This window comes from Nocardia sp. NPDC004151 (assembly GCF_042874235.1).
Taxonomy (GTDB): Bacteria; Actinomycetota; Actinomycetes; order Mycobacteriales; family Mycobacteriaceae; genus Nocardia.
Genome location: NZ_JBIAMR010000016.1, coordinates 55,474 through 113,144, shown reverse-complemented (window position 1 = coordinate 113,144; position 57,671 = coordinate 55,474). Strand labels below are relative to the sequence as shown.

The 57,671-nt window shown below is 70.1% G+C and carries 42 protein-coding genes, 2 tRNA genes, 2 pseudogenes and 2 riboswitches (2 of these 48 only partly in view); of the genes and pseudogenes, 19 read left to right on the top strand and 27 right to left on the bottom strand.

Annotation, left to right across the window (positions count from 1 at the left end; translation table 11 throughout):
- The 3 genes and pseudogenes from ACFYTS_RS29490 to ACFYTS_RS29480 all read left to right on the top strand — a co-directional run.
- Positions 1 to 3,935: pseudogene (locus ACFYTS_RS29490) on the top strand (type I polyketide synthase) (its annotated part extends 2,290 nt beyond the left edge of the window); the annotation flags it as partial.
- A complete protein-coding gene (locus ACFYTS_RS29485) occupies positions 3,935 to 5,524 on the top strand; it encodes an acyl-CoA carboxylase subunit beta (RefSeq protein WP_357284341.1) in 1,590 nt (529 codons plus the stop codon). The pseudogene ACFYTS_RS29490 and the gene ACFYTS_RS29485, both read left to right, overlap by 1 nt.
- Positions 5,521 to 5,739 carry a hypothetical protein gene (locus ACFYTS_RS29480; protein WP_387308786.1) on the top strand — a complete coding sequence of 73 codons (219 nt, stop codon included), beginning with the start codon at positions 5,521 to 5,523 and terminating at the stop codon, positions 5,737 to 5,739. The genes ACFYTS_RS29485 and ACFYTS_RS29480 overlap by 4 nt, the downstream gene beginning before the upstream one ends.
- 48 nt (positions 5,740 to 5,787) lie before the next feature.
- On the opposite strand, the gene ACFYTS_RS29475 is transcribed toward ACFYTS_RS29480, so the two are convergent.
- Both ACFYTS_RS29475 and ACFYTS_RS29470 read right to left on the bottom strand, forming a co-directional pair.
- Positions 5,788 to 7,278, bottom strand: coding sequence for an FAD-binding oxidoreductase (locus ACFYTS_RS29475; RefSeq protein ID WP_387308784.1), 1,491 nt, complete (start codon positions 7,276 to 7,278; stop codon positions 5,788 to 5,790).
- A gap of 47 nt (positions 7,279 to 7,325) precedes the next feature.
- A complete protein-coding gene (locus ACFYTS_RS29470) occupies positions 7,326 to 9,314 on the bottom strand; it encodes a BTAD domain-containing putative transcriptional regulator (protein ID WP_387308781.1) in 1,989 nt (662 codons plus the stop codon).
- 503 nt (positions 9,315 to 9,817) lie between these two features.
- Here ACFYTS_RS29470 and ACFYTS_RS29465 point away from each other — a divergent pair.
- Together ACFYTS_RS29465 and ACFYTS_RS29460 are read left to right on the top strand one after the other, a co-directional pair.
- The gene (locus tag ACFYTS_RS29465; RefSeq protein WP_387308778.1) at positions 9,818 to 13,147 is read left to right on the top strand and encodes a BTAD domain-containing putative transcriptional regulator; all 3,330 of its coding nucleotides are present in this window, start codon (positions 9,818 to 9,820) and stop codon (positions 13,145 to 13,147) included.
- A 75-nt stretch (positions 13,148 to 13,222) separates the two neighbouring features.
- Positions 13,223 to 13,657, top strand: coding sequence for a TIGR03667 family PPOX class F420-dependent oxidoreductase (locus ACFYTS_RS29460; RefSeq protein ID WP_357284353.1), 435 nt, complete (start codon positions 13,223 to 13,225; stop codon positions 13,655 to 13,657).
- A gap of 66 nt (positions 13,658 to 13,723) precedes the next feature.
- Here the strand turns inward: ACFYTS_RS29460 and ACFYTS_RS29455 are convergent, their stop codons facing one another.
- Positions 13,724 to 19,195: a carboxyl transferase domain-containing protein gene (locus tag ACFYTS_RS29455; RefSeq protein WP_387308776.1), complete on the bottom strand. Its 5,472-nt coding sequence runs from the start codon at positions 19,193 to 19,195 to the stop codon at positions 13,724 to 13,726.
- 165 nt (positions 19,196 to 19,360) lie between these two features.
- Here ACFYTS_RS29455 and ACFYTS_RS29450 point away from each other — a divergent pair, with 165 nt between their 5' ends.
- Positions 19,361 to 19,654: a hypothetical protein gene (locus tag ACFYTS_RS29450; protein ID WP_379100899.1), complete on the top strand. Its 294-nt coding sequence runs from the start codon at positions 19,361 to 19,363 to the stop codon at positions 19,652 to 19,654.
- Positions 19,655 to 19,704: 50 nt separating this feature from the next.
- Here ACFYTS_RS29450 and ACFYTS_RS29445 read toward each other — a convergent pair whose 3' ends face one another.
- Positions 19,705 to 21,153 carry a PLP-dependent aminotransferase family protein gene (locus tag ACFYTS_RS29445; protein ID WP_357284361.1) on the bottom strand — a complete coding sequence of 483 codons (1,449 nt, stop codon included), beginning with the start codon at positions 21,151 to 21,153 and terminating at the stop codon, positions 19,705 to 19,707.
- A gap of 46 nt (positions 21,154 to 21,199) precedes the next feature.
- Here ACFYTS_RS29445 and ACFYTS_RS29440 point away from each other — a divergent pair, with 46 nt between their 5' ends.
- Together ACFYTS_RS29440 and ACFYTS_RS29435 are read left to right on the top strand one after the other, a co-directional pair.
- Positions 21,200 to 21,685 (top strand): carboxymuconolactone decarboxylase family protein, encoded by a 486-nt coding sequence (locus ACFYTS_RS29440; protein ID WP_357284364.1) that lies wholly within the window; start codon positions 21,200 to 21,202, stop codon positions 21,683 to 21,685.
- A 42-nt stretch (positions 21,686 to 21,727) separates the two neighbouring features.
- Positions 21,728 to 21,955 (top strand): SelT/SelW/SelH family protein, encoded by a 228-nt coding sequence (locus ACFYTS_RS29435; protein WP_357284367.1) that lies wholly within the window; start codon positions 21,728 to 21,730, stop codon positions 21,953 to 21,955.
- A gap of 53 nt (positions 21,956 to 22,008) precedes the next feature.
- On the opposite strand, the gene ACFYTS_RS29430 is transcribed toward ACFYTS_RS29435, so the two are convergent.
- Positions 22,009 to 22,081, bottom strand: a tRNA-Lys gene (locus ACFYTS_RS29430).
- 219 nt (positions 22,082 to 22,300) lie between these two features.
- Between ACFYTS_RS29430 and ACFYTS_RS29425 the strand changes: the two genes are divergently transcribed.
- Positions 22,301 to 23,509: an Ig-like domain-containing protein gene (locus tag ACFYTS_RS29425; RefSeq protein WP_357284370.1), complete on the top strand. Its 1,209-nt coding sequence runs from the start codon at positions 22,301 to 22,303 to the stop codon at positions 23,507 to 23,509.
- An 82-nt stretch (positions 23,510 to 23,591) separates the two neighbouring features.
- On the opposite strand, the gene ACFYTS_RS29420 is transcribed toward ACFYTS_RS29425, so the two are convergent.
- The 3 genes from ACFYTS_RS29420 to ACFYTS_RS29410 all read right to left on the bottom strand — a co-directional run bounded on the left by ACFYTS_RS29420 (position 23,592) and on the right by ACFYTS_RS29410 (position 25,615).
- Positions 23,592 to 24,011: a hypothetical protein gene (locus ACFYTS_RS29420; RefSeq protein WP_379100914.1), complete on the bottom strand. Its 420-nt coding sequence runs from the start codon at positions 24,009 to 24,011 to the stop codon at positions 23,592 to 23,594.
- 115 nt (positions 24,012 to 24,126) lie between these two features.
- Complete coding sequence (locus tag ACFYTS_RS29415) at positions 24,127 to 24,774, bottom strand: cyclase family protein (RefSeq protein WP_387308772.1); 648 nt, start codon at positions 24,772 to 24,774, stop codon at positions 24,127 to 24,129.
- A 1-nt stretch (position 24,775) separates the two neighbouring features.
- Positions 24,776 to 25,615, bottom strand: coding sequence for a class I SAM-dependent methyltransferase (locus ACFYTS_RS29410; RefSeq protein ID WP_357284378.1), 840 nt, complete (start codon positions 25,613 to 25,615; stop codon positions 24,776 to 24,778).
- 85 nt (positions 25,616 to 25,700) lie between these two features.
- Between ACFYTS_RS29410 and ACFYTS_RS29405 the strand changes: the two genes are divergently transcribed.
- A complete protein-coding gene (locus ACFYTS_RS29405) occupies positions 25,701 to 26,129 on the top strand; it encodes a helix-turn-helix domain-containing protein (protein WP_387308770.1) in 429 nt (142 codons plus the stop codon).
- 17 nt (positions 26,130 to 26,146) lie between these two features.
- Here the strand turns inward: ACFYTS_RS29405 and bla are convergent, their stop codons facing one another.
- Positions 26,147 to 27,055, bottom strand: coding sequence for a class A beta-lactamase (gene bla, locus ACFYTS_RS29400; RefSeq protein WP_387308769.1), 909 nt, complete (start codon positions 27,053 to 27,055; stop codon positions 26,147 to 26,149).
- Between the two features lie 47 nt (positions 27,056 to 27,102).
- Positions 27,103 to 28,881, bottom strand: a complete 1,779-nt coding sequence (locus ACFYTS_RS29395; protein ID WP_357284386.1) for a penicillin-binding transpeptidase domain-containing protein — start codon at positions 28,879 to 28,881, stop codon at positions 27,103 to 27,105.
- A 154-nt stretch (positions 28,882 to 29,035) separates the two neighbouring features.
- Here ACFYTS_RS29395 and ACFYTS_RS29390 point away from each other — a divergent pair, with 154 nt between their 5' ends.
- The gene (locus ACFYTS_RS29390; protein ID WP_357284389.1) at positions 29,036 to 29,941 is read left to right on the top strand and encodes a serine hydrolase; all 906 of its coding nucleotides are present in this window, start codon (positions 29,036 to 29,038) and stop codon (positions 29,939 to 29,941) included.
- Here the strand turns inward: ACFYTS_RS29390 and ACFYTS_RS29385 are convergent.
- Both ACFYTS_RS29385 and ACFYTS_RS29380 read right to left on the bottom strand, forming a co-directional pair.
- The gene (locus ACFYTS_RS29385; protein ID WP_387308766.1) at positions 29,890 to 30,843 is read right to left on the bottom strand and encodes a LysR substrate-binding domain-containing protein; all 954 of its coding nucleotides are present in this window, start codon (positions 30,841 to 30,843) and stop codon (positions 29,890 to 29,892) included. The two genes, ACFYTS_RS29390 and ACFYTS_RS29385, sit on opposite strands and share 52 nt — an antisense overlap.
- A gap of 36 nt (positions 30,844 to 30,879) precedes the next feature.
- Entirely contained in the window at positions 30,880 to 31,734 is an 855-nt protein-coding gene (locus ACFYTS_RS29380; RefSeq protein WP_387308764.1) for a thioesterase family protein, read from the bottom strand.
- A gap of 149 nt (positions 31,735 to 31,883) precedes the next feature.
- Between ACFYTS_RS29380 and ACFYTS_RS29375 the strand changes: the two genes are divergently transcribed.
- Positions 31,884 to 32,072: a YegP family protein gene (locus tag ACFYTS_RS29375; RefSeq protein ID WP_387308762.1), complete on the top strand. Its 189-nt coding sequence runs from the start codon at positions 31,884 to 31,886 to the stop codon at positions 32,070 to 32,072.
- Between the two features lie 55 nt (positions 32,073 to 32,127).
- Here ACFYTS_RS29375 and ACFYTS_RS29370 read toward each other — a convergent pair whose 3' ends face one another.
- On the bottom strand, positions 32,128 to 33,057 hold the full coding sequence (locus tag ACFYTS_RS29370; RefSeq protein ID WP_357284400.1) for a LysR family transcriptional regulator: 930 nt from the start codon (positions 33,055 to 33,057) through the stop codon (positions 32,128 to 32,130).
- 70 nt (positions 33,058 to 33,127) lie between these two features.
- On the opposite strand from ACFYTS_RS29370, the pseudogene ACFYTS_RS29365 reads away from it, so the two are divergent.
- A pseudogene (locus ACFYTS_RS29365) lies at positions 33,128 to 33,361 on the top strand (indolepyruvate ferredoxin oxidoreductase subunit alpha); the annotation flags it as partial.
- A gap of 11 nt (positions 33,362 to 33,372) precedes the next feature.
- Here the strand turns inward: ACFYTS_RS29365 and ACFYTS_RS29360 are convergent.
- From ACFYTS_RS29360 to ACFYTS_RS29345, 4 genes are all read right to left on the bottom strand, one after another.
- Positions 33,373 to 34,863: an amino acid permease gene (locus ACFYTS_RS29360; protein ID WP_387308860.1), complete on the bottom strand. Its 1,491-nt coding sequence runs from the start codon at positions 34,861 to 34,863 to the stop codon at positions 33,373 to 33,375.
- A gap of 54 nt (positions 34,864 to 34,917) precedes the next feature.
- Positions 34,918 to 35,988 carry a Glu/Leu/Phe/Val dehydrogenase dimerization domain-containing protein gene (locus ACFYTS_RS29355; RefSeq protein WP_387308858.1) on the bottom strand — a complete coding sequence of 357 codons (1,071 nt, stop codon included), beginning with the start codon at positions 35,986 to 35,988 and terminating at the stop codon, positions 34,918 to 34,920.
- Positions 35,989 to 36,321: 333 nt separating this feature from the next.
- Entirely contained in the window at positions 36,322 to 39,816 is a 3,495-nt protein-coding gene (locus ACFYTS_RS29350) for an indolepyruvate ferredoxin oxidoreductase family protein (protein WP_387308760.1), read from the bottom strand.
- A 170-nt stretch (positions 39,817 to 39,986) separates the two neighbouring features.
- Positions 39,987 to 40,472 (bottom strand): Lrp/AsnC family transcriptional regulator, encoded by a 486-nt coding sequence (locus ACFYTS_RS29345; RefSeq protein WP_357284405.1) that lies wholly within the window; start codon positions 40,470 to 40,472, stop codon positions 39,987 to 39,989.
- An 85-nt stretch (positions 40,473 to 40,557) separates the two neighbouring features.
- Here ACFYTS_RS29345 and ACFYTS_RS29340 point away from each other — a divergent pair, with 85 nt between their 5' ends.
- Positions 40,558 to 41,172, top strand: coding sequence for an LppP/LprE family lipoprotein (locus tag ACFYTS_RS29340; RefSeq protein WP_387308757.1), 615 nt, complete (start codon positions 40,558 to 40,560; stop codon positions 41,170 to 41,172).
- Between the two features lie 27 nt (positions 41,173 to 41,199).
- Here the strand turns inward: ACFYTS_RS29340 and ACFYTS_RS29335 are convergent, their stop codons facing one another.
- Genes ACFYTS_RS29335 through ACFYTS_RS29325 form a run of 3 tightly spaced genes read right to left on the bottom strand, consistent with a single transcriptional unit; the run spans position 41,200 to position 42,813 of the window.
- Positions 41,200 to 41,772, bottom strand: a complete 573-nt coding sequence (locus tag ACFYTS_RS29335; RefSeq protein ID WP_357284410.1) for a histidine phosphatase family protein — start codon at positions 41,770 to 41,772, stop codon at positions 41,200 to 41,202.
- On the bottom strand, positions 41,769 to 42,575 hold the full coding sequence (locus ACFYTS_RS29330) for a CbtA family protein (RefSeq protein ID WP_387308755.1): 807 nt from the start codon (positions 42,573 to 42,575) through the stop codon (positions 41,769 to 41,771). Before ACFYTS_RS29330 ends, ACFYTS_RS29335 begins: the two co-directional genes overlap by 4 nt.
- Before the next feature lie 22 nt (positions 42,576 to 42,597).
- Complete coding sequence (locus ACFYTS_RS29325) at positions 42,598 to 42,813, bottom strand: CbtB-domain containing protein (protein WP_357284416.1); 216 nt, start codon at positions 42,811 to 42,813, stop codon at positions 42,598 to 42,600.
- A 39-nt stretch (positions 42,814 to 42,852) separates the two neighbouring features.
- A riboswitch (cobalamin riboswitch) is annotated at positions 42,853 to 43,006 on the bottom strand.
- Positions 43,007 to 43,160: 154 nt separating this feature from the next.
- Positions 43,161 to 43,327, top strand: a riboswitch (cobalamin riboswitch).
- A 151-nt stretch (positions 43,328 to 43,478) separates the two neighbouring features.
- Here ACFYTS_RS29325 and metE point away from each other — a divergent pair.
- Complete coding sequence (gene metE / locus ACFYTS_RS29320; RefSeq protein WP_387308752.1) at positions 43,479 to 45,743, top strand: 5-methyltetrahydropteroyltriglutamate--homocysteine S-methyltransferase; 2,265 nt, start codon at positions 43,479 to 43,481, stop codon at positions 45,741 to 45,743.
- Between the two features lie 65 nt (positions 45,744 to 45,808).
- Here the strand turns inward: metE and ACFYTS_RS29315 are convergent, their stop codons facing one another.
- Positions 45,809 to 47,227, bottom strand: a complete 1,419-nt coding sequence (locus tag ACFYTS_RS29315; RefSeq protein WP_387308750.1) for a short-chain fatty acyl-CoA regulator family protein — start codon at positions 47,225 to 47,227, stop codon at positions 45,809 to 45,811.
- Between the two features lie 118 nt (positions 47,228 to 47,345).
- Between ACFYTS_RS29315 and prpD the strand changes: the two genes are divergently transcribed.
- The 3 genes from prpD to ACFYTS_RS29300 are packed head-to-tail and all read left to right on the top strand — an operon-like array spanning position 47,346 to position 50,883.
- Positions 47,346 to 48,851, top strand: coding sequence for a 2-methylcitrate dehydratase PrpD (gene prpD, locus ACFYTS_RS29310; RefSeq protein WP_357284424.1), 1,506 nt, complete (start codon positions 47,346 to 47,348; stop codon positions 48,849 to 48,851).
- A complete protein-coding gene (gene prpB / locus ACFYTS_RS29305; protein WP_387308747.1) occupies positions 48,848 to 49,762 on the top strand; it encodes a methylisocitrate lyase in 915 nt (304 codons plus the stop codon). Before prpD ends, prpB begins: the two co-directional genes overlap by 4 nt.
- Complete coding sequence (locus ACFYTS_RS29300) at positions 49,762 to 50,883, top strand: bifunctional 2-methylcitrate synthase/citrate synthase (protein WP_387308745.1); 1,122 nt, start codon at positions 49,762 to 49,764, stop codon at positions 50,881 to 50,883. The genes prpB and ACFYTS_RS29300 overlap by 1 nt, the downstream gene beginning before the upstream one ends.
- Before the next feature lie 16 nt (positions 50,884 to 50,899).
- Here ACFYTS_RS29300 and ACFYTS_RS29295 read toward each other — a convergent pair whose 3' ends face one another.
- The 5 genes from ACFYTS_RS29295 to orn form a co-directional block, all read right to left on the bottom strand.
- Positions 50,900 to 51,892, bottom strand: coding sequence for an SGNH/GDSL hydrolase family protein (locus ACFYTS_RS29295; RefSeq protein WP_357284432.1), 993 nt, complete (start codon positions 51,890 to 51,892; stop codon positions 50,900 to 50,902).
- Between the two features lie 86 nt (positions 51,893 to 51,978).
- Positions 51,979 to 53,538: an ArnT family glycosyltransferase gene (locus ACFYTS_RS29290; protein ID WP_387308742.1), complete on the bottom strand. Its 1,560-nt coding sequence runs from the start codon at positions 53,536 to 53,538 to the stop codon at positions 51,979 to 51,981.
- A 12-nt stretch (positions 53,539 to 53,550) separates the two neighbouring features.
- A complete protein-coding gene (locus tag ACFYTS_RS29285; RefSeq protein WP_357284438.1) occupies positions 53,551 to 54,552 on the bottom strand; it encodes an SGNH/GDSL hydrolase family protein in 1,002 nt (333 codons plus the stop codon).
- A gap of 201 nt (positions 54,553 to 54,753) precedes the next feature.
- Positions 54,754 to 54,826: transfer RNA gene (locus ACFYTS_RS29280), tRNA-His, on the bottom strand.
- A 66-nt stretch (positions 54,827 to 54,892) separates the two neighbouring features.
- Positions 54,893 to 55,519 (bottom strand): oligoribonuclease, encoded by a 627-nt coding sequence (orn, locus tag ACFYTS_RS29275; protein ID WP_387308739.1) that lies wholly within the window; start codon positions 55,517 to 55,519, stop codon positions 54,893 to 54,895.
- A 216-nt stretch (positions 55,520 to 55,735) separates the two neighbouring features.
- Between orn and ACFYTS_RS29270 the strand changes: the two genes are divergently transcribed.
- Positions 55,736 to 57,499 (top strand): helicase HerA-like domain-containing protein, encoded by a 1,764-nt coding sequence (locus ACFYTS_RS29270; RefSeq protein WP_387308737.1) that lies wholly within the window; start codon positions 55,736 to 55,738, stop codon positions 57,497 to 57,499.
- A 13-nt stretch (positions 57,500 to 57,512) separates the two neighbouring features.
- On the opposite strand, the gene lysA is transcribed toward ACFYTS_RS29270, so the two are convergent.
- Positions 57,513 to 57,671, bottom strand: the end of a protein-coding gene (gene lysA / locus ACFYTS_RS29265; RefSeq protein WP_387308735.1) for a diaminopimelate decarboxylase. Its footprint extends 1,188 nt past the window's final position; 159 of the gene's 1,347 nt are visible here — the last part of the coding sequence; its start codon lies beyond the right edge, outside the window; its stop codon occupies positions 57,513 to 57,515.

Here is a 57,671-nt window from a genome sequence, read left to right as displayed (position 1 = left end):
GCGGACTCACCTTCCGGCCCGCCCGCATGCCCATCGTGTCCAATGTGACCGGCGCGCTCGCCGCCCCCGGCGACCACGCCGATCCCGCGTACTGGCCGCGCCACATTCGCGGCACCGTCCGGTTCTCCGAGGGCGTCGCCGCCCTGGCCGCGGCCGGGGTGACCAAGTTCGTGGAGATCGGGCCCGACGCCATCCTCAGCGCCCTGGTCGACGAAACCCTCCAGGACCGCCCGCACATCTCCATCCCCGTGCTGCGCCGCACCGCAGAAGACGACGAGACCGCCCTCGCCGCCGTCGCCACGATGCACGCCAACGGCGTGCGGGTCGACTGGGAGCAGGTGTTCGCGTGCACGGGCGCACGCCGAATCAGCCTGCCCACCTATGCGTTCCAGCGCTCGCGGCACTGGGCGGGCGACACCGTCATCGGGGCCGCGGGCACCGGATCGGCTCTCGGCCACCCCGTCCTCGAGGTGGCGGTCGACCTGGCCGACCGCACCGCCGACGGTGTGGTCGCCACCGGCCGCCTGTCCCGCCGGCAGCGCTGGATCGAACCGGGCGCGCCCGTCCCCGCCGCCGTCCTGGTGGAACTGGCCACCCGCGCAGCGGACGAACTCGGCTGCACCGAACTGTCCGCCTTGACCGTTCGCACTCCGCTGACCATGCCCGCCGGGGCCGACCTGCACATCCAGGCCCGGGTCGGCGGCCTGCTGGACAACGGCGACCGCACGGTGTCGATCCACTCCCGGCCCTCGGGATCCTCGGGACCGTGGATCCCGCACGCCCATGGCAGCGTCCGATTGCGCATCGGCGCACCGGATTTCGAACTCACCGAGTGGCCGCCGACGGCGACCGACGACGAGACTCACGCCGAGGTCGCGCTGCCGGACGAATTCGCGCCCGAGGCAGCGGGTTTCGGCGTGCACCCGGTGCTGCTGCACGCCGCGCTGGCCGCTGTCGCCCCCGGAACGGTGCGGGAACTGCGGGACGTCCGGCTGTTCTCCACCGGTGCGACGGCCCTGCGGGTACTGGCCCGCACCGGCGGCGACGGCTCGACCACGCTGCAGCTCGCCGACCGGGCGGGCGTGGCCGTCGCCACCCTGCGCGCGGTGACCGCGCCAGTGGCATCGATTGCGGCGCGGCCGGATATCGACGAGATGGCGTTCACCGTCGACTGGATGCCCGCCGCCGTCAGCGGTCGCGCCATCCGCTGGGGCGCGGTCTCCGGCACCGAGCAGTTGCCCGAGGTCGGGGAGACCACACTGTTCGCGGACCTGGCCGAGGCCGCCACCGCGGACAAGCCGGTCGACGCCATCCTGGCCCCGATCGGCGCCGCGCCGACCGTCGACCCGGTACTCGGCGCGCACGAACTCTCCCGGCGTGCACTGACTCTCGTGCAGCGCTGGATCGCCGTCGAGGACCGCACCGCCGCACCGCTGGTCGTGGTGACCGAGCGGGCCATGGGCTCCGGAGCCACCGACGTCGCCGCCGCGAGTGTGTGGGGTCTGCTGCGCTCGGCCCAGTCGGAGCTGCCCGGCCGCATCGTGCTGGCCGACATCGACGACGATCCGGCCTCGACCGCCGCCCTGTCCGCGGTCGTCACGGCAGGGGAACCCCAGGTCGTTATTCGCGAAGGCCGCGTCTTCGTGCCGCGACTGCAGCGCGTCGCCCTGCCCGCCCCGGCCCGCTGGGTGGGGGAGTGCGTGCTGATCACCGGTGGTACCGGCTCTCTGGGCGCCATGCTGGCCCGCCACCTGGTCACCGAGCGCGGGGTCGAGCGCCTGGTGCTGCTCAGCCGTCGCGGCCTGGAAAGCCCGGGGGCGGAAGCGCTTCGGGCCGAACTGACGGCTTCCGGCGCACAGGTCGACATCGTCGCGTGCGATGCCGCCGACCGCGACGCCCTGGCCGCCGTGCTCGCCGCGCACCCCGTGACCGCGATCGTCCACACCGCGGGCGCCACCGACGACGGCCTGCTGCGCGACCTCGACCCGGACCGGCTGGCCGCGGTCCTGCGGCCCAAGGCCGACGCCGCCTGGCTGCTGCACGAACTCACCCTCGACCGGGAACTCACCGCGTTCGTGCTGTTCTCCTCGGTGGCCGGGATCATCGGCGGGCCGGGCCAGGGCAACTACGCCGCGGCCAATGTCTTCCTCGACGCGCTCGCCGCCCACCGCGCCGGACTCGGCCTGCCGGCCACCTCCATCGCGTGGGGCCTGTGGGAACAGGAGGGCGGCATCAGCGGCCACCTCGACGACGCCGACAAACAGCGCATCGCGCGCGGCGGCTTCCCAGCCCTGCCCGCCGAATCCGGTCTGGCCCTGCTCGACGCGGCCGCCGGATCGGAACGGACCCTGGTCGTGGCCACCCCGCTGGAACTGTCCGCCATCCGATCCCGGCCGACCCGGCTGCTCTCGGGCCTGCTGCCCACCCAGCGCGCGGTGGCGGGCAATGCCGAGGCCGCCATCTCGATCACCGAACTGCTGCGCGGCCGCGCCCCGGCCGAACAGCACGCCCTGGTACTCGACCTGGTGCTGCGCGAAGCCGCCGCCGTCCTCGGCCACCAGGGCGCCGAAGCCCTCGACAGCACACGAGAATTCAGCGAAGCGGGCTTCGACTCGCTGGCCACCGTCGAATTCCGCAATCGGCTGCAGGCCGCGTTCGGGACCCGGCTGCCCGCCACCGTCGCCTACGATCACCCGACCCCCGAGGCGCTGGCGGGGTTCATCCTCGCCGAATCCGGCGACGGCGCGACCGGGGCCATCGACTTCGCCGCCGAAGTGCGCCTGGCCGACGACATCCGCCCCGCGGACACCGTCGTCCGCGTCGCCACCGACCCCGATCACGTATTGCTCACCGGCGCTTCGGGATTCCTCGGCGCGTTCATGCTGCGCGACCTCATGACGACCACCGAGGCCGTGGTGCACTGTGTGATCCGCGGCGCGGACCAGGCCGCCGCGACCGAGCGGCTGATCGCCAACCTGGAGTTCTACCGGGTGTCGGGCGAAGTGGACCTGAACCGGGTTCGCGTCATCGTCGGCGATCTCGCGGCCCCGCGACTCGGGCTGTCCGAGACCGACTTCGACGATCTCGCGAAGCTGGTCGACGTGGTGTTCCACGCGGGGGCGACCGTGCACTGGCTCCAGCCCTACCCGTTGCTGCGTGACGCCAATGTCGGTGGCACCGAGGAGATCCTGCGCCTGGCCGCCCGCCACCGGACGGTTCCGGTGCACTACGTCTCCACCGTCGGCGTCTTCCCGGGCGCACCCGCGGACGGCGCGCCGCTGGCCGTGGACGACCCGACCGGTCCGCCCGAGGTGCTGCCCAGCGGCTACCTGCGCACCAAATGGGTGGCCGAGCAGAACATCGGACTGGCCCGCGACCGGGGCCTGCCGGTCTCGGTGTACCGCGTCGACGTGATCTCCGGCGACCAGCGCCACGGCGCCTGCCAGACCCGCGACTTCGTCTGGCTCACCCTCAAGGGCATCATTCAGGCGCGGGCCGTGCCGCCCGTCGGCAACGGCTACTTCCACTTGGCCCCGGTCGACTACGTCAGCGCCGCCATCGTCGCTTTGGCCGCGAACCCGGACGCCGCCGAGCGAACCTTCCACCTGCACAACCCGCTTCGGGTCGCGCTGCCCGAACTGGTCGAGCGGCTGCGGGCCATGGGCTATCCGATCGAGGACCGTGACCGGGCCGACTGGCTCGCCGAGATCGGCGCCACCACCGACAACGCCCTGGTCCCGCTGCTCGACGCCTTCGAGGCCATGATCGGCGACACCGCGGCCTTCTACCCGGCCATCGACGTGTCCGCGACCGAGGCCATGCTGACCGGCACCGGCATCGTGTGCCCGCCGGTGTCGGGCGACCTCTTCCGCACCTACGTCCAATTCTTCATCGAGTCGGGCCATTTCCCGGCGCCGGAACGGAGTGAGCACTGATGACCGAACTCGTCGAACGGCCCGTCACCATCGCGCCCGCGCGGCTGCGATCCCGGGTCGAGGAAATGCACGGCGTCAAACACGAAGCCGTGCACGGTATCCCCTCGAGCGCCACGGAACGGCAGCACTCGATCGGGAAGCTCACCGTGCGTGAGCGGCTGGAGCTGCTGTTCGATCCGGGCACCTTCCGGGAGGTCGACCAGCTGCGCCGGCACCGGGCCACCGCCTTCGGCATGGCCGACCGCAAACCGCACACCGACGGCGTGGTCACCGGCTGGGGAAAGGTGCACGGCCGCACCGTCTTCGCCTACGGCCACGACTTCCGGATCTTCGGCGGCTCGCTCGGCGAGGCGCACGCGGAGAAGATCCACAAGCTCATGGACCTGGCCGAGGCCGCGGGCGCGCCGCTGGTCGGCCTGAACGACGGCGCGGGCGCGCGCATCCACGAGGGCGTGACCGCGCTGGCCGGATACGGCGGCATCTTCCGCCGCCACGTCCGCGCCTCCGGCGTCATCCCGCAGATCAGCGTGATGCTGGGCCCGTGCGCGGGCGGCGCGGCCTACTCGCCCGCCCTCACCGACTTCGTGTTCATGGTGCGCGGCATCTCCCAGATGTACGTGACCGGACCGGATGTGGTGCGCACCGTCACCGGCGAGCAGGTGTCCCACGACGAACTCGGCGGCGCGGACGTGCACGGCTCCGGTTCGGGCGTCGCGGGATTCGTGTACGACACCGAGGAGGAGTGCCTCGAGGAAGTGCGCTACCTGATCTCGCTGCTGCCCGCCAACAATCGCGAACGCCCGCCCGCCGTGGAGACCGCGGACGCACCCGACCGGCGCAACGACGCGCTCGCCGACCTGGTGCCCGCCGACTCCACCCAGGCCTACGACATGCGGGCCGTCATCGAGGAGATCGTCGACGACGGCGAGTATTTCGAGGTGCACGCACACTGGGCCCGCAATATCCTCTGCGTCTTCGCCCGCCTCGGCGGCGAGGTGGTGGGCATCGTGGCCAACCAGCCCTGCGTGCTGGCCGGCGTGCTCGACATCGAAGCCTCCGAGAAGGCCGCGCGTTTCGTGCAGACCTGCGACGCGTTCAACATCCCCATCGTCACCCTGGTCGACGTGCCCGGCTTCCTGCCCGGCACCGGCCAGGAACACGCGGGCATCATCCGGCACGGCGCGAAACTGCTCTACGCCTACTGCAACGCCACCGTCCCGCGGGTGCAGGTGATCCTGCGCAAGGCTTTCGGCGGCGCGTACATCGTCATGGACTCCCGATCCATCGGCGCGGACCTGTCCTTCGCCTGGCCCTCCAACGAGGTCGCCGTGATGGGTGCGGAGGGGGCCGCGCAGGTGATCTTCCGGCGTGAGATCGGTTCCGCGCCCGACCCGGATCTGGTTCGGGCGCAACGGATCAAGGAATACCAGCAGGAGCTGATGCATCCCTACTACGCCGCCGAACGCGGCCTGGTCGACGATGTCATCGACCCCGCCGACACCCGGGCCGTACTCATCGACAGCCTGGCCATGCTCGCCGCCAAACACGCGCCCATCCCGGCCCGCAAGCACGGGAACCCGCCCGCATGAGCGGCGAGACGGGGGTACTCGCGGGCGAGACCGGGGCACTGGCGGTGGAATCGGGCCGACCCGGCGACGACGAACTCGTCGCCCTGGTCCTGGCGCTGAGCGCCGTCACCCGACCGGCGCGGCGGACGGCGGCGGTCCGGGCGGCGGCCTGGACCCTGCCCGCGCCCGCACAGCAGCCGCCCACCTCGTGGCGGCATCGGGGTCAGTCCCGCTGACCCGGAGGTCCCGATGAGCGGCAGCGTGGCCGCCCATCGGGACCTTTCTCATGCCCGGATGGACAGACCGTGCGAGAACACCTCGCGCGGATCCCATTTCGCCTTCGCGGCCTGCAATGCCGGGTAGTTGTCCTTGAAGTACAGGCGGTGCCACGGCACGCCCGAGTCGTTCAGCGCCGGGTCGGCCAGATCGGCGTCGGCGTAGTTGATGAAGCAGCCGTCGGTCACCTCACCCGGCACCGGCACGCCACCGGTCGCCGCGTACACGTCGGCATAGCATTCCCGGATCCAGCGATCGTGCCGCTCGTCCTCGGACGGATCCGTCCACAGGGTCACGTACAGCATCTTGATGATCGAATCCCGTTGCGCCGCCGCAGTCGCGTCCGACTCCACCGCGTTGATCCGGCCGCCGTAGCTGACCAGGGCAACCATGGCGTACGGGTGCGGGTAGTCCTCGCGGGTCAGCTGCCGGTACAGCGCGTCCAGCTGCGGCTCGGGCAGCGACCGACGCATATAGGTGGACTTCACCTTCCAGCGTGCCACCGCGGCCTCCACGAAGCCGAACCACTCCTTCACCGCGTAGAACCACGGCACCCGGCTGCGGTCGTTGACCGTGTAGGTCGCGCCCGTGCCCTCGGCCATCGCGGCCAGGAACGCGTCCATGGTCTGCTCGGCGTCGGGCTCGTCGGCGTCGATCTGGGTGCTCATCCGGAACGAACCCGCCGACCGGTGCTGGAGTTTGAGCTGGCTGAACAGGCTCAGGTGCGCGGACTCCGGACCCGAGTGGCGTTCGTGCCAGGCCCCGAAATTGCTGACCAGGCGCGCGAATCCGGCCTCGTCCAGCTCGTCCCAGGACCACGAGACGTCGGAGACGATGAGCTCGGCGGGCGGGGCGGGCAGCAGGCGCGCCGGGTCGTCGCCCGCAGCCTCGGGGGAGCGGAACCAAAACCGGGTCACGATGCCGAAATTGCCGCCGCCCGCACCGGTGTGCGCCCACCACAGGTCGCGGTTCGGGTCGTCGGTCTCACGGGTCGCGACGACCGGACGCACCCGGCCGTCGGAGTCGACCACCACCACCTCGACGGCGTACAGGTGATCGACGATCAGCCCGTGCAGCCGCGACAGCGCGCCGTAGCCACCGCCGGCCACATGCCCGCCCGCGCCGACCGTCGGACAGGTGCCGCCGGGCAGCGTGACGCCCCAGCGCTTGTAGAGCGTCGAATAGACCCGGCCCAGGGTCGCGCCCGCGCCGACCGAGAACGCGCCCATCTGCGCGTCGAAATACACGGCGTCCAAGGCGGATACGTCGATGACGGCCCGCACCTTGCCATTGGCGGTGAAGTCCTCGTCGCAGTGGCCGCCGCTGCGCACCACCACGCGCAGCTCGTCGTCGACCGCCTGCTGCAGGGCCTCGACGACCTGCTCGGTGTTCAGGGCCAGGCGGATGTAGTCGGGTGTGCCCACCCATCGGGTATTGGAACCGGAGATCAGCCCGCGATAGCGCGCGTCGTCCGGGCGGATCAACAGCGATTCGGTCATCAGGTCACTTCCTCGTCGAGTGTGGTTGCCGCGGAGGGCAGGTCGGATCAGCTGGCGGCGAAGGCCGCCGGATGCCGGTCGGCGGTGGCGGTCAGCAGCGCGGCCGGACGCCGCCGCTGGGCGGGCCGGCGGCCGGGCCGCAGATCGGAGGTGATGAGCGTGGACTCCCGGGTGCCCGCGATGCGCGCGAAGCGGCCGTGCGCGAGCGAACCCTCGCCGGTGAGCACCACCAGCAGCGGTGCGCACTCGGCACTGTCGAGCAGGGTCTCGAGGAAGTCCAGATTGGCGTGGTCGGCCAGATGGGCGTCCTCGAAGATCAGGGTCATCGGACCCAGACCCGCTTTGGCGCACAGCAATTCGGTCCAGGCGGTGAGCATCTGCCGGACCCGCGCCGGATCGTCGGACTGGGTTCCGGTGGCCAGCGGGTACAGCGCCTCGGCCAGCTTGCGCGCCGCCACCGGCGGACGCAGCGGATGATCCGCCGCCTCGGCCAGCCGCGCCGCGATACTCGCGGGCGCGTCACCCACCTGGAAACCGCACGCGGCGGCCAGCATGGCGCGATGGGTGTCGAGCCGATCCCCGTCACCGAAACGGGCGCACAGGATCAGCTCGGCATCGCTCAGCGCGCGCACGGTGGAGCGGAACGCGCGTGCCACCCGCCGGGCGCTGGTCGCGGCCGGAGCCACCACCGCCACCAGGTGCGAGGCCGCCCGATGCTGGACCCGCTCGCGCAGACCCAGCAGCATCCGCACATCCGGATCGGTCTCGGCGTCGGAATCGTTCGCGACCTCCAGGCCCGCCGCGTACCAGTGCCCGGTCGGGCGCTGCCGATAGCGGATCACGGTCTCCGACTCGCGACGGGTGCGATCGCAGACGGTCACCGAGCCGGTGGGCGCGTCGTGCAGCAGCCGGTCGCATTCGTCGAACAGGTCGGCGTAGCGGTTCGAGGTGCGCAGGTCGGAATACGCCCGGGGGACACGGCCTTCGGCGTCACCGGTCACCACCGCGGCCCGGAACCGCGGCTCCACGCGCGCCCCGAATTCGGTGCGCGCCCCGGTGATCCACTCGTGCGGCCGGATCGCGGCGGCCACCACCTCGGCCACCTCGCACGGCTCCGGGAACGCCGTCATCACCGTGGAGCCGATGACGCCGACCACCGTGCCGCCCAACGACTCCGCGGCCGCCCGGATCGCCGGAAGGTAGCGTTCGCCCATGGTCGGGTTGTCCTCGGACGTGTCCGCCCCACCCGCCTCGATCCGGACCGACAGCACGGTGGAGCGGGTCACCCGGTCGGCCGGAGCGACCACCACCGCCGGCTCGGGCCGCACGGGTTCGACGTCCGGCAACAGCAGCGACGGGCTCTGATTCAGGATGGCCTGCTGCAACGTCTGCAGCTCCGAACCCGGTTCCAGCCCGTAGTTCTCGATCAGGGCATTGCGCCAGGCGGTGTAGACGGCCAGCGCGTCCGACGGGCGGCGGCCGCGGTAGAGCGCCAGCATGAGCTGTCCGCAGGACCGTTCCCGCAGTTGCCCGGAATCGGCCAGCGCGCTGAGCGCGTCCACCACCCGGGCGTGGTTGCCGCGCGCCAGCTCGATCTCGAACAGGTCCTCCGACACCGACATCCGGGCGTCCGTGGCGGCCGCGAGTTCGGGCCAGTCGACCCCGTGCTCGGTGAGGTCGGACAGCGGTGAACCGCGCCACAGCGACAGCGATTCGGTCAGGCGAGCGGCGGCGGTGTCCAGGTCCTCGGCCACGGCTGCGGCGCGGCCGCTGTCGGCCAGGCGATAGAAGCGATGCAGGTCGATGAGGTCGGTGTCGACCTCGAGCACATACCCCGGCGGACGCCGGATCAGCGCGACCGGTCCACTGTTGTCCTCCGGGAACAGATTTCGCAGCGACCACACCGCGTTGTGCAGGATCTTTCGGGCCGAGGTGGGCATGGTTTCGGTGGGCCACAGGGCGTCGAGCAGTCGGCTGGCCGGGACGACGGTATTGGGATGCAGAAGTAGGTACGCGAGGGTTGCCCGCTGTTTCACGCCACCGAGTCGCAATGGCTGGTTCTGGTGCCGGACCTCGAGCGGTCCGAGAAGGCTGAACAACACGATATCCCCTGGTACTTTGGTCCCTGACGGTGCTGAATCACGGACGTCCGGTTTCCGGACGCGCACGGCGCCAACGAATTTCGTCGGTCGGCGGGGTGCGCGGCGGAACGGCAGGGGTCCTGGGACACTGGCGGAACCCTGTTGTCCGAGCGCCTACGGCAATGGAGGCGCTGGTGCGGTGTCGATCTCGGCCCCGGAGTCCTCCCCAGGCCCGATCGGCCAGACCTGACCGGCGCGCATTAACGCCGATCGTGACACGCGCGACATGAACAATCAGGGCCCTGGCGGCGATCCCTTCCCTCGTCGTCGTGGCCTTGTTCGATCGTTCGGGACCATTCTGTCGGAAGGTCCTTCGGGTTCGCTTCGGGCCCACTTCCGCAGGGGCCGTGAGGGTTTCCGATCACCTGATTGAAAAGTGAATTAGATAGGATCGGATCGTGCAGTTCGCGGTATTGGGGTCGTTGGAGGTCGCTACGGATCTGGGCGACCCGGTGTCGATACCGGAGTCGCTGGTGCGGGCGCTGCTCGCCGATCTCATCGCCCATGTGGGGGTCCCGGTCTCCACCGACCGGCTGATCGAGGATCTGTGGCCCGAATCCCCGCCCACCAATCCGACCCGATCGTTGCACACCAAGGTTTCTCAGCTCCGCCGGGCCCTCGAACAGGCCGAGCCGGGTGGCCGAGAACACATCGTCACCACCCCCGCCGGCTACCTGTTCCGGGTCGAGCCGCACCGGCTGGACTCCACCCGATTCCTGGACCTCGTTGCGCGCGCCCAGCATTCGACCGACCTGCGGGCGCGGGCCGACCTGCTGCGCGAGGCCCTGGCGCTGTGGCGCGGACCCGCCTTCGCCGACTTCATCGACCTGCCCTTCGGCGAGGAGAGCTCCGCCTCGCTGAACGAGACCCGCATCGCCGCCCGCAGCGAACTCGTCGAAGCCCGCCTCGAACTCGGCGAACACCGCACGCTCATCGCCGAGATCAACGAACTGGTCCGCGAACACCCGCTGCGGGAACGCCTGCGGTCCATCCAGATGCGCGCGCTCTACCGCTCCGGCCGCGCCGCCGACGCCCTCGACAGCTTCAACGAACTACGCGCCCTGCTCGCCGAGACCCGTGGCGCCGACCCCAGCCGCGAACTCGTCGATCTGCACCGCGCCATCCTCGAACAGCGCGCCGACCTGCAACCCGAACCGGTCCTGGTGGCGGGCCGCACCTTCGGGCACAACCTGCCCTCCCCGCCCAACGCGCTGATCGGTCGGGACGCGGCCGTACACGAGGTGCGGGCCGACACCGCCTCGGATCGGCTCGTCACCCTGGTCGGACCCGGCGGCGTCGGGAAATCCCGGCTCGCCCTGGCGGTCGCGCACAGCCTGGTCGACAGCTTCGTGGACGGCATCTGGCTGGTCGAATTCGACGCCCTGGACCGCTCGCACGGGCCGGAAGTGCTGGCGGACGCGGTGCTCTCGGTGCTGACCGTAGACGTCAACGCGCCACCCGGATCCGGCGGCAAGTCCCTGTCGCCGGGCCTCAACTCGGTGGACCGGGTGGTGGCGTTCCTGCGGGCGCGCCGCGCCCTGCTGGTGCTCGACAACTGCGAGCACGTCGTCGAGGCGGCGGCCCACCTGGTGGAAGCGATCCTCGCCGAATCGGCGAACTGCCGGATCCTGGCGACCAGCCGCGCCCCCCTGGCCGTCCGCGGGGAGCGGATCAGCGCCGTCGAACCCCTGGACCTGCCGCCCGCCGACACCACCGGACCCGAATCGCTCGCCACCGCCAGCGCGGTCCAGCTCTTCGCCGCGCGGGCGCCCGGCCTGCGGGTCGACGCATCCAATATCCACGACATCATCGCCATCTGCCGTCGCCTCGACGGCATCCCGCTCGCCATCGAACTCGCCGCGACCAAGGTGCGGGTGCTCGGCGTCCACGAACTGCTGGTCCAGCTCGACCGGCGCTTCCAGGTCCTCGAAGGCGGCTTCCGGGACTCCCCGGATCGGCACCGCACCCTGCGCGCCGCCATCGACTGGAGCTGGGCGCCGCTCTCGCGCGTCGAACGAAATGTGCTGTGCTGGCTGGCCGTTCACGCCGAGGACTGCTCGCTGGCGGCCACCAAAGCCCTCATCCGCGATCCGGGCGAGGACGGTGAGATCCTCGCCGTGCTCACCCGGCTGGTCGACCAGTCCCTGGTGGTCATGCAGGAATCGCGGCACGGCCCGCGCTACCGGCTGCTGGAATCGATCGCGGCCTACTGCGTCGAATACCTCGAGGCCACCGGCACCCTGCTGGAACTGCGGCTGCGGCACGCCATGCACTACGCCGACCGCGGCGAGCACGCCAGCGCCGAACTGCACGGGCCCGACCAGCGCCGCTGGCTGGAACAGCTCGACGTGGAGTCGCCCAATATCCGCAAGGCCGCCGACTTCGCCATCGTGTGCCGCAACGCCCGGCTCGCCATGCGACTGGTCAACTCGCTGATCTGGTTCGGCTTCCTGCGCGGACGGCTCATCGAGGCGCACCGCTACCTGTCCGCGGTCAGCGCCATGGCCGGGCAGCTGCGGCCGGTCGAACGCGCGACCATCCTGCGCTGGCGGGCGGGCATGGCCCTGCTCATCGGGGAGGCCGGGCAGCTGGTCAGCCCCTCGCCCGCCCTCGACGGCGACGAGACCGACACCGAACTGCGAGCGCTCGCGCGCAGCGAATGGTTTCTCGGCTACGCCCAGTGGTATTCGGGCGCGCTGCCCGAGAGCCAGGACCGCGTCGGCCGGGCCCTGGCCGCCTTCCGGACCCTCGACGACAACTGGGGCATCGCGGCCTCGCTGAGCCTGCGCGCCGCCCAGAACACCGCCCGCAGCGACCTCGCCACCGTCCGCGACCACGCGCAGCTGAGCGCCGCCATCTTCGACGAGGTCGGCGACCGCTGGGGCCGGCTCAAGGCCATCGAGGCGCTGGCGGTGCTCGCCGAATTCGAGGGCCGCTACGACGAGGCCAACGACCTGCACTACGAGGGACTGCAGATCGTGGAGGAACTCGGGCTCTGGACCGAGACCTCCCACAAACTCGCGCTGCTCGGCCGGATCGCCTTGCTGCGCGGCGAATTCCGGACCGCCGACGAACTCCATCACCGGGCCATGCGGCTCGCGGTGAGCCACGCCAACCGGCTGGGGGAGGGGTTCGCCGAGATCGGGCTGGGCCTGAGCGCGCGGCGGCAGGGCCGGCTGGAGGACGCCGAGAAGCACCTCAACCGGTGGCTGGGCTGGCTCGCCGCCATCGAGGCGCACAACGGGGTCGCGCTGGTGCTGGCCGAACTCGGCTTCATCGCCGAGCTGCGCGGCGACGCCGACGCCGCCCGCACCCTGCACACCGAGAGCCTGTCGGCCGCCTCCGTCGCCGGTGACATCCGTGCCGTCGCGCTGGCCGTCGAAGGGCTGGCCGGGGCCGCGGTGATGACCGAGGACTACGAGCGGGCCGCCCGCCTGCTCGGCGCGGCGACCAAGGCGCGGGCCTCCACCGGCGCGCCCCTGGCCAGCGGCGAGCGCATGGACGTCGACCGCATCACCGCCCGGGCCCGCACCGCGCTCGGCCCCGAACGGTTCGCCGCCGAATTCGACCGCGAGGGCGCCATCACCGATACCGGCCAGAGCGTCTCGGTGGCCGAGTTCGCCCGCATCACCACCGACCAGCAGACCCGGCACGTCATCGACGAGGCGGTCGCCGAGGCCATGCTGCTCAGCGACGGCACCGGACTGTGGCCCGAAAAGATCGTGTGAAACGCGGAATGCCCACGGACAGTGGGGCGTTGACCGTCATGGATCGAACCGACCCACACCTCGCAAGGAGACCGCATGTCCGCTTCCTCGCCGCTCATCGACACCGACACCGAATTCGGTGCTCTGGTCACCAAACGTCTGGCGGAGGATGGCATTGTCTGGCTGACCACCGTGAGCCCCAGCGGTACGCCGCAACCCAACCCGGTCTGGTTCCAGTGGGCCAACGGTGAGTTCCTGATCTTCACCCAGCCCGGCACGCCCAAGCTCCGCAATATCGCCGCCGACCCGCGGGTGTCGCTGAACCTCAACAGCACCGCCAGCGGCGGCCAGGTCGTGGTCTTCAACGGCCCCGCCCGCGTCGACACCACCGAGCCGACCCCCGCCGAACTCGACGCCTACGTCGAGAAGTACGCCAAGGGCCTGGTCGAGATCGGCATGACCCGCGAAGAGTTCTTCGCCGACTACTCCGTCCCGGTCCGCATCACCCCGGACCGCCTGCGCGGTTTCTGAGCCTCCTCATCGAACGAGGACGCCCCGGCAGTCGGACGACTGCCGGGGCGTTTCGTGTGCTGTCGATCAGTGGCGGGCGAGCCCGGCCTCGATGGCGGCGATGATGCGCGGGCGCATCTCGACGGTGCTGATGATGGCGTCCACCGAACCCACCTCGACGGCGCGCTGGATGTTGTGCACGCGGTCGAACTCCGCGGCCACCTCACCCAGCTTCTCCGCCCGCACCGAGAAGCGCAGTTCGTCGCGCTCCGCGGTCAGGGTGGCGCGGTCGGTGCCGGAGGCGTTCGTCGCGCGCAGCTCGAAGTCGCGCACCCGCGGGTCGGCCTCGGTGCGCGCGCTGACCTCGCCCGAGAACACGACCGCCGCGGCGGGGGCACCGCCCAGCACGGAGGCGAACGAGCCCTCCAGCGCCAGCACGGTCATGCTCGGGTTCAGGGTCTTCGAGAACACCACGAAGGCGCCGCCGTGGTAGCGGGAGATCACGCAGAACACGATCGGGCCGTCGAAATTGACGATGGCCCGGCCGATCTCGGCGCCGTACTCCAGCTGCACCTTGCGCATCGACTCCGGCGAACCGTCGAAGCCGGACAGGTTGGCCAGCACCACCAGCGGGCGGTTGCCGCTGGCCGCGTTGATCGCTCGCGCCGCCTTCTTCGACGACTGCGGGAAAAGCGTTCCCGCCGTGTAGGTGTCGGGTCCGTCGGTGGCGGGGAAGCCGCGCCGCCCCACGCTCTTGGACTCGATACCCAACAGGCACACCGGGATTCCGCCCAGACGCGCGTCGAAGACGACGGAGGTCTCGGCGTCGGCCATGCCCGCCCACCGCTCCAGCACCTCGTGGTCCTGGTCGGCCAGCGCCCGCATCACGGTGCGAATGTCGAACGGCTTCTTGCGATCCGGGTTCGCGGCGGTGGAGAAGATATCCCCGACGGTCGCGAAGTCGCTGCCCTCCAGCACGTGCGGGAAGTCGGAGACATCGCGGTCGACCGGGTCGGCGGTCTTGCCGCGGCGCGGACCGTCCTCGCCGGGAACCACGTACGAGAAGTCGTAGTGCGCCATCAGGATGTCCCGCGCGGCAAGCAGATTCGGCGCCCAATACTGGGCCTGGCCGTTGGGGCCCATCACACGGTCGTAGCCGCCGATGCCGAAGTTGTCCTCGGCCGAGACCGCGCCCGAGAAGTCCAGCGCCTGCTTGCCGGTCAGCACCATCGCCGACTCCGGCGTCATCACCAGGATGCCCTTGGTGTGCATGAGCATGGTCGCCTCGGCGTTCCAGTACGGCTGCGCACCGACATTGATGCCGTTGACCACGATATTGATCTCGCCGCCGACCTGGGTGAACTCGACGATCCGCTTGAGCGCGGCCGCCACCCAGTCCATGTTCTCGGTGCCCGACTTCATCGAGATGCGGGCGCCCGAGGACAGCGCGTACCACTCCAGCGGCACCCGCAGCGACTCGGCCAGATCGATGGCCGCGATCACCCGGCGGCACTCCGGCTCCGACAACGCGCCCAGCGACTTCGTCGGATCGCCCAGCAGGGCGACACGCATGACACCGGCCGGATGCTGCGGGGTCGGGGTGATGACCACACCGGCCACCAGCGCCGCGCTGTTGCGGCCCTTGGGCCGGTCCACCGGCACCAGGGTGTTCGAGGCGTCGAGGTCGTACTCGCTGAACTCACCCAGCAGGCCGGTCAATTCGTACGGGTAGACGGTGTTGCGGCTACCCGCGCGCAGCACCTTCTGTCGGTACTCGTCGAGCGGCTCGACCGCGTCGTCGGTGCGCTCACCGACGCTCACCTGGACACCGCCGGTCGCGTCGAAGGAGACGCGCACCGCGATCTTCTCCAGCTGACCGGTCTGCGGATCCCGTTGCCGGGCGATGAGCAGAATCTCCTCGAGGCCCGCGCCCGCCGTCATCGGCAGCACGTGCCCGGCGATCACCGTCTCCAGCTCGCTGCGGGTCACATCGACCACCGGCCAGATGTACATGACGATCCGGTTGGTGTTGAACCGCTTGTTCGACGGCCGCTGCGCCTGGGCGCGGCGGATGGAGTCGAGGCAGGTGGCGATGGTGCTCTCCGCGGTGGGCAGCACCAGCAGGCGGCCGTCGTGCTCGCGCAGCGCGGCCAGGTCGCGCACCTGCGCGAACGCGATCAGACGGTCGTCGGCCGGATTCTCCTTGGCCACCGCGCGGAACAGGTACACCTCTTCGTCGTCCGAGGACGGCAGGCGGGTGAGGTCGAACTTGCGCAGCCGGCGCATCTGCATGCGCTGGGCGATGTACGGGTGCAGACCGCGGATCAGCCGCTCCTCCGACATCCCCGTGGTCGCCGGCCGGAAGGTGAAGTGGTGGTGCATGACCGCGCCACCGCTGCCCGCCACCGTGCAGGTGATCCGGTGCACCTGACCCGGAAGCGGCTGTCCGGCAAGCGCTTCCTGCAGCGCCACCGCCATCGCCTCGAAGTCCTCCGGCTGCTTCTCCCAGCTGAGGTAGATGTCGGCCTCGACGGACGAGGAATCACGCGCCACCTCGGCCAGTCCGCGCAGCACGGTGTCGAGCGCGTCGAAGCTCACCGCCGCCGACACCAGGTTCACGCCCCGGCGCTCGGCGATGACGAAACGCTGCCCGTTCGACTCCTCGGTCCGCACATCGGTGAGGTCCTTGTTGCCGTAGTAGCGCCGCGTCAGCACCTCCAGCATGGCGGTGTTGTCGGTGCTGCCGCGGACCAGACGCTGACCCAGCAGACGCACCAGCGGCTCGGTCGCCCGCACCATGTCCGCGATGCGGTCGGTGCGCTCGGCCGTATCCGGCTGGGCGTCCAGGAAACTCAGGTGCTTGCGCACGGTGGTGTACACCCGGGCGCGGTTGCGGCGCAGCAGCGGGTGGGCGTACCAGGCGTACGCCACACCACGCGCGAGGTCGGCCAGACCCGGGAACCGGAACTGCGTCGCGGTCACCAGGCGTTCCAGCGCCAGACCGGCGGGCTCGCGCAGCGCGCGGTCCGGCACCGGCTCGCTCAGCCACTCGCGCAGCAGCGCGGTGATGACGGTGACCGTTCCGGCCGGCCGCTGCTGGGCCAGGAAGATGCGGAAGACCGCCGCCTCCAGGTCCGACGAGCGATCCAGCTCGGCGACACCGTAGTGCGCGAACGCCGCGCTCAGATCCGCCCGATACGACTCGGGCAGCCCGGCCCGCTCTACATCGAGGCTCTGCATGTAGGTGTGGAAGAACTCGCGGGCGCTGTGCACGTGGCCCTGCGAGCCATTGTCCTCCCAGGACCGGTTGTGGCTCAGCTCGGCCAGATCCGCGAAGACCTGTACCAGCTCGATTTCCTCGGACAGCGGACGGCGGTTGTCGGCGACGGCCGCCCGGCGCACGGCCAGGTAGTCGTCGAGCACCCGCTGCTCGTCGTGCGGGTCCACGTCGAAGCCGAGCAGCAGGCTGCGCAGATCCTGCAGGCTGCGGGTCAGGCCCTCGTGCGGCAGGACCGGCGCGGGCGCGCCCGGCAGATCCAGCTCGACCGTGGCGGCCGGAGCGGCGTTCTCGGTCTCGGTGTCATCGGCGATCGGCTCCAGCCGCAGCAGCGGCGCGCCGGTCTCCACCTGGGAGCCGACCGCGACCGCGCTCTCCTTGAGCCGGGCCCGGAACGGCGCGCGCAGCACGGTTTCCATCTTCATGGACTCCAGCACCAGCACGGGCGCGCCCGCCTCGACCTCGTCGCCGACAGTCAGCGGGGTGGCGACCACCAGCGCGGGAGCGGGGGAGCGGACCACGCCGCCCTCGTCGCGGCTGATCCGGTGCGTCACGCCCTCGATGTCGACCAGGGTGACCGGTCCGTGAGTGCCGGTGACGACCCGGAAACGGCTGCCGTTCACCACGATCTGGCCGGTGTGCCGGTCGAAACGCTCCAGATCCACATCGGCCGAACGCATATCGCCGCCGGCTTCGATCCCGATCCGGAAGCGGTGCGCGCCGATACGCGCGACCCGCACCCGGTAAGCGGCGCCGCGCAGCTTCAGGTCGTGCGGGCGGCCGCTCTCGTGCTGCACCTGCGGACGGCCACCGGCCGCCGTGGACAGCAGGCGCACACGCTCGGCCCGCTCTTCCTCCTCGTAGGCGTCGATCGCGGCCACGGCCACGGCGATCGCCGAGTGCCGGTGCGAGACCAGGCGGCCCTGCGCGCGGACGCGGTCGATCCAGCCGGTGTCGGCGCTGCCGTCGATCACCTCGGGCTGCTCGAGCAGGTCGAGCACGAAACTCTTGTTGGTGGAACCGCCTTCGATGACCACACGGGTCTGCGACATGGCGCGGCGCAGGCGGCCCAGCGCCTCGTCGCGGTCGCGGCCGTAGGCGATGATCTTGGCGATCATGGAGTCGAAGTCGGCGGGGATCGTATCGCCCTCGCTGACACCGGTATCCACGCGAATGCCGGGTCCGGCGGGCAGATCCAGACGGGCGATCCGGCCCGGGGCGGGCGCGAAGTCACGGTCGGGGTCCTCGGCATTGAGCCGGGCCTCGATGGCGTGGCCGCGCTCGGCGGGCGGCTGACCCTCGAGCTTGCCGCCGGAGGCCACGTGCAGCTGCGCGCGCACCAGGTCGAATCCGGTGGTGGACTCGGTGATCGGGTGCTCGACCTGCAGACGGGTATTGACCTCGAGGAAGGCGAACAGTTCGTCGCCCGGGTGATACAGGAACTCGACCGTCGCCGCGCCGCGGTAACCCACCGCGATCGCCAGCCGCTCGGCCGAGGCCTTCAGTTCGGCGGCTTGCTCGGGACGCAGCACCGGCGAGGCCGACTCCTCGATGACCTTCTGGTTGCGCCGCTGCACCGAGCAGTCGCGCACGCCCAGCGCCCACGCGGTGCCCTGACCGTCGGCGATCACCTGCACCTCGACGTGGCGGGCGCCGGTGACCAGACGCTCCAGGAACACCACGCCGCTGCCGAAGGCGCGCGCGGCCTCCTGCCGGGTCCGCTCGTAGGCGTCGACCAGCTCGTCGGCATTGGTGATCATGCGGATACCGCGACCACCACCACCGGCGGTGGCCTTCAACATCAGCGGATAGCCGATGTCCTCGGCCGCGGCCAGCGCGGCCTCGACGGTCTCGACGCCGCCGCGGCTCCACGGCGCGACGGGCACGCCGACCTCCTCGGCGATCAGCTTCGCGCCGATCTTGTCACCGAGCTTGCGCATGGCGTCGGGGCTGGGACCGATGAAGGTCACCCCGATCTGCTCGCACAGTTCGGCGAAGGCCGGATCCTCGGCCACGAAACCCCAACCGACCCACGCCGAATCGGCGTTGGTCGCCTTGAGCGCCTGCTCGAGCGCCTTCAGATCCAGGTACGGGCGCGCCGCGGCGGGCCCGAGGTCGTAGGCGATATCGGCCTCACGGACGAAGGTCGCGTTGCGATCCACATCGGTGTGCAGCGCGATCGTCTGGATCTGCAGGCCGGTCTCGGCCGCCAGATCCCGCACAGCGTGAATGAGGCGTACCGCGGCTTCACCGCGGTTCACAATGGCAATACGGCTGAACACCCGTCAGCTCCTTTATGTTGCGAAGGCCCGGTCGGGCAGCGTTTGGACTGCCGGTCACCGGTAGTGTGCACGTCTGCTGCTCTCGATACCACCGCGGTAGGGGGTTACTCGTACGTATCGTGGGCAAAGCGTCATCTGAGGCCGTGACTGTGGGAGGCGATCCGAGTGTCCGACATCCTCGACGTACTGCACTCGCGATGGGCGGAATCCGCGGCGGAGGCCATCCTGACCGGCGAGGAACACCCGACCCTTACCCTCACCACCCACGAGGTGGTGGACCTGATCGCCCAACTCGCCGCCCTACGCCACGCGGTCGACAGCGCCGCCGCATCCTTCGAACGTATCCGCGTGGCGCTGAACCAGCACACCGCGCACCCTGAAGCCCAGGCCCGCCAGGCCGCCAGCATCGCGCGGCATGCCGCCGACACCCTGGCCCGCCGTGACCGGGACGTCGCCTGAACCGGGGTCGTGCTCCCGAACCGGCGTCGTGAGGCCATACGGCCCCGCGGTCATCGCGGGTTCGAACTCCACGACAGCGCGCGCACCAGGGCGTCGAGCGCGGCCGGGTAGGCGCTCTCGGACGGCGCCGCGAATCCCACGACGAGGCCCTGCGGCCGGTCGGGACGCCCCTCGTGGGAGAGCCACATTCCGGACAGGCCCTCGAGCGCCAGGCCGTACTCGCGTGCGCGGGACAGGACTTCGGCCTCGGTCAGGCCGGCGGGCTCGAGCCGGATCAGCGCGTGCAGTCCGGCGGCGATCCCGGACAGGGCGAAACCCGTCAGCGGTCGCCCCGCCCGAGGTTTCAGACGATCGGCGAGCAGATCGCGGCGGCGGCGATAGCGCAGCCGAGAGGCGCGGATGTGCCGGTCGTAGGCGTGTGAGGTGATCAGCTCGGCCAGCGTCAGCTGCCCGAGCGTCTCCGAGTGGTGGTCGGCCAGGCGTTTGGCCTCGGCGACCGGGCCGACCAGGTGCGGCGGGAGCACCATCCAGGCCAGGCGCAGTCCCGGGCCGAGCGTCTTGGACGCCGTGCCGAGGTAGACGACGTGGTCCGGCGCGATGCCCTGGATCGCGCCGACCGGTTGCCGGTCGTAGCGGAATTCGCCGTCGTAGTCGTCCTCGATGACCAGCCGTCCGCCCCGGGCCCAGTCGGCGAGGTGTTGCCGTCGCGCCGGGCTCAGCGTCGAACCGATCGGGAACTGGTGACTCGGCGTGACGACCGCGGCCGTGACACCGTCGAATTCGGTCGTGCCGAGCAGGTTCACGCGCGCGCCGTCGCCGTCGACCGGCAGCGGCCGCACGACGGGTCCGGCGGCTCGCACCGTGTCGCGGAACGACGGAATGTAGGGGTCCTCCATGGCGATGGCGGTCGTGCCGGATGCGGTCAGCACTGTGCCGATCAGTGCCAACGCCTGCTGGACGCCGGTGGTGACGATGATCCGGTCCGGTGTGGCCAGCACGCCGCGGGTGCGGCCCAGATAGTCGGCCAGCGCGGATCGCAGTTCGATCCGCCCGCACGGATCGCCGTACCCGAACGCGTCCGCCGGTGCCGCGCCGAGGGCCTTCCGGGCCGCGCCGAGCCAGGCGGTGGTGGGAAAGCGGCTGATGTCGGGACTGCCCGCGCGCAGATTGTGGCGTGGCGCCGCGGTTTTCGGGCTGCCGACGATAGGCGGGGTGACCGGGCCGGGGGTGGCGACAGCATCGGCGACGCGCGTGCCCGAGCCTTGCCGCGCGGTCAACAGCCCCTCCGCGATCAGCTGGTCGTACGCCGCGCTGACCGTCCCGCGCGAGAGTCCGAGTTCGACGGCCAGGGTTCGGCTGGGCGGCAGGCGCTCCCCGGCGGCGAGCCGGCCGTCCCGGATCGCCTCGCGCAACGCCTGCTCCACGCCGACCCGCCGTCCCGCCCCCGGCTCGACGAGCAGATGCAGATCCACACCAGAATTGGACCAGGAATTTGCCATCGGATTGGCTCCTAACATTGGTCCATTATCGGCCTACCGTCGAAGCATGACAACGAAAACCAGCGCATACGTCCAGCCGACCACCCGCCTCGCCATCGACGACCTGACCCCCGAGATCGCCAAGGCCATGAACGGCCTCGAGCGTGCCGCGCAACGGTCGTCCCTGGAGAAGCCGCTGCGCGAACTGGTGAAACTGCGCGTCGCCCAGATCAACGGCTGCGTGTACTGCGTCGACATGCACTCCCGCGACGCCATGGCCGCCGGGGACACCGCGCGCCGGGTGAACCTGGTCGCGGTGTGGCGCGAGGCCCCCTTCTTCACCCCGCGCGAGCGTGCCGCCTTCGACCTCGCCGAGGCCATGACCCGAATCGCCGACAGCGAAGTCGACGACGCCGTCTGGCAGGAGGCCGCGGCCCGATTCTCCGAATCGGAACTCGCCGAACTGGTCTGGCACATCGCGATCATCAACACCTGGACCCGGCTGGGCGCGACCACCCGCGCCTGGACCCTCCCCGGCGACGAGAACGACTGAACCCCAACCCGATCCGACACCCGCACCGTGAGGAGTCCGACCATGCCCGCCGTCGTCATCACCTACTGCAAGCCCTGCGGCTACCTGAAGCGCGCCCGCGCCGCCGCCGACGCCCTCGACACCGAGCTCGGTATCGCACCGGAACTGGTCCCGGGCTCAGGCGGTGTGTACCGCGTCACGGTGGACGGCCAGACCGTGGCCACCAAGACGCGCCAGGGTTTCCCCACCCCGGAAGACATCGTCAAAGCTGTTGCCGAGCACGGGAAGTAGCCGAAAACGAACGAAGCCCCTGACCGGATTGCCTGGTCAGGGGCTTCGTATTGTGCGCCATCAGGGACTCGAACCCCGAACCCGCTGATTAAGAGTCAGCTGCTCTGCCAATTGAGCTAATGGCGCGTGCTACTCCGCCGGGGGCCTCGGTCTTGCGCTCCGGGCTCTCTGCGGTGCGGATAGAACATTAACAGGGATGGTTGCGGAAAGTGAAATCGCCCCTCTGAGCTCGTGGTTCTTCGAGTTGTTGAGGGTTGTTAACACGGCGGGGGCGATCTCGGATGTTGTGGGGGAAGCCTTTGGAGGGTGGCCGAGCTGCCCGCCGAGACGTGAAGTGGGGTTGCGATGGGTGAGTGGCGAGGCGGACGGCGGTCCGGGAAGCTACTGGGGGCCGGGGTGGTGCTGTCCGTGGTGGCATTGGCGTTGGTCGGCTGCTCCTCCGGTGGCAAGGGTCAGTCGTCCTCGGTGGCAATCGATTCCAACCCGATCAGCGAACTGATGAAGCCGAAGCTGATCTCCCCGGTGAAGGACGGCGACAAGGGCGTGGCGCCCGGCGAGCTGAACCTGAAGGTGGAGGACGGCAGGTTCACCGCTGTCGCGCTGAGCAGTCCGGACGGCAAGCAGGTGCCGGGTGAGCTCGCCGCCGACGGCCGCTCGTGGAAGTTGGCCGAGCAGCTGGGATTCGGGCGCACCTACAAGCTGGCGGTCGAGGCCATCGGCCTGGGCGGGGCGACCACCTCGGTGATGAGTTTCACCACGATCTCCCCGAACAACCGCACGCACCCGTATCTGCTGCCCGCCGAGAACGACGTGGTCGGCATCGGTCAGCCGGTGGCGGTGCAGTTCGACGAGAACATTCCGGACCGTAAGGCCGCGCAGAACGCGATCAAGATCACCACGACCCCGGCGGTCGAGGGCGCGTTCTACTGGGTCAACAATCGTGAGGTGCGCTGGCGGCCGCAGAACTTCTGGACCCCGGGCACCAAGGTCGACATCGCGGTCAACGCCTACGGCCACGACCTGGGCGGTGGCCTGGTCGGCGACAGCGACATCCATTCCAGCTTCACCATCGGCGATGCCACCGTCTTCACCTCCGACGACAACACCAAGATCGTCACCGTGGAGCGCAACGGCGAGGTGATCAAGACCATGCCCACCTCCATGGGCAAGGACTCCACCCCCACCGACAACGGCGTCTACATCGTCGGCGACAAGTTCGACCGCATCATCATGGACTCCTCCACCTACGGCGTCGCGGTGAACTCGCCCAACGGCTACAAGACGCCCGTGGACTGGGCGACCCGAATCTCGTACTCGGGCATCTTCTTCCACTCGGCCCCGTGGTCAGTGGGTGCGCAGGGCTATTCGAACACCAGCCACGGCTGCCTGAACCTGAGCCCGTCCGACGCCAAATGGGTCTACGAGAACGTCAAACGCGGTGACATCACCATCGTGAAGAACACCGTCGGCGGCACCCTGTCCGGCGTGGACGGGCTGGGCGACTGGAACATCCCCTGGGAGCAGTGGAAGGCGGGCAACGCCGACCGCGCCTGAACTACGGCGTCGAAGACATGGCAGAAGGGGCATCAGCATTGCGCTGATGCCCCTTCGACCATGCTCGACGGGAGGCTGAGAATCAGCCGATGGTGCCCGGACCGTTGGGGCCGCAGCCGAGGGCGGCGAGGCCGGACAGCGCCGAGGCGGTGCCCATGACGGTGCACGTGCCGGGTTCCGCGGAGTTGGTGTTCGACGAACCGACCGCACCGCCCAGCTTGAAGCCGGAGGAACCGGTGACCAAGGCCTCGATCGGGCTCTTCGGCGCGGGGTCCTTGCTGGTCGGGCACGGGGTGGTGGTCGTGGCCGTCGCGGGGCCCGCGGTGACGGTGCAGCCGGGCGTGGTGTCCGGAGTGGTGGTGCCCGGCGTCGTCGTGGTCGGCGACGTGGTCGACGGAGTCGTCGTCGTGGTGTCGATGAGGGCGATCTCCGCCATAGCGGCGGGCGCGGCGGGCAGCAGTGCCGCAACGGCTAGCAAAGTGGTTACGGCGTAACGGTTCACGTGCGAAAATCCTTCGGATCGAGCGTGGTCGGGGCCCCGACTCCCCAGATGGTCCTGAGCAGTCTACGAAGATCGCGTGACCTGCGCCGCAAAATGCGACACACTGACGTTTCTCTCACATTCCGACGCGCGCCACCGCCCGCACCGGAGCCCCGTCCGCCCCGGGCAGCCGCAAGGGCAACAGTGACACTTCCACCCGCTGACCGGCCTCCTGCGCCGCCAGTACCGCCGCCAGACCGGTCAGATTCTCCGCGATCACCGCGTGCGCCCCGCACAGGATCCGATGCACCGGAATCTCCTCGACCGGGGTCGGGTCGACACTGAGCGCGTCGATGCCGACGGTCCGCACCCCCGACGCGATCAGATACTCGGCGGCCGCCACGGTCAGATGCGGATGGTTCAGGTACTCGTGCGTGCCCCAGTGCTCCGACCATCCGGTCGCCACCAGCACGATCACGCCCGCCGCCACCCGCCCCTCGAAGTACTCGCGCCCGATCGACCCGCCCGCGCCCGCGGCCCGCGCGTCCACCACCACGGCCGGTCCGGTGAACCGTTCCAGCGGCAGCTCGTCGAGGGCGGGCAGGGCGTCGTCGATGTGCCGGGGCGCGTCCACGTGCGTGCCCGTCTGCGAACCCATGTCCAGGTGCAGCACATTGACGCCGTCGAGGGCCACGGTCAGCGCGGGCCGCACGGTCACCTCGGGATCGCCCGGGTAGACGGGCATTCCGGATCGGATCGGCACCGAGAGATCGAGGATGCGCATGTCAGTCGTGCTCCGGCGCGGTGGCCCGCAGCAGCCAGCAGGCGGCGGTGAAATGGGCCGCGCCGTCGCGGACGAAGGGTTCGAAGGCGGCGCGGACGACCTCGACGACCTTCGCACGGGTCGTCTCGTCGGCCTCGAGCAGTGCCAAGCCGACCGGTCCCAAGCGGGAGACGTAGCCGGTGAGCTCGGATTCGGGCATCGCGCAGTCGGCGTCGATCGGGGTGATGTCGATCTCGGTCCAGCCGGCGTCGGCGAGGATCCCGGCCACCCGATCGCGGTCGGCGAACCCGAATTGCCCGGGGGCGTCCGGGATTCGGGGCCCGAGATCGGGCAGCAGCGGGGCGGCCGCGTCTTCCGCGGTGGTGAAGAACGGGTTGTCGGCGGCGGCTCGCCACACGACACAGGCCAGCCGTCCGCCGGACCGGGTGGCGTGGCGCAGATTGGCGAACGCGGCCACCGGGTCGGCGAAGAACATCACCCCGAAGCGGGACATGACGAGGTCGTAGACCGCGGGGTCGAAGGTGTGGGTCTGGGCGTCGGCGCACACGAAATCCACCGGGAGGCCCGCCTGTTCGGCATTGGCGCGGGCCGCCTCGAGCATCGGCTCGGCGATGTCGACGCCGGTGCAGCGCGCGCCCGTCGCGCGGGCCACGGCCAGGGTGGTGCCGCCGGTGCCACAGCCGACATCCAGCACCCGCCGGGCGCCGTCGGTGCGGGCGGTCTCGACCAGCAGATCCTCGAGCGGCCGCAGCACCCGGCCGATCAGGTCCTGGAAGTCGACCCAGGCAGTGCCGGAGGTGGCCCAGCGGTCGGATTGATCCTTGTCGAGCGGTGTCGTCATGATCGCTGTCCTTCATCGGGGAACGGACGGAGAACTACACTGTCTCAATTCAAGCCGACTTGAGGTCAAGTTCGAGGTAACCCCGATGACCAGCCTGGATATCGCCGAGGTGGTGCGCCGCACCGGCGTCCCCGCCTCGACCCTGCGCTACTACGAGGAACGCGGCCTGATCGCGTCCACCGGCCGGCGCGGCCTGCGCCGCCAGTTCGACAGTTCGGTGCTCGAACAGCTGGCCCTCATCTCGCTGGGCCGCACCGCCGGATTCTCCCTCGACGACATCGTGCTGGTCTTCGGCCCGCAGGGCGAACTCCGGGTGGATCGGGTCCTGCTCACCGGCAAGGCCGACGAATTGGACCGCACCATCACGCAAATGACCACGGTGCGGGACGGCCTCCGGCATGCCGCCGCCTGTCCGGCCCCGAGTCACGCCGAATGCCCGAGCTTCCGGCGCATCCTGCTGGGCGCGATGGCGGGCGAGATCGACGTCACCGGGGCGGTGAGCGGACCGAAATGACTGCGTGACAGGTCATTTCAGCGCACGGCGTGCACGGCCTCCTTGGTGAGCGCGGCCACCAGCGGATTGTCGTAGGCCGCGTCCTTGTCCGGTTTGGCGGTGAGCACCACGATCACCAGCGGCGCGGACCCGTCGGCGGGCCAGCTGACGGCGGCGTCGTTGGCGGTGCCGTAGTCGCCGGAACCGGTCTTGTCGCCGGTCTTCCAGTCCGCGGGCAGTCCGGCGCGGATGCGGGCGTCGCCGGTGGTGTTGGCGAGCAGCCACGCGGTCAGCTGCTTGCGTTCCGGATCGGCGAGGGTATTGCCGACGACCAGCTTCCGATAGTCGCCGGCCAGGGCGGCCGGGGTCGTGGTGTCCCGCTCGTCGCCCGGGATATCGGTGTTGAGCTCCGGTTCCCAGCGGTCGCTGCGCGTCTTGTCGTCGCCGAGCAACCGCAGGAACTGGGTCAATCCCTGTGGGCCGCCGAGCAATTCGAGCAGCTGATTGCCCGCGGTGTTGTCGCTGCGGGTGATGGCGGCGTCACAGAGTTCGCTCACCGACATCCCCGTGTCCACCCGGGTGCTGGTGACCGGTGAACCCGTCACCACCTTGTCCGCGCCGAAATGGATGACCTGGTCGAAGAATCCGCTGGCGAGGGGATGCAGCTTCAGCAGCGCGCCGCAGGCCAGGCCCTTGAACGTGGAGTTGAAGGTGAAGCGCTCGTCCTGCCGGTAGCCGACGGTCTTGCCGGTGCCGGTGTCGATCACGAAGACGCCCGCCCGCGCGCCGTGCTGCTCCTCGAGCGCCCGCAGGGCGGCGTCGCCCGGCGCGGCCGTGGTCGACGGCTCGTCGTGGGTGGCCTCGCTTTTCGAGTCGGTGCCGCACGCCGCGAACAGCGGCGTGAGCACGAGTAGTGATGCCAGGGCGCGGTATTTCAGGGTCGGCAAAACAAGCCTTTCAATCGGTTTCGAGCGGTGTGGAGTGTTGCGGCTGGTCAGCGCGGGGCGCGCAGCATACGGCCCGCGGCCTGCACGGCCGGGTCGGAACTGCCCGCGTCGCTGATGAAGACGGCGAAGGCGAGATCGCCGTCGATGCCGACGAACCAGCCGTGCGCGTGCTTGTCGTCGATGTATTCGGCGGTGCCGGTCTTGCCGAGCAGGCCGGGGATGTCGCGCAGGGCGGTGGCGGTGCCGCCGGTGATGGTCTCGCGCATCATGGATTTCACCTGATCGGCGATGCCGGGCGGCAGGGCCGGCGGCTGCCGGTCGGGCTTGCCGGGCTGACCCTGCACGATCGTCGGCGGCTTGACCGACCCCTGGGCGAGGGACGCGGCCAGCAGTGCCATGCCGAACGGCGACGCGGTCACCTTGCCCTGCCCGATGCCCTCCTCCACCCGCAGGGCGGGTGTGTCGGCGGTGGGCACCTTGCCGGTCACGGTGGTCAATCCCGGTGTCACGTAGTCGATGCCGAGTCCGAGCTGGGCGGCGGCATCGGTCAGCCCGTCCGGCGGCAGCTGCACGGCCAGCCGGCCCATGGTGGTGTTGCAGGACCGCGCGAACGCGGTGTGCAGCGGCACCTGGCCGAGGTCGAAGTTGTTGTCGTTGGGGATCTCCCGGCCCTCGATGTTCTCCTTGCCGGGGCAGGCGACGGTGGTGTCCGGGGTGACCTGACCGGCCTGGAGGGCGGCCGACACGGTGACGGTCTTGAAGGTGGAGCCCGGCGGATACAGCCCGGTCAACCCGATCGGGCCCTGCGCGTCGGCGGGCGCGTTCTGCGCCATGGCCAGCACGTCACCGGTGGAGGGTCGCAGCGCCACGATGGCCGCCGGGGTGGTGATCGGGGCCAGCGCCGCCTCGGCGGCCCGTTGCAGGCCGACATCGAGGGTGGTGCGAATATCGGTGACCGGCTGGGGATCCGGGCCGCCGACCCGCTGCGTGCCGTCGCTGCCCTGGGCGCGGACCGCCCATCCGGCGGCGGCGTCGGCCCGCTGCTGCCACAGATCCGACAGACCCGCGAAGGTCGGTGAGGCCAGCGCCTTGTCGACGGCCAATAGTCGCGTCTGCTGCACGGTCGTCACGTTCGCCAGCGTGGTGAGCGCGGATTGGACAGTGGCGTAATCGGATTCGCGGAGGGTGACCGCGGTGACCGGCTTCCCCGGCGCCGCGGCCAGATCCGCCTGCAGGCTCGCGGCCGTGATATCGGGCGCGACCGGGCGCAGCGCCGCCGCGACGGCCGCGGGGTCCGCGCCGGGCGCGACGTTCACCAGTGTCACCACCTGCTGGGTGAGCAGCGGGCCGCCGGTGCTGTCCAGGATCTTGGCCGGGTCGGGGTAGGCGACGGCGTAGGACAGCGGGCCGATGTTCAGGCCGGGCGCGATGGTGGCCGGGTCCCAGCGGATCTTCCAGTCACCGCTGGAGCGTTCGGCGCGGCCCGCGGTGGTGTAGGTCCACTCGTTCTTGCCGTCCTTGCCCAGCTTCCAGGTGGCGGCGAGGGTGAAGGTGCCGCCGTCGTCGGTCTTCTCGACCTTGCTCGCCTCGAAACGCACCTGTTTGCCGAGGTTGTCGTACAGCGTTCCCAGGGTGGTCGAGGCGGTGGCGGGATCGCTGGTCGCGGTCGCGGCGGCCGGGACGTCGTCGCGGGTCAGCGCGTCGGCGAAGGCGTCGACGGTCTTGGACAATCCGGACGTGGGATCCGATCCCGAGCACCCGGTCGCCGCCACCAGTACGGCCGCGACACAGATACCGGTGCTTGCCCTCCTGCTGAAAGCTGCCATGACTGCCACCCCAACACGGATCACCACCCGGTGTCCAAGACCAACACGGGTGAGAACCGATAAGCGTTTCCTTATCGTCGCAGCGCAAGGCCCACGGGATCGCGAAGTCGCGGGCGGTTGACGGCCCGATCCGATCGCCGGGAATGCTGGGGGAGTGGAAGCGATCTTCGGGGCGGCCGGTGTCGAAGGCCGCGTGCACGCCCGCTGTCTCGACTGCGACGGCGAATTCGGCTGGGCCGCCGACGAACCGGTGGTGCTGTCCTCGGTGGTGAAGGTGCCGCTGGTGCTGGAGTTCGCGCGGCAGGTCGCGGCGGGGCAGCTCGATCCCGCGGACCGGGTGCGCGCCACGGCCGCGGACCGGCTGGGCGGGGTGGGGTCGGCGGGCTGCCACGACGATGTCGAATACAGCCTGCGCGACGCCGCCTATTTCGCGCTCACCGTCAGCGACAACACCGCCGCGGACCTGCTGTTCGACCGCGTCGGCCTCGACAACGTCCGCTCCCTGGTCCGCGAACTCGGGCTCGCCGACACCCGGGTGATGGGCTCGATCCGCGACATCCTGTACCTGATGGCCGAGGACATCGGCGCGCGCGACCTGCTCGAATTCGCCCGGCGCTATCCCGAATCCAGTCCCGAGGAGGTGTTCGGCAGCCGGGCGGTGGATCCGCTGCGCACCACCGCCGGGACCGCCCGGGACATGACACGCCTGCTGACGCTCATCGGCCGCGACCTGGCGGGCCCGCCCGAGGCGTGCCGGTTCGTGCGCGATCTCATGCGCCAGCAGGTGTACGGGCATCGGCTGCCGTCGGCGTTCCCGCCCGGGACCGACATCTGGTCCAAGACCGGGACGCTGCCGGGCATCCGCAACGAGATCGGGGTCGTCGAGTATCCGGACGGAAGCCGATACGCCGTAGCGGTTTTCACGGTGTCACACAATCTCGCGGGACGGCAGCCCGGGGTGGACCGGGCGATCGGGACCGCCGCACTGACGGCCATCGAGCGCATCGATCACTGCCTGCCCGCGACCACATCCCACGGGCGGCGCTGCGGCGCGTCCTGAAGTGGGGCCGGGGGCGCCGCACCGTCGCCCCGCACCACCGACACGATGAGCTCGGCGAATTCCCGCACCAGCGGATGCGGGGCGGCGGCGGGCCAGGTCAGGGCGAGCCGCCAGCTCAGCGTGCCCTCCGGCAGCGGCCGCCACACCACCCGCGGCTCCTTCTGCGCCACCAGGCCGGTGTCGAAGGCGACGCCGCGGCCCGACAGCACCATGCCGAGCACGAATTCCGGATTGACCGCGTGCTGCACCGAGGCGGGGTGGAAGCCGTGCTCCCAGCAGGTGCGCAGGGTGGCGTCGTAGAGGCCGGGGGCGGCGGCGCGCGGGAAGATCACCAGGCCGTGCCCGCTCAGGTCGGCCAGGGTGAGTGAAGTCCGCTGGGCCAGTACGGAATCCCGGGGCAGCACCACGCCGAGCGGGGTCTCCACGGCCGGGCCGGATTCGAGGCCGGGCGTCTCCGCCGGATATTGCAGCAGGCCCGCGTCCAGTTCCCGCTCGCCGAGCAGGCGGACCTGTTCGGCGGTGGTCAGCTCCTGCAGGTCGACCCGCACCTGGCGGTTCTCGAACGCGGTCAGCATGGCGGCGAGCACCCGGCCCGCCAGTTCGGGCGGGACGCCCACCCGCAGCGCGTCGACCTCGCCGCGGTGGGCCTTGTCGACCAGCGATTTCGCGCGTTCCCAGCGGGCGATCAGGTCGCGCGCCTCGACCAGCAGGATCTGCCCGGCCTCGGTGAGCTCCACGCGGCGGCTGTCGCGGTCGAGCAGCCGCGCGCCGAGCTCGCTCTCCAGCTTGCGGATGCGCTGGCTCAGCGCGGGCTGGGCGATCCGCAGCCGCTCGGCCGCCCGGCCGAAGTGCAACTCCTCGGCGACGGCGATGAAGTAGCGCAGCTGACGCAGCGGGTCCATCCCGTCGACGATATAGGTTTCCTTATCGCCGGGTGGTCAGGCCCGGGCGCGCACCTCGAGGATCTGCAGGCAGCGCCCGATCGGGCCCTGCTGGTCGTGCAGCACGGTCGAGCACAGGCCGACCCCGTCGGGTCCGATCGAGGTCTCCACGGCCAGGCCGATCCACTCGCCGACCGGCAGCCGGAACAGGTCGATGGTCAGGTCGGTATTGAGGAAGGTGTATCGCAACGGATCCAGCCGCGCGCCAACGCCATTGGCGACGTCCGCGACCGAGAACACGCGCACCAGGGGTGAGATCTCCTCGCCCTCGACCACCTCGACGCGGGGCTTGACCCACACCCGCCGGGTGATGTCGTCGCTCGCCACGCCGCGCAGGTCCACCGACTTCACGTAGCCGACGTCCCAGCCCGCAGGCAGGCCCCAGCTGACCTTGCCCTCGTCCGGCACGGGCGGCAGCGGGGCATCGGCGGTGTGCGCCACCGGGGAGGTGTCCGTGGTGGCGATCCGCCAGGCCGCGGCCTTGGCCACCACGCGGGCGCTGCCGTCCGGCTGCGGCGCGACCAGTTCGGCCGCCACCAGCTCGACCCGCTTGCCCGGCCGCTCGATCCAGGCCCGAACCTCGATCTCTCCCACCGGAATCGGGCCGAGGATCTCCATGGTCAGCCGCGCGATCCGGGTGCCCTCCCGGGGCGCGCACCGTTCCACCGCGCGGGCCAGCAGTGCCGAGGGCGGTGCGCCGTGCTGCATGGTTGCCGCCCACACGCTCACCGTGGACGCGGTGGCCCGGTATCGCTCGAATCCGTCGCGCTGGGACTCCAGCGCGAGGAAGTACGCCCTGGTCCCGGCCTCGTCCTCCGAGGCCGCCTGATCTACCGCTGTCGCATCCTGCATTCGGGTCACCTCGTCAACGTATCAGCCCACGTCCGACCCATTAGACGGTGTACGACAAACCCTCCGCATGTCCATTCCGACCGTTCGGCATTCCTGCCCATACCCTGATGCGTGTCAGATGCACTTTCCAGGCGTGGAACGAGGTAGTCATGTCAGGCAGGTTCGAGCTGTTCGCTGATGCGACCGACAAGTTCCGGTGGCGGCTGAAGGCCGGCAACGGCGAGGTTATCGCGCAGAGCCAGGCGTACGCGAGCAAGGACGCGGCGAGGAAGGGCATCGCCTCGGTCCAGACCAATGCCGCCGGCGCGGCGGTCGCGGACCTCACCGATTCCATGTAGTCCGACCCGGGCGATGCCCCGCCGCGGCTGATTCCGCGGCGGGGCCTGCGCGTGTTCAATGCCGTTGCGTCCGAGCCGCTTCGATGCGGGCGGCCAGATGGACCAGGTCGGCGGCCGGACCGGTGGGCGGCGTGCGCCGATGCCAGATGGCCCGGAATTTCCTGGTCAACGGCGTCGATTCGGCCAGTGGAACGGCGCGCAGCGTGCCCGCGCGGAGTTCGTGCGCCACGATCAGCCGGCTCACCACCGCCGGGGCCGCCCCGCTGCGAGCGGTCGCGAGAATCGCGGCCGCGGAACCGAGTTCGGCCGCCGGCGGGGCCGGTGTCCCGTGCATCTCGAGGGTCTCCCACACCGTGTCCCGGGTGCCCGAGCCGCGTTCGCGCCACAGCAGCGGGGTGTCGGCGAGTTCGCGCGCCGTCAGCGGTCGGCGGCGGGCGGCCCACCGGTGACTCGGCGCGACGACCACCACCAGCTCGTCCGCGGCGAGCACCCGGCTGCCCAATCCCGGTGGCGGATGCGGTCCTTCGACGAACCCGAGCTCGGCCTCGCGGTCGCCGACCGCCGCCGTCACCTGGCGCGAGTTGGCCACATCCAGGACCACCGCCAGCTCCGGGTGGATCTTGCGCAGCGCGGTCAGCCAGTGCGGAATCCGGTGGTCGGCGATGGTCGTCGAAGCCACGAGGCGCAAGCTCGGCCGCTCCGCGCGGTGCAGGGCGGTGATGCCATCGGTCAGCGCCAGCGCGGCCGCGAGCACCGGGCGGCCCAGCTCGACCACCGCCTGCCCGGCATCGGTGAGCACCGATCCCGTGCGCCCGCGATCCAGCAGCCGCAACCCGAGCCGCCGCTCCAGAGCGCTGATCCGCATACTGGCGGCGGGCTGGCTGATGCCGTGCCGCCGCGCGGCCGCGCCGAGACTGCCCAGTTCCGCGACCGAGACCAGCAGGGCCAGCACGTCCAGGTCGGGCGTACCGGGCGGCAGGATCATAAGGACAGCTTATGACGTGATCGGCATTCGGGCGCTACCTGACCACGGGAAACGGCCGCAGGATCAGCACATGACTTTCGTGATCGGCGCGGACTGCGTGGACGTTCTGGACAAGGCCTGCATCGAGGAATGCCCGATCGACTGCATCGTGGTCGGTGAGCGGATGGCCTACATCAACCCCGACGAGTGCATCGACTGTGCGGCCTGTGAACCGGTCTGCCCCGTCGAGGCGATCCACTACGAGGACGACCTGCCCCCCGAGCAGGAGCAGTTCGTCCTCGTGAACAGCCGGTTCTTCACCGAAGGGGTGCAGATCTAGGGAACGGGATCCGGCTCTCGGGTGGGGATCGATTCCGGGGCAGGCGCTTTCCGCTTGCCGAGCACGGAATGCGAACGGCTGTAGGCGAAGTAGATGACGATGCCCAGGGCCATCCAGATGACGAAGCGGATCCAGGTCTCGATGGACAGGTTCAGCATCAGCCACAAGCAGGCCAGGGCGGCCAGGATGGGGATGAGGGGAACCAAGGGGACGCGGAAGCCGCGCTTCAGATCCGGGCGGGTGCGGCGCAGGATCGGAACGCCCAGAGAGACCAGGACGAAGGCCACCAGGGTGCCGATGTTGACCATTTCCTCGAGGGTGCCGAAGTCCACGAAACCGGCGAGCAGGGCGCACACGACGCCGACGAGGACGGTCAGGCGGACCGGGGTGCCGTGCTTGCCGGTGTGGGCCAGGCCGCGGGGGAGCAGGCCGTCGCGGGCCATCGCGAACAGGACCCGGGTCTGGCCCAGGAACATGACCATGACGACAGTGGACAGGCCCGCCAGCGCGCCGATGGAGATGATGTTCTTCACCCAGGTCGCGCCGTGGATGGCGAAAGCGGTTGCCAGCGTGGCGTTCCCGCTCGCGAGCTCGGTGTAGGGGACCATGCCGGTGAGGATCAGCGAGACCGCCACGTACAGCACGGTCACGATGGCCAGCGAGGCGAAGATGCCGCGAGGGACGTCGCGCTGCGGGTTGCGGGTCTCCTCGGCCGTGGTGGCCACCACGTCGAAGCCGACGAACGCGAAGAACACCAGCGACGCCGCGGCCAGCAGGCCGTACCAGCCGAAACTGGTTCCGCCGGAACCGGTCAGGAAGGAGAACAGCGACTGGTGCACGCCGCCCGCCCGCTCCGAGAGCTGGGCCGGGGGAATGTAGGGGGTCAGGTTGGCGGCCTTGAAGTAGGTCGCGCCGACCACCAGCACCAGCGCGATCACGGCCAGCTTGATGGCCACCGCGACCGCCGAGACCCGCGAGGACAGCTTGGTGCCGGTCGCCAGCAGCGTGCCCACCACGGCGATGATCACCACCGCGCCCCAGTCGAAAGTGATGGACCCGACGTGCGCGACCGGGCTCACCACCCCGTGCAGCACCTCGCCGAGATACTGCGACCACCCCTTGGCGACCACCGACACCGCCAGCGCGAACTCCAGGATCAGATCCCAGCCGATGATCCAGGCGATGACCTCGCCGAAAGTGGCGTACGCGAACGTGTACGCGCTGCCCGCCACCGGCACGGTCGAGGCGAATTCGGCGTAGCACAACGCCGTCAGCCCGCACGCGATGGCCGCGAACACGAAGGCCAGCGAGACCGACGGCCCCGCCACCTGGCCCGCGGTCCGGGCGGTGAGCGTGAAGATGCCCGCCCCGATGACCACGGCGACCCCGAAGATGGTCAGATCCCGCGCGGTCAGATCCTTGCGCAGTTTGGAATCCGGCTCATCGGTATCCCGGATCGATTGCTCGACCGATTTGGTGCGGAACATTCCGCTCGCGAACGCCACTGTTCGTCTCCTTTCCGAAGAGTTTCGGTGCCGCGATCAGCGAACTCGCGGAATGGCGTCGAGCCGCCGCTCCGCGAACCTGTTCGCCGCCGCACCGGTGCCGATGCCCTCGGCCTGGGATTCCGCGATGATGTCGCGGCAACGGTCGAAAATGCCCCTCACTGCGTCTTCGACCTCGGCCGGCGCCGCGTGCCGCAGCTCACCGGCCACCTGAACCAGCCCACCGGCATTGGCCACGAAATCCGGGACCCAGGTGATGCCGCGCTCGTTCAGGGCGTATTCCACCGCGGGCGTGGCCAACTGGTTGTTGGCCGCTCCGCAGACGAGTTTCGCCTCGATGGCCTCGGCGCTCGACACGGTGAGCGTGCCGCCGAGGGCGCAGGGGGCGTAGACGTCGACCGGAGCCGTGGACACGGTGCTCAACAGTCGAACCGAGGGATGGTCGGTCGAAAGACGTTCCAGCGCAGCCGTGTTCACGTCGGTCGCGCAGACCTCCGCGCCGTCGGCCAGCAGCAGCTGGATCAGTTCGCGGCCGACCTTGCCGACGCCCTCGACGCCGACCGTGCGGCCCGCCAGCGTCGGTGCGCCCCACACGGATTCGGCTCCGGCGCGCATCGCGTTGAACACGCCCAGGGCGGTGAGCCGGGCGCTGTCGCCGGACCCGCCCGCCGCGGTGCTGCGGCCGGTGACGTAGCCGGTGTAGCGGCCGATCGCGTCCAGGTCGTCGGTGTTGGTGCCCACGTCACCGGCCGTGATGTACCGCCCGCCGAGGGATTCCACGAAGCGCGCGTAGGCGGCGAACAGCTCCTCGCTCTTGTCCAGCGCCGGATCGCCGATGATGACGGCCTTGCCGCCGCCCAGATCCACCCCGGCGGCCGCGGCCTTGTAGGTCATGCCCCACGACAGCCGCAGCACATCGTCCAGCGCGGCCGCCTCGGAGGCGTACGGGTACATCCGGGTGCCGCCCAGCGCCGGGCCGAGCGCGGTCGAGTGGATCGCGATGATCGCCTTGAGTCCGCTGCGGTCGTCCTCGCAGAACACCACCTGCTCGTGTCGCCGGGCGCTCAGTTCGTGCGAGCGGCCGAAAACCCCTGCGTCGGTGTGCATTGCGGTCACGGTCGATTCCTTTCGTGGACGCCGCTCGTGGCGGCCGGGTGGGGCCGCGTGGTGGGCGGCCGGGGAAACTGCCACGCGGGTGGCAGCGGGTCGGGCAGGGTCGGCGGCGGGTGTGCCGCTCGGCCGTGACCGGTGTTCGGCGGTCGCGTCCGGTGGGCGCGGGCCGTGGCGATCCCACGCCATGGGGTGGTCAGGGATCGCCGAGGGCGGGCGACGGTCGCTGATCGTCGCCGTATTGCTGTGGGCTGGTGTGGAATTGGTCGCGGTCGACGCCGGGTTCGCCACCCGAGGCTGCCCGAGCTGTCCGGCTCGGGCAGCGACGTGTCAGCCGTCGAGGCCGAGTTCGCGCAGGCGGGCGCGGTAGAGCTCGACATTGCCGAGCTTGACGTCCTCGTAGCCGCGGACGAGATCGGGCAGCGCCGCCGCCGCGACGGCGGTGGCGTACCCGTCGACGGTGAGGCCGGCCGCGAGCCGGTGCACCATGCCGGTGTACTGGGCCAGCAGTTCCCGCTCCACCTTGCGGACGTGGGCGTAACCGAAGGGGTCGAGCTTGGTGCCGCGCAGCGCCTTGCCCTTGGCGAGCAGCTTCAGGGCCACATGGGATTTCGGGGCGAGGCCGATCTTCTTCTTGCGGCCCAGCGCGCGCAGCACCGGCGGGTGCAGCTTGTAGGTGAGGTTCTCGCCGCCGGGGACCTGCGCCTGGACCTCGTCCAGGAACGCGGGATCGACCAGCAGTCGCGCGACCTCGTACTCGTCCTTGTAGGCGGTGAACTTGAACAGCCCACGCGCCACGGCCTCGGTGAACTCGGTGCGCTCGGTGACCGCGCGCTCCGCGGTCCACGTGGCCTGGACGGTGTCGATGTAGCGCTGGGCGACCTTGGCGTTCTGGTAGTCGATCAGCTCGGCGGCGCGCAGTTCCACCAGTCGCCGGACCTCGCCGTCGAAGCCGGTGCCCGCCAGCAGCTCGGCGGGCGCGACCCGTGGAGCGCGCTGTGCCGCACCGGAATCGGTGGCCGCCGCGAACGCGGCCGGATCGGCGATGGCCACCCGGCCCCAGCGGAAGGCCGCGATATTGGCCGACACCGCGACACCGTTGATGCCGATCGCCTCCTCGATCGCCGCGGCGGGCAGCCGCAGGCCACCGGTCTGGAAGGCCGCGCCGACCATCAGGAAGTTGGCTGAGGCGGTAGTGCCGAACAGGTGTTGCGCGGCGGCCAGGGCGTCGAAGTCGACCTGCGAATCCGACACCGCCGCCAGCCGATCCAGCAGCGGCCCGGTCTCGGGGTAGGCGACCGACTTGTCGTAGACCATGTCGCCGGTCGGCGTCTTGCTGGTCGAGGCAACGACCACGGTCCCGTTCGGGTCGCCGTACTGGAGGTTCTTGGGGTCGGCGGCGGTCAGCAGGTCGATGGCCATGATGCAGTCGGCGCTGCCTGGGGTGAGCCGGTTCGACGGCTCCAATTCCGTGGTGGAGAACCGCAGATGCGACAGCACCGGCCCGGCCTTCTGGCTCAGCCCGATCTGATCGAGGCTCTCGACCGCGTACCCGGCGCGCAGCGCGGCCGTGGCCAGCACCTGGTTGACCGTCACGATGCCGGTGCCGCCGATACCCGCGATGAGCACGTTCTGCGTGCCCAGCGGAGCGCCGAGGCCAGGATCGGCCACGACGGGCGGTTCGGCCGGCTTGCGGCGCAGGCCGCGGACGCGCCGGGAGCCCTTGCCGCCCTTGGCATCCGGCCGCAGCTCCACCGTCACGAAGGACGGGCAGTCCCCGTCCAGGCAGCTGTAGTCGGTATTGCACGAGGTCTGGTCGATGCGCGTCTTGCGCCCGAACTCGGTCTCCACCGGCTGCACCGACAGGCAGTTGGACTTGGTGCCGCAGTCGCCGCAGCCCTCACACACCGCCTCGTTGATCACCACGCGGGTATTGCGCACCGGCAGCGTGCCGCGCTTGCGCTGCCGTCGCGCGTCGGCGGCGCAATGCTGGTCGTAGATCAGCACGGTCACGCCCTTGACCTCGCGCAGCAGTTTCTGTGCCTCGTCGAGCCGGTCCCGATGCCACAGCAGCGTGCCCTTGGCGAGCGCCTTCTTGTTGTGCCGCTTGGGATCGTCGGCGCAGATGATGATCTGCCTGACCCCTTCCATGGTCAGCTTGTGGGTGAGCTTGGCGACCGTCAGCCCGCCCTCCACGTCCTGCGCGCCGGTCATGGCGACGACCTCGTTGTAGAGCAGCTTGTAGGTGATGTTCACCCCCGCCGCCACACACGCCTGCACGGCCAGCTGCCCGGAGTGGAAGAAGGTGCCGTCGCCGATGTTCTGGAACAGGTGCGGCACATCGGTGAACGGGGCCTGCCCGATCCACTGGCTGCCCTCGCCGCCCATCTGGGTGAGGCCGGTGACTGCGCTGTCGCCGCGCCCGGACAGGGTGACCAGGGTGTGGCAGCCGATGCCGCCGCCGCCGATGGACCCCTCGGGCAGCGCGGTGGAGCGGTTGTGCGGGCAGCCGCTGCAGAAGTACGGGGTGCGCTTGGCGGACAGCACCTCCAGCGAAAGCGCCGGGGGCGGCGCCTTCTTCAGCTCCACGTGCTCGCGCAGCACCCGGCGCAGCGGGCCGAGCAGGCGGCCGGCGGTCAGCTCGCCGTCGAACGGCATGAGCGGCAGCCCGTTCCCGTCCAGCTTGCCGAGGATGCGCGGGGCGTCGGCGGCGCCGTACAGGATCTCGCGGATCTGGGTCTCGACGAAGGCGGTCTTGTCCTCCACCACGATGATCTGTTCCAGGCCGCGCGCGAACTCCGTGACCCGCTGCGCGCCAACGGGATACGGCATGCCGATGCGCAGCAGGCGGATTCCTGCCCGGTGCATGGCCGCCTCGTCGACGCCGAGATCGTGCAGGCCCTGCCGGACCGCGTCGAAGGTGGTGCCGGTGGCCGCGATCCCGATCCGCGCGTGGATCGGATCGACCTCGATGACATCGAGGTCATTGGCGGCGCCGAAGGCGCGCACGGTGGCCCAGCGCGGCCCGTACAGATCGGCCTCGGCGAGCACGCTGTCGGCGGGAGCCGCCATGGGCCGCTGCCGGTAGGCGAAAGTCTTACCCTCCCACTGCACTTCGGGCACCGCGATGGGCAGGTTCGCGACCGAGCCGTCCACCGTCCAGGCCCCGTCGGCGACATCGGCCACGATCTTCAGCGCCACGATGCACCCCGAGGCCCGCGACAGCGCGATGCCCTGCATCCCCATGGTGATGATCTCGCGGGCATTGCGCGGGAACAGCACCGGCACACCCATGGCGGCCAGGGATCGTTCGCTCACCGCGGGCACGGTCGAGGACTTCGAGGCCGGGTCGTCGCCGACCAGCAGCAGCACGCCGCCGCGCGGATTGACCCCGTACATGTTCGCGTGCCGGATGGCGTCGGTGGCCCGGTCCACGCCGGGGCCCTTGCCGTACCAGACGCCGACCACGCCGTCGTGGGTCGGCGTCCCGGCGGGCAGGTCGGCCTGGCTACCCCACACCGCGGTGGCCGCGAGCTCCTCGTTGAAGCCGGGCACGAAGGCGATGTCGTGTTCGGTCAGCACGGTCGGCATGCCGAGCAGCATCTTGTCGACGCCGCCCAGCGGGCTGCCCTGATACCCGGACACGAAGGTCGCGACCCGGTGACCGGCGCGCATATCCCGCACATGCTGTTCCACCAGCAGGCGGGCGATGGCCTGCACGCCGGTGAGGAGGACCGGACCCGCACCCGACCGGTAGCGGTCGGCGAGGTCGTAGGGCGTAGCCGGTTCGGCCTGTGGTGCAGGCGCGCAGGCAACGTCGGTCATGAACAGTCACCACACTCTCCACAGCTCAGATTGTGAGCTGCAACGAAGGGACCAAGCGATCGGTGCTGCGAAATCTGCCGTGAAGGGTGATCTGTGTCAACAGTCGGGCGAAAAGTTGATCAGACTGCTCAAAAGTGATCTGGAACACTGTGACGTGCGCAGCATTCTGGTCAGTCGGAGGCCGGGTGACTGGTCAGATGCTCGACGAGCGGCAGCGACCGGTATTCGATCGGCGTCGCCAGCGCCAGCATGGTCTCGGTGTGCTTGACGCCGGTGATGGCGTGCACCCGCTGGATGACGCCGAGCAGATCCGGCTGCGACCGGGCCGCCACCCGGACCAGCAGGTCGCCGCGCCCGGTGGTGGCGTGCACCTCGAGCACGTTCGGGAACGCGCGCAATGACTCCACAATGTCGTTCATCTTGTTCTGGTCCAGTTCGATGCCGAGGAAGGCGTGCACCGCGAATCCGATGGCCTCGAGATCCACGTCCGGCGGATACCCCCGGACCACCCCGGCCGCCTCCAGCCGTTTCATCCGCGCCTGCACGGTGTTCCGCGCGATCCCGAGCCGTTGCGCCAATTCCAGGATCGGCACCCGCGGATCGGCCGCCAGTTCCCGGAGCAGCGCGGAATCGAGCGCGTCGATCTTGATGCTCATGCCGCATTCTCGCACAGCGGTTCTCGATAACGCCGCTGCTCACGCGGCCGATGATGAGGGCGTGAAGCGTACTCGGGGAGGACTCGTGAAGACCAGGTCAGCGGCTCTGCTCGCGATGGCGGCCGCCGTGGTGGCGGTGACCACCGCGTGCGATCCGGGGTCGTCGACCGGCCCGGTGACGACCAGCCCCGCCGGTCCGGGGGCGACCGTCCCCGGCGGCCCGGCCACCACCGCGGCGGGGAGTCCCGCGCCGACGTCCGCGCCGCAGCAGCCGGGCACCGCACCCGCCGGGAGCGGGCACGGGCTGTGCTTCGACATCAACTCCGATCTGGCCCGGGCCGCCATCGCGCGGCTGTCCCCGCCGCCGGTGGGCGGCTGGCAGACCGGTGAGGCGAGCCAGGTGGAGCTGGCCTCCGGCTGCGACGGTGTGCTGTCGTGGATGACAGTGAACTCCAACACCAATCACCCGTACACCCACGTGTTGTTCTTCACCGGCGGCACCTATCTGGGCACCGCCACCTCCGATCCGTACATGTACACGCTGGTCACCGGCAAGACGCGGAACTCGCTGCAGCTGACCTACCGCTGGCTCGACAACAGCGATCCCATGTGCTGCCCGCAGGGCGGTCCCAGTGTCGTCACCTTCACCCTCGACGGCACCAAGGTGAAGGCGGACGGCCAGTTCCCGCCGCACGCCTGACGATTCGGAACGCCGGCGCGGGCTGATTCAGGACGCCAACTCGAGCGCGGTCGCGCGCAGCGTCCAGGCCGGGGCGCGGTGGTTCAGGGTGGTGGCGCTCAGCGGCGGAATGTCGAGGCGCCAGAACGACTCCGGGGGAGCGTTGAGAGTGCGCAGCACGGCGGCCCGGACGATCGCGGGGTGCGTCACCGCGACGATCCGGTCGCCGCGCCCGGCCAGGCCCCGCAGCCAGTCGCCGACGCGGTCGATCAACCCGGTGATCGATTCGCCGCCGTGATCGCGGAAGCCCGGATCGGTGAGCCAGCCCATCAGCTGCTCGGGCGCGAGGTCGTCCATCGTCTTCCCGGCCCAGTCGCCATGGTCCAGATCGCGCAGCGCGGGCTCCGGGGTCCCGGTGAATCCCAGGGCCCGACAGGTCTGTTCGGCCCGCAGCTCCGGTGCGTGGAGCACCGTCGCGGGCGCCGGGCCGGGCAGCCCGCCCGCCTGCTCGGCCGACCGCGACCCGAGCGGGTTGAGCGGTTCATCGGCCGGGAAGCGGGCGGACTGCACGGCATCGGTGATCGCGTGCGTCACCAGGGTCAGACGGGTGACCGCGCTCATGCCGCCACGGCGGGCGCGGCCGGGGCGCGGTCGCCGAGCAGGCGCGGCGCCAGCCAGGCGAAGCCGACCCCGATGACCGCCCACACCATGAGCTGGGCGGCGAACGCGTACAGCCGGAAGTGGTACAGGTCGTCGGCGGGGAAGCCCGGGAAGACGATCGTGCCGGACGCGTCCTGCAACGGTCCCGGCGCTTCGGAGAACGACGGCAGCAGCGCCAGCAGCGCGCCCATCACCACCACGAAACCCGCCGCGGCGGTGACCGACGCGGTCCAATTGTCCAGGCGCGCGGTCAGTCTGCGGCCCAGCCAGATCGCGGCCACCAACGCGACCGCGGTGATCACGATCAGGCCCACGTACAGGGCCGTGCGCTCCTCGATGGTGTCCGGATTCCCGACGGATGGCGGGTTGGCCGGGTACTTCAGGAACGGCACCGCGTACAGCGCCAGGAACATGCCGCCCGACACCAGCAGTGCCAGATTCCGCGGTGAGATCTTCCCGGCCTTGCGCAGCGCCAGGAAGTAGACGACCGCGAACAGCGCGCCCAGTGCCGCGCCGAACACGATCACGCCGAAGCCGAGACCGACATTCTGCTGCTGCGCGCGGGTGAACAGCTCGGCCCCGTGGTCCATGTCCATGGGCTTGCCGGCGGCCTTGTCGAGCGCCATCTGCGCGTCGTCGCGGCCTCCCTCGTAGGCGATGGCGCGGTCGATGATCGGCTCGGACAGGATCCGGGCGAAGACGAACGCCAGCGATCCGCCGAGGGCCCCCAGCAGGACTCCTCGGCCGATGATTCGCTTTTCCATTGTGGTTACTCGATTCCCGGTGCTAGTGGCAGGGGAAACCGAGGAAATGGCGGCCGTCGTGCACGAACTCGTGCACGTGCATGTCGCTGCCGAACACCGACACCGCACCCTGATCGATGCCGATGAAGTAGATGGCCAGCAGGGCCAGCAGGGTGGTGCCGACCAGCCACAGGGCGGTGGACGGGATCGCGAGCGCGCCGCTGCCGACACCGGAGCGAGGAGCGAAAGAGGTAGCCACGAAGGACTCCTTTGAGTCAGGGGGATTCCGCGTCCCCGTTGCCGATCGAACCGACGATGTGAGGGTCTGACTCGCATCCGTCTCGCGGGGAGACCGGGCTGCTCACAGTGGCGCGACCGTTCCGGCATTGCACCGGATTCCTCATGACATCGTCGATCAACCATACGAAAGGGCATCGCCGCTGGTCAATCCGCCTGCCCGGGTCGACCACCTGGTGAGATGCCGGGATCGTGGTGTCGCTGGGCTATATTCGCCAACGCAACTGGTTCGCCGGAGGTGGAGTCGAGGAGCCCCTGACCCATTCGACGGCGTCGAAGCCCGCCGCCGCGCTCGCGCGCCGCCGGGTGAGAGGGAACCCGGTGGGAATCCGGGACTGTCCCGCAGCGGTGAATGGGAACGAACGCCGTCATCAGCACTGGGCGCATGCCTGGGAAGCGACGGCCGGTAGGTCCGCCTCGGTCTCGTGCCGGGGCCGACCCGAGTATCGGGTCGATGCCCATGAGTCCGAAGACCTGCCCGTCGTGCCGGATACGCCGTATCCGGCGGTCGTCGCCTCGTGGACTGGGCGCTACGCCGATCGGATCCGGGCACGGTCGATGCATGGGCTCCGTCAGCGTGTGCTCATATTGGGCGGCGGTCATCACTGCTGACCGTGGAGTTCATCAATGTTGAACCCTGACAACACCTTCACCGCCACGGTGCTGGGGCTGCCCCGCATCGGACCGAACCGGGAACTGAAACGCGCGATCGAGGCGTATTGGGCGGGGCGGATCGACGCCGCCGCACTCCAAGGCCTCGCCGGTGGCCTGCGCGCCACGCAACTGCTGGCGGTGCACGCCGCCGGACTGGACTCGGTTCCGGTGGGCACCTTCTCCTACTACGACCAGATGCTCGACACCGCGGTGCTGCTGGGCGCGCTGCCCGAGCGGGTGCACGGCATCGCCGACGACCTGGACCGCTACTTCGCGGCCGCGCGCGGCACCGCCGATATCGCGCCGCTCGAGATGACCAAGTGGTTCGACACCAACTACCACTATCTGGTGCCCGAGCTCTCGGCCTCGACCCGGTTCGCCCTGCACCCGGACAAGCCGCTCGCGGAACTGGAAGAGGCTCTGGCGCTGGGCATTCCGGCCCGGCCGGTCATCATCGGACCGGTCACCTTCCTGAAACTGGCCAAGTCGGTGGACGGCAGCGAGCTGCTGGATCGGCTGCCCGATCTGCTGCCGCTGTACGAACGGCTGCTGGGCCTGCTGGCGGCCGCGGGTGCGCGGTGGGTGCAGCTCGACGAGCCGGTGCTGGTCACCGACCTGACGGACACCGAACTGGCACTGGTGCGTTCGGCGTATCAGCGGCTGGCCTCGGTCGCCGCGCGGCCCGATCTGCTGGTGGCCTCGTACTTCGGCCGGCTGGGCGCGGCGCTGCCGGCGCTGGCGGACACCGGGATCGAGGGCCTCGCCGTCGACCTGGTGTCGGGTGGTGACGCGGATATCGCCGCGGCGCGGCGGCTTTCCGGGACGCTGCTCGTCGCGGGCGTCGTCGACGGGTACAACGTGTGGCGCACCGATCCCGATCGGGCGCTGACCTGGCCGGCCGCGCTCGCCGCAGGTGGCGCGCCCGTGGCGGTGTCGAGTTCCTGCTCGCTGCTGCATGTTCCGTACAGCCTCGCCGCCGAGCCGGAGCTGGAGCCGCGCCTGCGGTCCTGGCTGGCGTTCGGGACCGAGAAGATCGCCGAGATCCGGCTGCTGGCCACCGTCCTGCATGAGGGGCAGGACGCGGTCGCGGAGCAGCTGGAGATCGCGCGAACGGCGGTGCTGGACCGGCGATCCGACGCGCGACTGCGCGACACGGCGGTGCGTGACCGGCTGGCCGCACTGGACGCGGCAGCCGAGCGCCGGGCGCCCGCGGCGGAGCGACGGCGGTCGCAGCGGGAGCGGCTGGACCTGCCGCCGCTGCCGACCACGACCATCGGTTCCTACCCGCAGACCGGCCGTATCCGGCTGGCGCGCGCCGCCCTGCGCCGGGGCGAGATCGACCGGACCGAGTACGACGCTCGCATGCGCGCCGAGATCGCCGAAGTCATTGCGCTGCAAGAGGAGATCGGTCTCGATGTGCTGGTGCACGGCGAGCCCGAACGCAATGACATGGTGCAGTACTTCGCCGAGCAGCTGGAGGGCTTCGCGGCCACCGCGAACGGATGGGTGCAGTCCTACGGCACTCGCTGCGTGCGTCCGCCGATCCTGTTCGGCGACGTGGCCCGGCCGGCGGCCATGACCGTCGACTGGATCACCTACGCGCAGTCGCTGACCGGCAAACCGGTCAAGGGCATGCTCACCGGGCCGGTCACCATCCTGGCGTGGTCCTACGTCCGCGACGACCAGCCGCTCGCCGCCACCGCTCGCCAGCTCGCACTGGCGATCCGGGACGAGACGGTGGACCTGGAGGCCGCCGGGACCGCCATCATCCAGGTGGACGAACCGGCCTTGCGGGAGCTGCTGCCGCTGCGCCGCGCCGATCAGCCCGAATACCTGGACTGGGCGGTGACGGCGTTCCGGCTGGCGACTTCCGGGGTCGCCGACGGCACCCAGATCCACACCCACCTCTGCTATTCGGAATTCGGTGAGATCATCGGCGCGATAGCGGGATTGGATGCCGATGTCACCTCCATCGAGGCGGCGCGCTCGCACATGGAGGTGCTCGGCGACCTCAACGCGGCGGGCTTCGACCTGGGTGTGGGGCCGGGCGTGTACGACATCCACTCGCCGCGCGTGCCCGGCGTCCGGGAGATCGAGGAGGCGCTGACCCGGGCACTGAAAGTGGTTCCGGCCGAACGGCTCTGGGTCAACCCCGACTGCGGTCTCAAGACGCGGGGCACCGCCGAGGTGACCGAGTCACTGCGCAATCTCGTGGCCGCCGCGCACGCGTTGCGGTAGCCGAGAACCGGGGCGTGCCGCGCCGTGTTCCGTGCGAACGAACGCGGTGCGCCCCGGCCGTCCGGTCAGGTGATCGGCGCGTAAGGGATGGTCCGGGAACTGTTGTCGTCCACCCGGATCGGGCGTCCCAACTGCGGGAACGCGCGCTGTGCGCAGTCGGTGCGCTCGCAGACCTTGCAGCCCGCGCCGATCGGCACCGCCATGCGCGGGTCGTCGACGGGCAGGCCGTGCGAGTACACCAGCTTGTCCGCGTAGGTCAGGTCGCAGCCCAGCCCGATGGCGAAATCCCGGGTGGGGGACAGGTATCCGGGCGTCTTCTCGTCGGTGGTGCGCGCCAGCCACAGGTAGTTGCGGCCGTCGGGCATCCGGGCGATCTGGGTTCGGATGCTGCCCGGTGTGGAGAACGCGTCGTGCACCACCCACAGCGGGCAGCTGCCGCCCACCCGGGAGAAGTGGAACGCGGTGGCGGACTGGCGTTTCGAGATGTTCCCGGCGCGATCGGTGCGGACGAAGAAGAACGGCACCCCGCGCTTGCCGGGCCGCTGCAGGGTCGACAGGCGGTGGCAGACGGTCTCGAAGCCGACCTCGAAGGTGGCGGCCAGCAGTTCGATGTCGTAGCGCAGGGATTCGGCCGCGTCCCAGAAGCGGGTGTAGGGCAGGATCAGGGCTCCGGCGAAGTAGTTGGCGAGCCCGGTGCGCAGCAGGCCGCGCGAATTCTCGGGCATGGTGTCGGCCGCGTCGATCAGGTCGGCGATCACCTCGGCCTGGGTGAGAAACGCGAGCTGCGTGGCCAATTGGAACGCGCGTTGACCGGCGGTGAGCCGCCGCGCCAGGGTCAGCACGCGGCTGTCGGGGTCGAAAACCCGTTTGGGGCCCGGATCGCTGGGATCGTCGGTGCGGATGAGGACCGCGATGCCGTGCTGCTCGCGCAGCAACCGGGTCAGCTGCAGGTCGAGTCCGCCGAGACTCAGGCCATTGCGGTCGAACAGCTGCTCGGCGGCGGTGTCGAGCTCGGGGATGTGGTTGCGCCGGTCGTAGAAGTAGTCGCGGACGTCCTCGTAGGGCATGGCGGCGGCGGATTCGCCCGCGTCGCCGTCGATTCCGGCGGAGACGCGTTCCATCTGCTCGGTGGCGCCGCGCAGGCGACGGTGCAGGCCGACCAGCACCCGCGCGGCCGCCGGGACCCGGGCCACCAGGTCGTCGATCTCGGCGGTCGTGATGTCGGCGCCCTCGGGATCCTCGGCGAACACGTCCTGCAGGTCGGCGATCAGCCGGGCGTCGACGTCGGCGGCGAAGAAGCCCATTTCCAGGTCGAAGCGGGCGTTCAGGCGCAGCAGTACCGGCACGGTCAGCGGGCGCTGGTCGTGCTCGAGCTGATTGATGTAGCTGACCGAGAGTTCGAGCGTCTTGGCCAGTGCGGACTGCGACAGGCCCCGGCGCTCCCGCAAGGCGCGCAGGCGCGCGCCCGCGTACATCTTCTGCATGCGCTCAATCTAGCAATCCGAGCTTTCACAACTTTCACCGAATCAGGGTTCCTGTTCCGCAAAAATAGGCTTCTGCAAGGGATTTTCCGGCTCATGCCTGCTGTGTACCGTGCGAAATATGAAGAACCATCTGGTCCGCACCCACCGCTCCGCGGAGCGTTTCCCCCGCGCGGAACACCTCGCCTGGCGGATCGCCGAGGTCGCCGCCGATCCGGTGGAGGTCGCCCCCGAGGTCGAGCGGATGATCGTCAATCGGCTCATCGACAACGCGGCGGTCGCGGCGGCCTCCATCACCCGTCGTCCCGTCGCCAATGCCCGCGCCCAGGCCCTGGCGCATCCGTACGCACCGGGCGCGACCGTTTTCGGCGCGCCCGGCTCCTACTCGCCGGAATGGGCGGCCTGGGCCAATGGAGTCGCGGTGCGTGAGCTCGACTTCCACGACACCTTCCTGGCCGCGGAGTACTCGCACCCGGGCGACAACATCCCGCCGATCCTCGCCGTCGCCCAGCACACCGGGCGCGGCGGCCGTGACCTGATTCGCGGTCTGGCAACGGGTTACGAGATCCAGGTCGATCTGGTCCGCGCGATCTGCCTGCACGAGCACAAGATCGACCACGTCGCGCACCTGGGTCCGTCGGCCGCCGCCGGGATCGGCACGCTGCTCGGACTGGATGCCGAGATCATCTACCAGGCCATCGGCCAGGCCCTGCACACCACGACCGCCACCCGGCAGTCCCGCAAGGGCGAGATCTCCAGCTGGAAGGCCTACGCCCCCGCCTTCGCCGGGAAGATGGCCGTGGAGGCGGTGGATCGCGCGATGCGCGGTGAGGGTGCGCCGGCGCCGATCTGGGAGGGCGAGGACGGCGTGATCGCCTGGCTGCTGGGCGGTCCGGACGCGGAGTACTCGGTGCCGCTGCCCGGACCCGGCGAACCCAAGCGCGGCATCCTCGACACCTACACCAAGGAGCACTCGGCCGAGTACCAGAGCCAGGCCCCCATCGACCTCGCGTGCCGGATGCGCGAACGGATCGGCGACCTGGATCAGATCGCCACGATCGTGCTGCACACCAGCCACCACACCCACTACGTGATCGGCACCGGGTCGGGCGATCCACAGAAATTCGACCCCGGGGCCTCTCGCGAAACCCTCGACCACTCGATCATGTACATCTTCGCGGTCGCTCTCCAGGACGGCGCCTGGCACCACGAGCGCTCCTACGCGCCCGGGCGCGCGCGACGCCCGGACACCATCACGCTGTGGAACAAGATCTCCACCGCCGAGGATTCGGAGTGGACGCGGCGCTACCACTCCACCGACCCGAGCGAGAAGGCGTTCGGCGCCCGCGCCGAGATCACGTTGAAGAGTGGCGAAGTCATCGTCGACGAACTGGCCGTCGCCGACGCACATCCCCTGGGCGCACGGCCCTTCGACCGCGACCAGTACATCGCGAAGTTCCGCACCCTCGCCGAGGGCGTCGTGGAACCCGCCGAGCAGGATCGCTTCCTCGAGGTGGTCCAGCGTGCGGGCGAGCTGTCCGCCGGTGAGCTGCCGGAACTCACGGTCACCGTCGCGCCGGACGTGCTCGCCCGCGCGCCCCGCTCGCCGCAGGGCCTGTTCCGATGACCGGCCTGATCGCCGCGGCCACCGCGGCCGCCGACAAGCGCGCCGCGTTCCGGGCGGGCCTGACGTCGGGCACGATCCAGCGGTTCCCGGGGGCGTTCAATCCCTTGACGGCCAAGCTGATCCAGGAGATCGGCTTCGAAGGGGTCTACGTCTCGGGCGCGGTACTGTCCGCCGATCTGGGCCTGCCCGATATCGGGCTGACCACCCTGACCGAGGTGTCCGGGCGCGGGCAGCAGATCGCACGGGTCACCGACCTGCCCGTCCTCATCGACGCCGACACCGGATTCGGTGAGCCGATGAGCGCCGCCCGCACCGTCACCATCATGGAGGACGCCGGGATCGCCGGGCTGCACCTCGAGGATCAGGTCAATCCGAAGCGCTGCGGCCACCTCGACGGCAAGGCGGTGGTTCCGGTCGAGGAGATGACGCGCCGCCTGCGCGCGGCCGTATCCGCCCGGCGTGACCCGAATCTCGTGATCTGCGCGCGCACCGACGCGGCCGGGATCGAGGGCCTCGACGCCGCCGTCGACCGGGCCCGGGCCTACGCCGACGCCGGTGCGGACCTGATCTTCACCGAGGCGCTGCACACCCCGGCCGACTTCGAGAAGTTCCGGGCCGCCGTCTCGATTCCCCTGCTGGCCAATATGACCGAGTTCGGCAAGTCCGACCTGATTCCGGCGTCCACGCTGGAATCGATCGGCTACAACGCCGTCATCTACCCGGTCACCACGCTGCGGCTGGCCATGTTCGCGGCCGAGACCGGGCTGCGGGAGATCGCGGCCACCGGCACCCAGTCCGGACTGCTGGACCGTATGCAGCACCGCAGCCGCCTCTACGAGCTCCTCGACTACGAGCGCTACAACGAATTCGATTCCGACATCTTCAATTTCACCCTGGGAAGGAACCAGTGATGACGGAGATCCAGACCATCTACCGGGGTCTTGCCGGCGTCGTCGTCGATACCACCGCGATCTCCAAGGTGGTGCCGGAAACCAACTCGCTGACCTATCGCGGCTACGCGGTCCAGGATCTGGCGGCCCACTGCGGTTTCGAACAGGTCGCCTACCTGTTGTGGTACGGCGAACTGCCCACCGACGCCCAGCTGGAGCGGTTCCTGCAACAGGAGCGGGCGGCCCGTCGGGCTGACCGGTCGCTGCTGGCGCTGGTGCACAAACTGCCGGAGAACTGCCACCCGATGGACGTGGTGCGCACCGCGATCAGCTACCTCGGCGCGGAGGATCCGGCCGAGGACGACAACTCGCCGAAGGCCAACCGCGCCAAGGCATTACGCATGATGGCCGTGCTGCCCACCATCATCGCCGCCGACCACCGCCGCCGGCACGGCCTGGATCCCATCGCGCCGCACTCACACCTGGGCTTCGCCGAGAACTTCCTGACCATGTGTTTCGGCGCGGTGCCCGCGCCGAAACTGGTGCGGGCCTTCGAGATATCGCTGATCCTCTACGCCGAGCACAGCTTCAACGCCTCCACCTTCGCCGCCCGCGTGGTCACCTCCACCCGGTCGGACATCTACAGCGCGGTCACCGCCGCCATCGGTGCGCTCAAAGGTCCCCTGCACGGCGGGGCGAACGAGGCGGTCATGCACGACATGCTCGAGATCGGCGACCCCGCCCTGGCCGAGGCCTGGCTCCGGAACAAGTTGTCGAGCAAGGAAAAGGTGATGGGCTTCGGCCACCGGGTCTACAAGAACGGCGACTCCCGGGTGCCGACCATGCGGAAGGCCCTGCTCGACATCGCCACCGCGACCGACGGCGGCAAATGGATCCGGATGTACGACGTTCTCGAACGAGCCATGCACGAGGCCACCGGAATCGCACCCAACCTGGATTTCCCCACCGGTCCCGCCTACTACCTGCTGGGCTTCGACATCGAGGCGTTCACCCCGATCTTCGTGATGAGCCGCGTCACCGGCTGGGCCGCCCACATCATCGAGCAGAGCGAATCCAATGCCCTGATCCGGCCGCTGAGCGAATACGTCGGCGTCCCGCCACGACCGGTCGTGGCGGGCTGAACCATCCGCTACCGGGTCAGCGGCCGAGGTGGCTGTAGACCTCGGCGGCCACGGCGGTGTCGCCGCGCGGTGTGGGGTGGAAGGGGAGGCCGACCAGGTTCACCTTCGGGTCGAGGGCGGCCAGAACCCACGGGTCGGGGGCGCACAGGCCGTGCCCGGCGGTGGGGACGCGGGCGTCGACGAAGTCGATCGAGAGGATTTGGGCCGCATCGCGTTCGGCGTCGTCGAGGCGGTTCCAGAAGGCGTTGACGGCGCCGCCCCGGGGCTGGATGTAGCGGAAGGTGCCGAGGACGTCGAGGCACCAGGTGTTCGAATTGGCCGGGGCCAGTTCGGGATAGCCGACGAGCTGGATCTTCGCGTTGGGGGCGTAGTACTTCACGTACTCGACGACCTTGCGGATGCGGTCGGCGTAGGCGGCGCCGGTGATGGTGTCGAGCTCGGGCCAGTGCTCCTTGTCGACGGCGTCGGCGTCGCAGCCCTGGCTCATGTTCAGTGCGCAGCGCAGCTGGCTGGGGGCATCGGCGACATTGGTGGAGTCGCGCGGCCAGGAGTCGTTGGCGCCCAGCTGGATCGCGACCACCTGGGTGCGCGGGCCGAACGCGCCGTTCTTGCTCGCCTTGATCGCCAGCTGCGACAGGGTGTAGCCGTCACGGCCGGGGATCTCCTTGCCGGTCGAGGTGACCGGGCCGCTGTCGATGGAGGCGTTGGTGCAGGTCGCGTTCTCGAAATCGGCTGCGGGGACACCCATCATCGCGCTCAGCTGGACCGGCCACGAGGTGTCGCGGTGCAGGCATTCGTGCGACGCGGCGTCGTTGTTGCCGTCGCATTTGACCAGGACCCCGTCGCAGGCCGGGTTCGCGGCGAACGAATCACCGAGTACGACAAGGGTGCGACCCTGCGCGGGGGCCGGTTCGTCGGCCCCGGCGACGCCCACCGAACCCGCGGCGGCGAGCACCGCGGCGACGGCGGCCAGTCGCAGCGACGCGCCCTTGGTCGTGAAACTCAACATGCAAATCCTCCCCAGCGGATACGTTGCGCTAGACCGACAGTGTTGCTCATGAGACCGACAGTGTTCTCACCAGGCCGACAGAGTTCTCACGAGGCCGGAGGGACGATCATGTAGGTCAGCTTCGGCCAGGCCACCGACAGCGGGACCAGCGGCTCGCGCAGGATCCAGATGTTCACGTGATGGTTCTGGCCGGCGATGCCGAGCTCGTCGATCATCTGCAGCGCTTGGGTCTTCTGCCCGAAGTTCGCGAGGAACGCCCGCTGTTCCGGGCTGTCGTTGTAGCCGACCCACAGGATGGTCGTGGCGGAGTCCGGCGGCGGACCCCACACGGCGAAACCGCGATTCGGGCTGTACGCCGGCGGAATCGACTGGAACTTGCCGTAGTGGTCGAGCGCACCGGCCTCGTTGTAGGCCTCCGCGACCACCGCGGTCGCGGCCCGCTCCTCGGGCGGCAGACCGGCCGCCACCCGCTCCACGGCGTCGGCCAGGTCCGCCCAGTCGTCGTTGCCGTAGTGCTGCAGGAAGCCCAGCTTGCTGGTGTTGGGGACGTCGATCCAGCTCTTCGGGTAGGGGAACGTGGCCAGGGCGGCCATCAAAACGGCGGTGAGAACGGTCAATCCGGTGAACACGCGCCGCAGCACGGCCGCCGGCCGCGGACCCGCGGTGTCGAACAAACCCGACAGGATCATCGCGCCCGCACCGAAGATCGCGGGAATGATCCCGGCGACGTAATAGGACCGGCCGTGGCTCGCGACCACCAGCACCACCATCAGCAGCGCCGCGACGAGCACGAAGCGGTACGGCCGCAACTTCGGATCCCGGGCCAGGCCGTACAGGCCCAGCACGCCCAGGCCGCCGCCGAGGAAGCCGGTGACCACCAGGATCGCGATCACCGTGCCCCACTGGCCGCCGTCGCTCTGCGCGGTCTCGTGCGCGATGGCGGCATTGGTGGCCAGCTGCGGCCAATCGTGGGAGGCCTGCCACAGCAGGGCCGGGGTCATGGCCGCGGCCATGATCAGCAGGCCCAGCCACAGGGCCGGGCGGCGCAGGATCTCACGCGGACCCGCCACCAGCATGGCGACACCGACACAGGCGCCGAGCATCAGCACCAGCCACTTGTCCTGCACGTCGATCGCCGCCGCCACGCCCGCGGCGACGAGCAGGCGGTCGCGGCGGGTGCGCAGCCACCGGACCAGCAGCCAGATGATCAACGCCTGGAACGCCACATCGATGGCGACGCTGTCGAGCACGGTGTAAGCGAAGATGAACGGTGAGGCGGCGTAAACCGCGGCGGCGAGGAGCTGGAACCGTTCCCGCGCACCGCATTCGTAGGCGACCGCGGCGGTCAGCACCGAAACCGCGATCAGCAGCAGCAATCCGGGGATCCGCAGCGCGATCACCGATCCGGGCGCGACCACGTCGGCCAGCCGCGCGATCAACGGGATCAGCGGGCCGTTGTCGACGTAACTGACCGCGAGGCGGCGACCGCACGCCAGGTAGTACAGCTCGTCGCCCGCCAGCTGGAACCGGAATGCCGAGATCGACCAGACCAGCGTGATCAGGCCGGAGACCAACAGGACACCGCGCCACGCGAACTGCGGTGGCGCGGCCGTCGCCTCGGATTCGGGGGTGATGGTGAGCGTCATTGCTTCTCCGGGTCAGTGCGACGCGATGTGGCTGTGGATGGTGGTGGCCACGGCCGTGTCGCCGCGCGGCGACGGGTGGAAAGGCAAGGCGGACGGGCTCTGCCGGGGATCGAGGAAGTTGCTGAACCACGGGTCGGCGGCGCACAGTCCATGCCCGGCGGTCGCGGGCTTCAGGTCGATGAAGTCGACGCCCAGGATTCCGGCGGCCTCGCGCTGCGCGGTCTGCAGCCGGTTCCAGTACGCGACCATGGCTCCGGCCCGCGGCTGGACCCAGTGCACGACGCCGAGGATGTCCGCGCACCACTCGGTCGCGCCCTCGGGCGCGATCTCGGGATAGCCGATCAGTTCGATCTTCGCGTTCGGGGCGTAGTACTTCACGTAGTCGACGACCTTGCGGACGCGGTCGGCGTAGGCCGTCCCGGTGATGGCCGTGTAGTCCGGCCACCGGCCCTCGGCCACCGCGGCGTCGTCACAGCCGTGCGCGAGGTCGATCACACAGGTGAACACCTTGTTCACATCCGCGGAGAGGGTCGCGTCCTTGGGCCAGGAGTCGTTGAACCCGAGTTGGATGGTCACCACCCGGGTCCGCGGCCCGAACGCGCCGTTCTGCGCGGCGTCGAGGGCCAGCTGCGCCAGGGTGTAGCCGCCGCGGCCGGGCACCTGCTCACCGGTGGAGGTGACCGGGCCGGTGTCGATGGACGCGCTCGAGCACGAGTTGTTCACGACGTCGGCGGCCTCGACCCCCATTAGGGCGCTCAGCTGGACGGGCCACGAGGAAGGGCCGTGCAGGCAGGCCCGCAGCCCGGTGCTGTCCGGGTTCTCGCATTTGGTCAGCACCACGTCACAGGACGGGTTCGCGCTGTAGGAGTCGCCGAGCACCACGAGCGGGCGGCCGGGGGCGGGGGCCGGTTCGGCCTCGGCGGTGCCCGCCGATGCCGCGGCGGCCAGGACGCCCACGGCGACGGCCAGCCGGGGCAGGAGTACGGCCCGGCCGGTTGTCCAGGAACTGGTCAAGTGCAAAATCCTCATCGAGCCACAGCCATGCCGAACGGGGCACGATTATGATGCAGCCCACAGCAACTGACAGATAAAGCAAAGTAACTGCATTTCACTTGGTTGGCAAGCAAGCGATTCGCACCTGGCGAAGGGGCGTCACATGCCCCGCAACGCAGTTCGGCCCAGGCGAGAGAATATTCTCTGGCCTGGGCCGATGAGGGTGGCTGACGGGACTCGAACCCGCGACACCCAGGATCACAACCTGGTGCTCTACCAGCTGAACTACAGCCACCATTGCCGGTAACTTCCGGCGCGCTAGAGCTTAACGTGTCGCCGCTGTGAGTACCTAATCGGCTGTTCAGGAGGGGTTTACGGGCGGCTGCGCGGGGGTCGTCAATTCGGCGGCGACAGCGGCGATCTCGGCCGTGGAGGGGCCGGGGGCCGGAACGAACGCGGTGCGGCGGTAGTACTGGAGCTCACGGATGGACTCCTGGATGTCGGCCAGCGCGCGGTGCGCGAGGCCCTTCTCGGGCTGGCCGAAGTAGATCCGCGGGTACCAGCGCCGGGCCAGTTCCTTGATCGAGCTGACATCGATCATGCGGTAGTGCAGGTGCGCGTCCAGCGCGGGCATGTCGCGCGCGATGAACCCGCGATCGGTGGCGATCGAATTGCCCGCCAGCGGAACCGTCCGCGGCGTCGGCACGTACTGCTTGATGTAGTCGAGCACCTGCTGCTCGGCCTCCTCGAGGGTGATGACCGACCGCCGCACCTCCTCGGTGAGCCCCGACTTGGCGTGCATCTCGGTCACCACCGGCGGCATGGCGGCCAGCGCGGCGTCGTCGGCGTGGATCACGATGTCCACGCCCTCGCCGAGAATATTGAGGTCACTGTCGGTGACGAGCGCGGCCACCTCGATCAGCTTGTCGCTGTCGAGCCGCAGCCCGGTCATCTCGCAGTCCATCCACACCACGTACTTGTCGGTCACCGCCAAACACTAACTCTTCGTGCGACCTCCACCCCGTTTGCGTCGGACCGTCCGCGCGGCCCGAACCCGATTGGTTAACCGTCGGCAACCCGCGTCGAGGCCGCTCGGACGTGCGATCGAGCAGTATCGTTGCGGGCGAATCTCACGCGCGGCGAGCGGATGGCGTGTGGGTCGGGCAGTTTCTGAGCAGTCGGCACGGCAGACGGAGGAAGCGCGATGACCACCCCGCAGGAGAAGGCAGCGGCGGCTCGGAAGGCCGCCGAGGAGGCGGCGCGGATCGCGGCCGAAGCGGCGGCCGCGGCCGAAGCCGCCGAACAGGAGGCCGCCGCGCAGGAAGCCGCCGAGCAGGCTGCCGCCGCGGCTACGGCTGCGCCTGCGGCGGACACAGACGGCAAGACCGCGGCCAAGGCGAAAGTGGCTGCCGCCGACGCCGATCCGGCGAGCAAGGACGAGGTCGCCGCCCAGGAGATCGCGGCCGGGTACGCCATGGAGGGGGTGGCGCTGGAGCTGGGCACCGTGATCGTCGGCGGCACCGTGCATCCCGACGCGCGGGTGCGGATCCCGATGAAGACCATGAACCGGCACGGACTCATCGCGGGGGCCACCGGCACCGGTAAGACCAAGACCGTGCAGGGCATCGCCGAGCAGCTCTCGGCGGCGGGTGTGCCGGTCGTGGTGGCCGACATCAAGGGCGACCTGTCCGGGCTGGCGCGGCCGGGACAGTCCAATGAGAAGCTGCTGACGCGAGCCCAGGAGACCGGCGACGCGGACTGGAAGCCGCAGGGGTTCCCGTGTGAATTCGTCTCCCTCGGCACCGGCGGGATCGGGGTCCCCATCCGGGCGACGATCACCTCGTTCGGGCCGATCCTGCTCAGTAAGGCGCTGGGGCTCAACGAGACTCAGGAGTCGACCCTCGGCCTGATCTTCCACTGGTCGGACCGGCAGGGCCTGGCGCTGCTGGACCTCAAGGACCTGCGCTCGGTCATCCAGTACCTCACCAGCCCGGAGGGCAAGGAGGATCTCAAGGGCATCGGCGGCGTCTCCGCGCAGACCGCGGGCGTGATCCTGCGCGCGCTGGTGAACCTGGAGGCCGACGGCGGCGACACCTTCTTCGGTGAGCCGGAACTGAATCCGGCCGACCTGATGCGCAGCGCGGGCGGTCAGGGCGTGATCACCCTGTTCGAGCTGGGCGCGCAGGCCGCGCGGCCGCAGATGTTCTCGACATTCCTGATGTGGGTGCTGGCCGACCTGTTCCAGACCCTGCCCGAGGTCGGCGACATGGACAAACCCAAGCTGGTGTTCATCTTCGACGAGGCGCATCTGCTGTTCAACGGCGCGTCCAAGGCGTTCCTGAACCAGGTCGAGCAGACGGTGAAGCTGATCCGCTCCAAGGGCGTCGGCGTCTTCTTCTGCACCCAGCTGCCCACCGACATCCCCAACGCGGTGCTCTCCCAGCTGGGTGCGCGTATCCAGCACGCGCTGCGCGCCTTCACGCCCGAGGATCAGGCGGCGCTGACGAAGACGGTGCGCACCTACCCGAAGACCGCCACCTACGACCTGGAGAAGGCGCTCACCTCGCTGGGCATCGGTGAGGCGGTGGTGACGGTGCTGTCGGAGAAGGGCGCGCCGACCCCGGTCGCGTGGGCGCGCATGCAGCCGCCGCGCTCGCTCATGGACACCATCGGCGACGACGCGATTCGTTCCCGCGCACAGCAGTCCACGCTGTACGGCAAGTACGGCCAGACCATCGACGCGGAATCGGCGTACGAGATCCTGACCGCGAAGATCCAGGCCGCGGCCGAGCAGGCCGATCAGGAAGCGGCGGCCAAGAGCTCGCGCTCGTCCAAGCCGGCGCCGGAGGAGGATTCGATGGCGGAGAAGATCGTCAACAATCCGGCGTTCAAGAACTTCCTGCGGTCGGCGGCCACCGTGGCCGGGCGCGAGATCAGCCGCAGCATCTTCGGCACCCGGCGGCGGTAGGCCGGCCCCGGGCTCAGTGCCCGATATCGCGGCTGAGCAGATCGTCGATGGTCTCGCGGCGGACCAGTTCCCGGGACCGGCCGTCGCGGACCGCGACGATCGGCGGCCGCCCGATGCCGTTGTAGGACGAGGCCAGGCTGTGGTGGTACGCGCCGGTGCACGGCACCGCCAG

Excerpts from the sequence above, each read along its gene's own strand:
- ACFYTS_RS29445 (WP_357284361.1), bottom strand. The coding sequence starts at position 21,153 with ATGGCAAATTCCTGGTCCAATTCTGGTGTGGATCTGCATCTGCTCGTC.
- ACFYTS_RS29410 (WP_357284378.1), bottom strand. The coding sequence starts at position 25,615 with ATGACGACACCGCTCGACAAGGATCAATCCGACCGCTGGGCCACCTCC.
- ACFYTS_RS29385 (WP_387308766.1), bottom strand. The coding sequence starts at position 30,843 with ATGGACCCGCTGCGTCAGCTGCGCTACTTCATCGCCGTCGCCGAGGAG.
- ACFYTS_RS29425 (WP_357284370.1), top strand. The coding sequence starts at position 22,301 with ATGGGTGAGTGGCGAGGCGGACGGCGGTCCGGGAAGCTACTGGGGGCC.
- ACFYTS_RS29415 (WP_387308772.1), bottom strand. The coding sequence starts at position 24,774 with ATGCGCATCCTCGATCTCTCGGTGCCGATCCGATCCGGAATGCCCGTC.
- ACFYTS_RS29485 (WP_357284341.1), top strand. The coding sequence starts at position 3,935 with ATGACCGAACTCGTCGAACGGCCCGTCACCATCGCGCCCGCGCGGCTG.
- ACFYTS_RS29335 (WP_357284410.1), bottom strand. The coding sequence starts at position 41,772 with ATGAGCGCGGTCACCCGTCTGACCCTGGTGACGCACGCGATCACCGAT.
- ACFYTS_RS29480 (WP_387308786.1), top strand. The coding sequence starts at position 5,521 with ATGAGCGGCGAGACGGGGGTACTCGCGGGCGAGACCGGGGCACTGGCG.
- ACFYTS_RS29375 (WP_387308762.1), top strand. The coding sequence starts at position 31,884 with ATGTCAGGCAGGTTCGAGCTGTTCGCTGATGCGACCGACAAGTTCCGG.
- metE (WP_387308752.1), top strand. The coding sequence starts at position 43,479 with ATGTTGAACCCTGACAACACCTTCACCGCCACGGTGCTGGGGCTGCCC.
- ACFYTS_RS29295 (WP_357284432.1), bottom strand. The coding sequence starts at position 51,892 with ATGTTGAGTTTCACGACCAAGGGCGCGTCGCTGCGACTGGCCGCCGTC.
- ACFYTS_RS29460 (WP_357284353.1), top strand. The coding sequence starts at position 13,223 with ATGTCCGCTTCCTCGCCGCTCATCGACACCGACACCGAATTCGGTGCT.
- ACFYTS_RS29315 (WP_387308750.1), bottom strand. The coding sequence starts at position 47,227 with ATGCAGAAGATGTACGCGGGCGCGCGCCTGCGCGCCTTGCGGGAGCGC.
- ACFYTS_RS29370 (WP_357284400.1), bottom strand. The coding sequence starts at position 33,057 with ATGATCCTGCCGCCCGGTACGCCCGACCTGGACGTGCTGGCCCTGCTG.
- ACFYTS_RS29350 (WP_387308760.1), bottom strand. The coding sequence starts at position 39,816 with ATGACCGACGTTGCCTGCGCGCCTGCACCACAGGCCGAACCGGCTACG.
- ACFYTS_RS29440 (WP_357284364.1), top strand. The coding sequence starts at position 21,200 with ATGACAACGAAAACCAGCGCATACGTCCAGCCGACCACCCGCCTCGCC.
- prpB (WP_387308747.1), top strand. The coding sequence starts at position 48,848 with ATGACCGGCCTGATCGCCGCGGCCACCGCGGCCGCCGACAAGCGCGCC.
- ACFYTS_RS29395 (WP_357284386.1), bottom strand. The coding sequence starts at position 28,881 with ATGGCAGCTTTCAGCAGGAGGGCAAGCACCGGTATCTGTGTCGCGGCC.
- ACFYTS_RS29345 (WP_357284405.1), bottom strand. The coding sequence starts at position 40,472 with ATGAGCATCAAGATCGACGCGCTCGATTCCGCGCTGCTCCGGGAACTG.
- ACFYTS_RS29290 (WP_387308742.1), bottom strand. The coding sequence starts at position 53,538 with ATGACGCTCACCATCACCCCCGAATCCGAGGCGACGGCCGCGCCACCG.
- ACFYTS_RS29405 (WP_387308770.1), top strand. The coding sequence starts at position 25,701 with ATGACCAGCCTGGATATCGCCGAGGTGGTGCGCCGCACCGGCGTCCCC.
- ACFYTS_RS29360 (WP_387308860.1), bottom strand. The coding sequence starts at position 34,863 with ATGTTCCGCACCAAATCGGTCGAGCAATCGATCCGGGATACCGATGAG.
- ACFYTS_RS29435 (WP_357284367.1), top strand. The coding sequence starts at position 21,728 with ATGCCCGCCGTCGTCATCACCTACTGCAAGCCCTGCGGCTACCTGAAG.
- ACFYTS_RS29270 (WP_387308737.1), top strand. The coding sequence starts at position 55,736 with ATGACCACCCCGCAGGAGAAGGCAGCGGCGGCTCGGAAGGCCGCCGAG.
- ACFYTS_RS29300 (WP_387308745.1), top strand. The coding sequence starts at position 49,762 with ATGACGGAGATCCAGACCATCTACCGGGGTCTTGCCGGCGTCGTCGTC.
- ACFYTS_RS29475 (WP_387308784.1), bottom strand. The coding sequence starts at position 7,278 with ATGACCGAATCGCTGTTGATCCGCCCGGACGACGCGCGCTATCGCGGG.
- prpD (WP_357284424.1), top strand. The coding sequence starts at position 47,346 with ATGAAGAACCATCTGGTCCGCACCCACCGCTCCGCGGAGCGTTTCCCC.
- ACFYTS_RS29330 (WP_387308755.1), bottom strand. The coding sequence starts at position 42,575 with ATGGAAAAGCGAATCATCGGCCGAGGAGTCCTGCTGGGGGCCCTCGGC.
- ACFYTS_RS29380 (WP_387308764.1), bottom strand. The coding sequence starts at position 31,734 with ATGCAGGATGCGACAGCGGTAGATCAGGCGGCCTCGGAGGACGAGGCC.
- ACFYTS_RS29355 (WP_387308858.1), bottom strand. The coding sequence starts at position 35,988 with ATGCACACCGACGCAGGGGTTTTCGGCCGCTCGCACGAACTGAGCGCC.